Origin of the sequence: Bradyrhizobium monzae (assembly GCF_021458635.1) — a bacterium.
Lineage (GTDB): Bacteria > Pseudomonadota > Alphaproteobacteria > Rhizobiales > Xanthobacteraceae > Bradyrhizobium.
Genome location: NZ_JAIRDQ010000011.1, coordinates 169567 through 224773, shown reverse-complemented (window position 1 = coordinate 224773; position 55207 = coordinate 169567). Strand labels below are relative to the sequence as shown.

At 63.7% G+C, this 55207-nt stretch carries 57 protein-coding genes and 1 tRNA gene (2 of these 58 running past the window's edge); 20 read left to right on the top strand and 38 right to left on the bottom strand.

All coding sequences use genetic code 11. From position 1 onward, the window contains the following. On the bottom strand, positions 1 to 100 hold the 5' portion of the coding sequence (locus K3F49_RS31855) for an ABC transporter ATP-binding protein (RefSeq protein ID WP_234684851.1). The gene continues 716 nt to the left of window position 1, outside the view; the window shows 100 of its 816 coding nt (coding positions 1–100); its start codon is at positions 98 to 100; its stop codon lies beyond the left edge, outside the window. Between the two features lie 11 nt (positions 101 to 111). Continuing rightward, positions 112 to 1134 carry an ABC transporter substrate-binding protein gene (locus tag K3F49_RS31850; RefSeq protein ID WP_234684850.1) on the bottom strand — a complete coding sequence of 341 codons (1023 nt, stop codon included), beginning with the start codon at positions 1132 to 1134 and terminating at the stop codon, positions 112 to 114. A 140-nt stretch (positions 1135 to 1274) separates the two neighbouring features. On the opposite strand from K3F49_RS31850, the gene K3F49_RS31845 reads away from it, so the two are divergent. From K3F49_RS31845 to K3F49_RS31830, 4 genes are all read left to right on the top strand, one after another. Continuing rightward, the gene (locus K3F49_RS31845; RefSeq protein WP_234684849.1) at positions 1275 to 2081 is read left to right on the top strand and encodes a creatininase family protein; all 807 of its coding nucleotides are present in this window, start codon (positions 1275 to 1277) and stop codon (positions 2079 to 2081) included. Between the two features lie 139 nt (positions 2082 to 2220). Continuing rightward, entirely contained in the window at positions 2221 to 2481 is a 261-nt protein-coding gene (locus K3F49_RS31840) for a hypothetical protein (protein ID WP_234684848.1), read from the top strand. Between the two features lie 336 nt (positions 2482 to 2817). Beyond that, positions 2818 to 4869 (top strand): carbohydrate porin, encoded by a 2052-nt coding sequence (locus K3F49_RS31835; RefSeq protein ID WP_234684847.1) that lies wholly within the window; start codon positions 2818 to 2820, stop codon positions 4867 to 4869. Between the two features lie 124 nt (positions 4870 to 4993). Further along, the gene (locus tag K3F49_RS31830; RefSeq protein ID WP_234684846.1) at positions 4994 to 6292 is read left to right on the top strand and encodes a hemolysin family protein; all 1299 of its coding nucleotides are present in this window, start codon (positions 4994 to 4996) and stop codon (positions 6290 to 6292) included. A 16-nt stretch (positions 6293 to 6308) separates the two neighbouring features. Here K3F49_RS31830 and K3F49_RS31825 read toward each other — a convergent pair whose 3' ends face one another. The 4 genes from K3F49_RS31825 to K3F49_RS31810 form a co-directional block, all read right to left on the bottom strand. Next, complete coding sequence (locus K3F49_RS31825; RefSeq protein ID WP_234684845.1) at positions 6309 to 6551, bottom strand: PilZ domain-containing protein; 243 nt, start codon at positions 6549 to 6551, stop codon at positions 6309 to 6311. 106 nt (positions 6552 to 6657) lie between these two features. After that, the gene (locus K3F49_RS31820) at positions 6658 to 8283 is read right to left on the bottom strand and encodes an FMN-binding glutamate synthase family protein (RefSeq protein WP_234684905.1); all 1626 of its coding nucleotides are present in this window, start codon (positions 8281 to 8283) and stop codon (positions 6658 to 6660) included. Between the two features lie 213 nt (positions 8284 to 8496). After that, on the bottom strand, positions 8497 to 9375 hold the full coding sequence (locus K3F49_RS31815; protein WP_234684844.1) for a patatin-like phospholipase family protein: 879 nt from the start codon (positions 9373 to 9375) through the stop codon (positions 8497 to 8499). A 218-nt stretch (positions 9376 to 9593) separates the two neighbouring features. Then, positions 9594 to 10367, bottom strand: a complete 774-nt coding sequence (locus K3F49_RS31810) for a ferredoxin--NADP reductase (RefSeq protein WP_234684843.1) — start codon at positions 10365 to 10367, stop codon at positions 9594 to 9596. 372 nt (positions 10368 to 10739) lie between these two features. On the opposite strand from K3F49_RS31810, the gene K3F49_RS31805 reads away from it, so the two are divergent. Then, positions 10740 to 11543 carry an ATP-grasp domain-containing protein gene (locus tag K3F49_RS31805; RefSeq protein ID WP_234684842.1) on the top strand — a complete coding sequence of 268 codons (804 nt, stop codon included), beginning with the start codon at positions 10740 to 10742 and terminating at the stop codon, positions 11541 to 11543. A gap of 180 nt (positions 11544 to 11723) precedes the next feature. Here K3F49_RS31805 and K3F49_RS31800 read toward each other — a convergent pair whose 3' ends face one another. Both K3F49_RS31800 and K3F49_RS31795 read right to left on the bottom strand, forming a co-directional pair. Next, the gene (locus tag K3F49_RS31800; RefSeq protein ID WP_234684841.1) at positions 11724 to 12644 is read right to left on the bottom strand and encodes an amino acid ABC transporter substrate-binding protein; all 921 of its coding nucleotides are present in this window, start codon (positions 12642 to 12644) and stop codon (positions 11724 to 11726) included. 12 nt (positions 12645 to 12656) lie between these two features. After that, positions 12657 to 13952: a dicarboxylate/amino acid:cation symporter gene (locus K3F49_RS31795; RefSeq protein ID WP_234684840.1), complete on the bottom strand. Its 1296-nt coding sequence runs from the start codon at positions 13950 to 13952 to the stop codon at positions 12657 to 12659. A 210-nt stretch (positions 13953 to 14162) separates the two neighbouring features. On the opposite strand from K3F49_RS31795, the gene K3F49_RS31790 reads away from it, so the two are divergent. From K3F49_RS31790 to K3F49_RS31770, 5 genes are all read left to right on the top strand, one after another. Beyond that, a complete protein-coding gene (locus tag K3F49_RS31790) occupies positions 14163 to 15164 on the top strand; it encodes an NADP-dependent oxidoreductase (protein ID WP_234684839.1) in 1002 nt (333 codons plus the stop codon). 238 nt (positions 15165 to 15402) lie between these two features. Further along, positions 15403 to 16245, top strand: a complete 843-nt coding sequence (locus K3F49_RS31785) for a cysteine rich repeat-containing protein (RefSeq protein WP_234684838.1) — start codon at positions 15403 to 15405, stop codon at positions 16243 to 16245. A 118-nt stretch (positions 16246 to 16363) separates the two neighbouring features. Beyond that, positions 16364 to 16579 (top strand): hypothetical protein, encoded by a 216-nt coding sequence (locus K3F49_RS31780; RefSeq protein ID WP_234684837.1) that lies wholly within the window; start codon positions 16364 to 16366, stop codon positions 16577 to 16579. A 189-nt stretch (positions 16580 to 16768) separates the two neighbouring features. Further along, positions 16769 to 17923 (top strand): FAD-dependent monooxygenase, encoded by a 1155-nt coding sequence (locus K3F49_RS31775; protein ID WP_234684836.1) that lies wholly within the window; start codon positions 16769 to 16771, stop codon positions 17921 to 17923. After that, positions 17920 to 19533, top strand: coding sequence for a benzoate-CoA ligase family protein (locus K3F49_RS31770; RefSeq protein WP_234684835.1), 1614 nt, complete (start codon positions 17920 to 17922; stop codon positions 19531 to 19533). Before K3F49_RS31775 ends, K3F49_RS31770 begins: the two co-directional genes overlap by 4 nt. A 171-nt stretch (positions 19534 to 19704) precedes the next feature. On the opposite strand, the gene K3F49_RS31765 is transcribed toward K3F49_RS31770, so the two are convergent. Continuing rightward, a complete protein-coding gene (locus K3F49_RS31765) occupies positions 19705 to 20217 on the bottom strand; it encodes a MarR family winged helix-turn-helix transcriptional regulator (protein WP_234684834.1) in 513 nt (170 codons plus the stop codon). After that, positions 20207 to 20839, bottom strand: a complete 633-nt coding sequence (gene maiA, locus K3F49_RS31760) for a maleylacetoacetate isomerase (protein ID WP_234684833.1) — start codon at positions 20837 to 20839, stop codon at positions 20207 to 20209. Before maiA ends, K3F49_RS31765 begins: the two co-directional genes overlap by 11 nt. Before the next feature lie 109 nt (positions 20840 to 20948). On the opposite strand from maiA, the gene gtdA reads away from it, so the two are divergent. After that, positions 20949 to 21989, top strand: coding sequence for a gentisate 1,2-dioxygenase (gtdA, locus tag K3F49_RS31755; RefSeq protein WP_234684832.1), 1041 nt, complete (start codon positions 20949 to 20951; stop codon positions 21987 to 21989). A gap of 118 nt (positions 21990 to 22107) precedes the next feature. Here the strand turns inward: gtdA and K3F49_RS31750 are convergent, their stop codons facing one another. The 4 genes from K3F49_RS31750 to K3F49_RS31735 form a co-directional block, all read right to left on the bottom strand. Next, positions 22108 to 22926 (bottom strand): ABC transporter permease, encoded by an 819-nt coding sequence (locus K3F49_RS31750; protein WP_234684831.1) that lies wholly within the window; start codon positions 22924 to 22926, stop codon positions 22108 to 22110. Then, positions 22919 to 23692: an ABC transporter ATP-binding protein gene (locus K3F49_RS31745; RefSeq protein ID WP_234684830.1), complete on the bottom strand. Its 774-nt coding sequence runs from the start codon at positions 23690 to 23692 to the stop codon at positions 22919 to 22921. Before K3F49_RS31745 ends, K3F49_RS31750 begins: the two co-directional genes overlap by 8 nt. A gap of 130 nt (positions 23693 to 23822) precedes the next feature. Next, on the bottom strand, positions 23823 to 24827 hold the full coding sequence (locus tag K3F49_RS31740) for an ABC transporter substrate-binding protein (RefSeq protein ID WP_234684829.1): 1005 nt from the start codon (positions 24825 to 24827) through the stop codon (positions 23823 to 23825). A gap of 33 nt (positions 24828 to 24860) precedes the next feature. Then, the gene (locus K3F49_RS31735; RefSeq protein ID WP_234684828.1) at positions 24861 to 26225 is read right to left on the bottom strand and encodes an FAD-dependent oxidoreductase; all 1365 of its coding nucleotides are present in this window, start codon (positions 26223 to 26225) and stop codon (positions 24861 to 24863) included. 115 nt (positions 26226 to 26340) lie between these two features. On the opposite strand from K3F49_RS31735, the gene K3F49_RS31730 reads away from it, so the two are divergent. Further along, complete coding sequence (locus K3F49_RS31730) at positions 26341 to 27225, top strand: LysR family transcriptional regulator (RefSeq protein ID WP_234684827.1); 885 nt, start codon at positions 26341 to 26343, stop codon at positions 27223 to 27225. 6 nt (positions 27226 to 27231) lie between these two features. Here the strand turns inward: K3F49_RS31730 and K3F49_RS31725 are convergent, their stop codons facing one another. Next, positions 27232 to 28035 carry an enoyl-CoA hydratase-related protein gene (locus tag K3F49_RS31725; protein WP_234684826.1) on the bottom strand — a complete coding sequence of 268 codons (804 nt, stop codon included), beginning with the start codon at positions 28033 to 28035 and terminating at the stop codon, positions 27232 to 27234. A 157-nt stretch (positions 28036 to 28192) separates the two neighbouring features. Between K3F49_RS31725 and K3F49_RS31720 the strand changes: the two genes are divergently transcribed. Then, entirely contained in the window at positions 28193 to 29167 is a 975-nt protein-coding gene (locus tag K3F49_RS31720) for a ketopantoate reductase family protein (RefSeq protein ID WP_234684825.1), read from the top strand. 3 nt (positions 29168 to 29170) lie between these two features. Here the strand turns inward: K3F49_RS31720 and K3F49_RS31715 are convergent, their stop codons facing one another. Next, positions 29171 to 29848: an alpha/beta hydrolase family protein gene (locus tag K3F49_RS31715; RefSeq protein WP_234684824.1), complete on the bottom strand. Its 678-nt coding sequence runs from the start codon at positions 29846 to 29848 to the stop codon at positions 29171 to 29173. A 126-nt stretch (positions 29849 to 29974) separates the two neighbouring features. Between K3F49_RS31715 and K3F49_RS31710 the strand changes: the two genes are divergently transcribed. Next, a complete protein-coding gene (locus K3F49_RS31710; protein WP_234684823.1) occupies positions 29975 to 31120 on the top strand; it encodes an acyl-CoA dehydrogenase family protein in 1146 nt (381 codons plus the stop codon). Positions 31121 to 31125: 5 nt separating this feature from the next. Here the strand turns inward: K3F49_RS31710 and K3F49_RS31705 are convergent, their stop codons facing one another. From K3F49_RS31705 to K3F49_RS31685, 5 genes are all read right to left on the bottom strand, one after another. Then, positions 31126 to 31782, bottom strand: a complete 657-nt coding sequence (locus K3F49_RS31705; RefSeq protein WP_234684822.1) for a pyridoxamine 5'-phosphate oxidase family protein — start codon at positions 31780 to 31782, stop codon at positions 31126 to 31128. Positions 31783 to 31792: 10 nt separating this feature from the next. After that, positions 31793 to 32893, bottom strand: a complete 1101-nt coding sequence (locus K3F49_RS31700) for an Ldh family oxidoreductase (protein ID WP_234684821.1) — start codon at positions 32891 to 32893, stop codon at positions 31793 to 31795. A gap of 123 nt (positions 32894 to 33016) precedes the next feature. Then, the gene (locus K3F49_RS31695) at positions 33017 to 33628 is read right to left on the bottom strand and encodes a helix-turn-helix domain-containing protein (RefSeq protein ID WP_234684820.1); all 612 of its coding nucleotides are present in this window, start codon (positions 33626 to 33628) and stop codon (positions 33017 to 33019) included. A gap of 113 nt (positions 33629 to 33741) precedes the next feature. Continuing rightward, on the bottom strand, positions 33742 to 34959 hold the full coding sequence (locus tag K3F49_RS31690) for an ABC transporter substrate-binding protein (RefSeq protein ID WP_234684819.1): 1218 nt from the start codon (positions 34957 to 34959) through the stop codon (positions 33742 to 33744). A 297-nt stretch (positions 34960 to 35256) separates the two neighbouring features. Then, positions 35257 to 36396 (bottom strand): amidohydrolase/deacetylase family metallohydrolase, encoded by a 1140-nt coding sequence (locus tag K3F49_RS31685; protein ID WP_234684818.1) that lies wholly within the window; start codon positions 36394 to 36396, stop codon positions 35257 to 35259. A gap of 178 nt (positions 36397 to 36574) precedes the next feature. Here K3F49_RS31685 and K3F49_RS31680 point away from each other — a divergent pair, with 178 nt between their 5' ends. Continuing rightward, positions 36575 to 37783, top strand: a complete 1209-nt coding sequence (locus K3F49_RS31680) for a caspase family protein (RefSeq protein WP_234684817.1) — start codon at positions 36575 to 36577, stop codon at positions 37781 to 37783. Between the two features lie 216 nt (positions 37784 to 37999). Here the strand turns inward: K3F49_RS31680 and K3F49_RS31675 are convergent, their stop codons facing one another. The 9 genes from K3F49_RS31675 to K3F49_RS31635 form a co-directional block, all read right to left on the bottom strand. Then, the gene (locus K3F49_RS31675) at positions 38000 to 38215 is read right to left on the bottom strand and encodes a hypothetical protein (RefSeq protein WP_234684816.1); all 216 of its coding nucleotides are present in this window, start codon (positions 38213 to 38215) and stop codon (positions 38000 to 38002) included. Further along, the gene (locus K3F49_RS31670) at positions 38188 to 38790 is read right to left on the bottom strand and encodes a VOC family protein (protein ID WP_234684815.1); all 603 of its coding nucleotides are present in this window, start codon (positions 38788 to 38790) and stop codon (positions 38188 to 38190) included. The genes K3F49_RS31675 and K3F49_RS31670 overlap by 28 nt, the downstream gene beginning before the upstream one ends. Positions 38791 to 38836: 46 nt before the next feature. Further along, on the bottom strand, positions 38837 to 39556 hold the full coding sequence (locus K3F49_RS31665) for an SDR family oxidoreductase (protein ID WP_234684814.1): 720 nt from the start codon (positions 39554 to 39556) through the stop codon (positions 38837 to 38839). Then, positions 39553 to 40407: an ATP-binding cassette domain-containing protein gene (locus K3F49_RS31660; RefSeq protein ID WP_234684813.1), complete on the bottom strand. Its 855-nt coding sequence runs from the start codon at positions 40405 to 40407 to the stop codon at positions 39553 to 39555. The genes K3F49_RS31665 and K3F49_RS31660 overlap by 4 nt, the downstream gene beginning before the upstream one ends. Next, positions 40404 to 41279, bottom strand: coding sequence for an ABC transporter ATP-binding protein (locus K3F49_RS31655; RefSeq protein WP_234684812.1), 876 nt, complete (start codon positions 41277 to 41279; stop codon positions 40404 to 40406). The genes K3F49_RS31660 and K3F49_RS31655 overlap by 4 nt, the downstream gene beginning before the upstream one ends. Next, positions 41276 to 42163 (bottom strand): ABC transporter permease, encoded by an 888-nt coding sequence (locus K3F49_RS31650; RefSeq protein WP_234684811.1) that lies wholly within the window; start codon positions 42161 to 42163, stop codon positions 41276 to 41278. The genes K3F49_RS31655 and K3F49_RS31650 overlap by 4 nt, the downstream gene beginning before the upstream one ends. Then, entirely contained in the window at positions 42156 to 43163 is a 1008-nt protein-coding gene (locus tag K3F49_RS31645) for an ABC transporter permease (protein WP_234684810.1), read from the bottom strand. Before K3F49_RS31645 ends, K3F49_RS31650 begins: the two co-directional genes overlap by 8 nt. A gap of 30 nt (positions 43164 to 43193) precedes the next feature. Continuing rightward, positions 43194 to 44732, bottom strand: coding sequence for an ABC transporter substrate-binding protein (locus tag K3F49_RS31640; RefSeq protein WP_234684809.1), 1539 nt, complete (start codon positions 44730 to 44732; stop codon positions 43194 to 43196). 84 nt (positions 44733 to 44816) lie between these two features. Beyond that, complete coding sequence (locus tag K3F49_RS31635) at positions 44817 to 46049, bottom strand: dienelactone hydrolase family protein (RefSeq protein WP_234684808.1); 1233 nt, start codon at positions 46047 to 46049, stop codon at positions 44817 to 44819. A 205-nt stretch (positions 46050 to 46254) separates the two neighbouring features. Between K3F49_RS31635 and K3F49_RS31630 the strand changes: the two genes are divergently transcribed. Next, on the top strand, positions 46255 to 46842 hold the full coding sequence (locus K3F49_RS31630; protein ID WP_452101132.1) for a helix-turn-helix domain-containing protein: 588 nt from the start codon (positions 46255 to 46257) through the stop codon (positions 46840 to 46842). 38 nt (positions 46843 to 46880) lie between these two features. Here K3F49_RS31630 and K3F49_RS31625 read toward each other — a convergent pair. From K3F49_RS31625 to K3F49_RS31605, 5 genes are all read right to left on the bottom strand, one after another. Further along, a tRNA-Arg gene (locus tag K3F49_RS31625) sits at positions 46881 to 46957 on the bottom strand. Positions 46958 to 47053: 96 nt separating this feature from the next. Beyond that, entirely contained in the window at positions 47054 to 47425 is a 372-nt protein-coding gene (locus tag K3F49_RS31620; RefSeq protein WP_234684806.1) for a dimethylsulfonioproprionate lyase family protein, read from the bottom strand. A 25-nt stretch (positions 47426 to 47450) separates the two neighbouring features. After that, the gene (locus K3F49_RS31615) at positions 47451 to 48089 is read right to left on the bottom strand and encodes an RraA family protein (RefSeq protein WP_234684805.1); all 639 of its coding nucleotides are present in this window, start codon (positions 48087 to 48089) and stop codon (positions 47451 to 47453) included. A gap of 4 nt (positions 48090 to 48093) precedes the next feature. Next, positions 48094 to 49626, bottom strand: a complete 1533-nt coding sequence (locus K3F49_RS31610) for an AMP-binding protein (RefSeq protein ID WP_234684804.1) — start codon at positions 49624 to 49626, stop codon at positions 48094 to 48096. A gap of 111 nt (positions 49627 to 49737) precedes the next feature. After that, entirely contained in the window at positions 49738 to 50757 is a 1020-nt protein-coding gene (locus K3F49_RS31605; protein WP_234684803.1) for an alpha/beta hydrolase, read from the bottom strand. A 209-nt stretch (positions 50758 to 50966) separates the two neighbouring features. Between K3F49_RS31605 and K3F49_RS31600 the strand changes: the two genes are divergently transcribed. After that, positions 50967 to 51575, top strand: coding sequence for a hypothetical protein (locus K3F49_RS31600; protein WP_234684802.1), 609 nt, complete (start codon positions 50967 to 50969; stop codon positions 51573 to 51575). A 74-nt stretch (positions 51576 to 51649) separates the two neighbouring features. Here K3F49_RS31600 and K3F49_RS31595 read toward each other — a convergent pair whose 3' ends face one another. Together K3F49_RS31595 and K3F49_RS31590 are read right to left on the bottom strand one after the other, a co-directional pair. Beyond that, positions 51650 to 51865 (bottom strand): hypothetical protein, encoded by a 216-nt coding sequence (locus K3F49_RS31595; protein WP_234684801.1) that lies wholly within the window; start codon positions 51863 to 51865, stop codon positions 51650 to 51652. Positions 51866 to 51882: 17 nt separating this feature from the next. Then, positions 51883 to 52890 (bottom strand): 2-dehydropantoate 2-reductase, encoded by a 1008-nt coding sequence (locus tag K3F49_RS31590; RefSeq protein WP_234684800.1) that lies wholly within the window; start codon positions 52888 to 52890, stop codon positions 51883 to 51885. 143 nt (positions 52891 to 53033) lie between these two features. On the opposite strand from K3F49_RS31590, the gene K3F49_RS31585 reads away from it, so the two are divergent. Both K3F49_RS31585 and K3F49_RS31580 read left to right on the top strand, forming a co-directional pair. Further along, positions 53034 to 53639, top strand: a complete 606-nt coding sequence (locus K3F49_RS31585) for a YidB family protein (RefSeq protein ID WP_234684799.1) — start codon at positions 53034 to 53036, stop codon at positions 53637 to 53639. A 40-nt stretch (positions 53640 to 53679) separates the two neighbouring features. Further along, the gene (locus tag K3F49_RS31580; RefSeq protein WP_234684798.1) at positions 53680 to 53952 is read left to right on the top strand and encodes a GlsB/YeaQ/YmgE family stress response membrane protein; all 273 of its coding nucleotides are present in this window, start codon (positions 53680 to 53682) and stop codon (positions 53950 to 53952) included. Positions 53953 to 54083: 131 nt separating this feature from the next. Here the strand turns inward: K3F49_RS31580 and K3F49_RS31575 are convergent, their stop codons facing one another. Then, a complete protein-coding gene (locus K3F49_RS31575; RefSeq protein WP_234684797.1) occupies positions 54084 to 54869 on the bottom strand; it encodes an SDR family NAD(P)-dependent oxidoreductase in 786 nt (261 codons plus the stop codon). A 234-nt stretch (positions 54870 to 55103) separates the two neighbouring features. On the opposite strand from K3F49_RS31575, the gene K3F49_RS31570 reads away from it, so the two are divergent. Next, positions 55104 to 55207, top strand: partial view of an acyl-CoA dehydrogenase family protein gene (locus K3F49_RS31570; protein ID WP_234684796.1) — the start only. It continues 961 nt past the right edge of the window; 104 of the gene's 1065 nt are visible here — the first part of the coding sequence; the start codon lies at positions 55104 to 55106; its stop codon lies beyond the right edge, outside the window.

The following is a 55207-nucleotide window of genomic DNA, read 5'->3' as shown; positions in this document are numbered from 1 at the left end:
CCATGACGCCGTTGTCATAGACCTTCGTCACGCCGCGCAGGCTGACGGCAAGCGCCGTCAGGCTGGCTTCGACCCCTGACAAAGGTTTGACGTCTGACATCAACGCTGACGTTACGGCTTGGCGGGGCGCAGCTCGACACCGACGCCCTTGTTGACGAAGCGCAGCGTGTAGGACTTGCGGAAATCGAGATCACCCTTCACGACGCCGGCCTTCACCATCTTGTTGAAGAAGGAGGTGTAGCGATCGTCACTCATCGCGCCGATGCCGTTCTTCAAGGAGTCGCCGGAATCGACGATGCCGTATTCTTTCATCTTGGCGACGGAATAGGCGAGCAGATCGTCGGTCATCTCCGGATTGAGCTTCTTGATCATCGCATTGCCGGCGGAATTGTCGCCGTAGATGTAATTGTACCAGCCGATCATGGAGGCATCGACGAAGCGCTGCACCAGGTCCGCCTTCTTCTCGACCAGGTCGCGACGGGTCTCGATCAGGGTCGAATAGGTGTTGAAGCCGGCATCGGCGAGCAGAATGACGTTGGGCCTGAAGCCGGCGGCTTTCTCGACTGCGAACGGCTCGGAGGTGACGTAGCCCTGCATCGCGCTCTTGGGGTTGGCTATGAAGGGCTGCGGATTGAAATTATAGGGCCGGACGTTCTTCTCGCTGAAGCCGTATTCGGATTTCAGCCACTGGAAGTAGCTGCCCATGCCTTCCTTGGAGACGAACAGCGTCAGCGGCTTGAGGTCCTCGATCTTGGTGACCTTCGCATCCGGCTGCGTCAGCATCACCTGCGGATCTTTCTGGAAGACCGCGGCAATCGTCACCACGGGGACGTTGTTGGCGACCGCGTCGAACGACATCAGCGTGTTCGCGGCCATGAAGAAATCGATCTTGCCGGCGATCAGCAACATCCGGTTGTTCTCGTTGGGCCCGCCCGGAACGATGCTGACGTCGAGCCCATATTTCTTGTAGGTGCCGTCGGCGACCGCCTGGAAGAAGCCGCCATGCTCGGCCTCGGCGACCCAATTGGTGCCGAAGGCGACCTTGTCCAGGGTTTCCGAACGCGCCGGCAGCATCGACACGAGAGTGGCCAGCAAGCCCGCCGTTAACGCTCGCCGCAGATGGGAAGGGCTCATGAATGCGCTCCGTCGATCAAGTCTGGCCGATGTGAAGACAACGCGATAAAACCGCAAGACAATCGGGGACGCGAACCGGCCAGGCCCGCGTCCCCTCCATAACACCAAACTACGTGACAAATTCGGGCAAAGAAACCTTGATGACGCCTCCGCGCGACTGGACCAAGATCCGCTGGGCCGATGCGAACGCTGCGGACGTATCGCGCTGGATCGCGGTGCTGCCGCTGGCGGCGACCGAGCAGCACGGCCCGCATCTGCCGCTCGAGACCGACGTGCTGATCGCAGACGCCTATCTCGCGCGCGTGCGCGAGCTTTTGCCCGCGACCATGCCGGCGACGTTCCTGCCCGTTGAGCCCATCGGCATTTCCACCGAGCATATCGATTATCCGGGCACGCAGACGCTGCCGACCGAGGCGGCGCTGAAGCGCTGGACCGCAATCGGCGAGGACATCGCGCGACGCGGCATGAAAAAGCTCGTCATCATCACTAGCCATGGCGGCAACAGCGCGGCGATGATGCTGGTGGCGCAGGATCTTCGCGCATATCAAAAACTGTTCGCGGTGACGACATCGTGGTCGCGCCTGTCGGGCGCTGAAAAACTGTTCCCCGCCGATGAAGTGCGTCACGGCATCCATGGCGGCGCGGTCGAGACCTCGATCATGCTGGCGCGCTATCCCGATCAGGTGCGCGCCAATGCGATTGCGGATTTTCCCGCGAGCAGCATCGCGATGGAGAAACAATATCGCTGGCTCTCGACGCAGCGGCCCGCGCCCTTTGCCTGGCAGGCGCAGGATCTCAACGCCAGCGGAGCCGTCGGCAACGCGACACTGGCCGAGATCGGGAAGGGCGAGCAGCTCCTCGACCAGGGCGCGCGGGCCTTCTGCGAGCTGCTGACCGAGGTCGATAACTTCGACGTGAACAGGCTCGCCAAGGGCCCTCTCGGCTAGCACGTAGCCATTTGAAATTATTCGGGAAAGAGCCGGGTTCTCAGGCCTCCCGAGGCGCTTTCGAACCGGTTTCGGCAAGCCTCCGTCCAATTGGGCACGCGGACCACAACGGACCGTCTCAACCCGGATGGAGTTTCACATGTCGATCAAGACCAGGATTGCCGCACTCGCTCTCGCTGCCCTCACCGTCACCGCAGGCGTCGCATCTACCACGTCGACGGCCCAGGCCAAGCCGCTCGGCTGGGGCGTCGGTGTCGGCCTGGGCATCGCGACCGCCGCCGTCGTCGGCACCGCGATCGCCGCCAGCAATGACCCCTATTACGGCTATCACCGCTGCGGCTGGTCCCCCCGCTACAACGCCTTCGGCCAGTACGTCGGCAGCGTTCGCACTTGCTACTGATTTGAGGTCCTGAGGCCGATCTTACGTGGATCCTGCGTCCGACACGGGCGCCTCATCCACCCCGTGTCGTGCCCCCGACCCCGCCCGGCTGTCCCCCCGGGCGGGGTCATCCGTTTTTGGAGACCGGAAATTGTTGCAGTCCCGTCACATAACGGTGCGAACCATCGCCTGCGACATTCTGCACTAGTTGCTATTGCGAATTATTAGCAATAAGGTTCGCAACAAGCGCAGGGACTTGGCAAGACCTTGGGGTGAAACGCATCGCAACGAGCCCGTCTCGTCCGGTCGCGTGAACAGCCAAGACCCTGATGACAGGAGCACCGCGAATCGGCAGGGATGTCGGGCGCGGTTGGGGCACGGTCGCGTCTTGGGGGCGTAGTTTTGACGTTGAGAGGTCACCGACATCGCTATCTTCGGTCAGCCGCGGCGCTTGCCTCGGGCCTGCTCGTGCTGCCGGCGGCCGGCGTCGCCGCCGACCTGCCGCTGAAGGCGCGTGCTGCGAAGACCGTCTACGAGTGGACCGGCTTCTATGTCGGCGGTCACTTCGGCTACGGCGACGCGAGCTTCGGACCCGGCACCAATCCGTTGCCCGAGCAAGGCGTCGTGCTGCCCCACAGCGCAACCGGGCTCAGCGGCGGCTATCAGCTCGGCTACAACCGCCAGCTCGCCAACCGCGTCGTGCTCGGCATCGAGGCGGATTCGACGTTCACGAGTCCGACTGACGGTCCGGCACTCGGGCGTTCGCCGGTGCCCTTCAACACCACGATCGATTACATCGGCACGGTGCGCGGCCGCGTCGGTTATGCCTTCGACCGGTTCATGCCTTACGTCACCGGCGGCTTCGCCTGGGGACACACGCATATCAACGTCAATGATGCCGACGGTGTCACACCGCTCTTCCCGGTTGGCCACTACCAGGCCGGATGGACTGCGGGCCTCGGTCTCGAATACGCCGTCAGCGGCAATTGGACCGCGAAGGCCGAATACGAATATGTCGACCTCTCCCGCAAGACTTACGATCTCGGCGGCTTTGGACCCGGCAGCGTCAACGTCGATCCACGCATTCATCTGTTCAAGCTCGGCCTGAACTACCAGTTCGGCGACACGCCGTGGATGCCGGCGGTCGACGGCAAGACCAAGCTGCCTGAATCCAACGACTGGAACGTCCACGTCCAGACCACCGTGCTGCCGCAAGGCTATGGGCCGATCCATTCGCCCTATGCGAGCCCGCAGAGTCTTCCCGGTGGCGGCCAGTTCCAGGCGACGTGGACGACGACGGCGTTTATGGGCGCGCGACTTTGGGACGGCGGCGAATTCTATTTCAATCCCGAGCTCGCGCAGGGTTTTGGCCTCAACGGCACGCTCGGACTTGCCGGCTTCTCCAACGGCGAAGCGCAGAAGGCCGGCGCGCCATTCCCAAAAATCCGCGCGCAGCGCTATTACTTCAAGCAGACGTTCGGGCTCGGCGGCGAGCAGGAAGCGGTCGATGACGCGCCGAACCAGCTCGTGGGCAAGCGCGATGTCGACCGCGTCACGCTGATCGTCGGCCGCTTCGCCGTCGGCGATTTCTTCGACGGCAACTCCTATGCAAAAGACCCGCGCGCCGATTTCATGAATTGGGCGATGTGGTCGTCGGCCGCCTACGACTTCCCGGCCGACCTGCCCGGCTATACTCGCGGCGCCGTGGTCGAGCTCAACCGCAAGGACTGGGCAATCCGCGCCGGCCTGTTCCAGGTGCCGGCCGCGCCAAACAGCGACGTGCTGACCTTCAAGACCGGCGGCACCGTCGTCGAGTTCGAGGAGCGTCATTCGATCTTCGAGCAGCCCGGCAAGTTGCGCGTCGGCGTCTTCGCCAACAGCGGCAACACCGCGAACTACAATGACGTCGTTGCGCAGGCGGCCGCCAACCCCGCACTCGACATCAACGACATCGCGACCGCGAACCAGCGCACGCGCTCCAAATACGGCTTCTACGTCAATCTCGAGCAGCAGATCGTCAAGGACGTCGGCCTGTTCGCGCGCGCGAGCTGGAACGACGGCCAGAACCAGATTCTCTCCTTCACCGATATCGACCGCAGCATCTCAGGCGGCCTGTCGATCAAGGGCAGCTGCTGGGGACGTCCGGACGATACAATCGGCATCGGCGGCGCCATCAACGGCCTGTCGGATGCGCATCGCGCTTTCCTTGCCGCGGGCGGCATCGGCCTGCTGATCGGCGACGGCCAGCTCAACTATCGCACCGAACGTATTCTCGAAGCCTACTACGCCTATTCGGTGATCAAGGGCGTAACGATGACGGCGGACTATCAGCTCGTCGTCAATCCCGCCTACAACGCAGACCGCGGCCCGGTCTCGATCTTCTCGGGCCGCCTGCACGCCGAGTTCTGAGCCCGCAGACCCATTCAGCCCGGTGCGACAATTTGGTCGGAACCGGGCAAACCGCGCAGCGCCTTCATATATAAGGGGCTTGGTCCGGCGTCCGCCGGGCTGATTTTCCTTCCCCTTGCGCACAATGTTGTCTGTCGAACTCATCATCGTCGTCGTCCTGATCGTCATCAACGGCCTGCTGTCCATGTCGGAGCTCGCCGTGGTCTCATCGCGCCCGGCGCGGCTGTCGCTGCTGGCCGCCAAGGGCGTGCGCGGCGCCGAGCGCGCGCTGCGGCTTGCCGCCGATCCCGGAAAGTTTCTCTCGACGGTGCAGATCGGCATCACGCTGGTCGGCGTGCTCTCGGGCGCATTCTCCGGCGCGACGCTCGGGCAGCGGCTGACGCAATGGCTGGTCGAGCTTGGCGTATCGGCCGGCATTGCCGACATCCTCGGCGTCGGCATCGTCGTCACCATCATCACCTATGCGACCCTGATCGTCGGCGAGCTCGTGCCGAAGCAGGTGGCGCTGCGCGACCCCGAAAGCATCGCGGTGAAGGTCGCACCCGCGATGCATGTGCTGGCACGCGTCTCGCTGCCGCTCGTGTTTCTGCTCGACCTCTCCGGCAAGCTGATCCTCACGCTGCTCGGCCGCGGCGGCAAGGCCGAGGAGAAGGTGTCGGAGGACGAGATCCACCACCTCGTCAACGAGGCCGAGAACGCGGGCGTGCTCGAGCCCGGCGAGAAGGAGATGATCGCCGGCGTGATGCGGCTCGGCGACCGCCCGGTCGGCGCGGTCATGACGCCGCGCACGGAGGTCGACGAGATCGACCTGAATGATGCTCCGGAAGCAATTCAGGCGATCATCGCAAAGAGCCCGCATTCGCGCTTTCCCGTTTCTGACGGTGATCGCGACGCGCCCATCGGCGTGCTTCAGGCGAAGGACCTGCTGGTCGCGTACATGAACGAACGCACGCCGAATCTGCGGACGCTCGTCCGGGAAGCGCCAAGCATTCCCGCGTCGGCCGATGCCCGCGATGTGCTGGCAATTCTGAGGGCTGCGCCGGTTCATGTCGGTTTCGTCTACGACGAATACGGCGCCTTCGAAGGCGTGGTCACGGCCGCCGATATCCTGGAATCGATCGTCGGCGCCTTCCATTCCGAGGAAGGACCGCCGGAGCCGGCTTACGTCAGGCGCGCGGACTCGTCGCTGCTCGTCTCAGGCTGGATGCCGGTCGACGAGTTCGGCGAACTCCTCGGCATCGAGCTGCCGCCGCATCATCGCTACAACACGGTGGCCGGCCTCGTCCTGCAGCAATTCAACGTGCTGCCCAATGTCGGCGACGCGTTTGACCTTAGCGGCTGGCATATCGAGGTGGTCGATCTTGACGGCAGGAGGATCGACAAGATTCTGGCGAGCAGGCTCGGTGAAGTCGAGACGGGGTGAGCCTCGCGCCACGCCCTCACCCGAACCGCACCCCGATCCGCTTTTCCTTGCGCCACACCACCGTGCAGGCGAGATGCGCGCCGTCCGCCTTGATGGACAGGGTAAAGTGCTCGGGAATGCCGACCGGACTGGTGACGTCGAGGGCCGCACCGGTGTCGGAGAAATTGCGGACGGTGCAGTCGATCGCACCGCCGCCGAACTCGATGGTTCCGGCTTTCAATACGCGATGCCTGGCCTTGTTGCGTCGTTCGTCGTCCATCGGGCCAATTTACACCCGAAGCTGACAGAGAGGTTAAGATACAACCGCTCGCGGCGAATTTGGGCCGTGTCGGAGCGCGGCGGTATCATGCGGTGGATCGCCCGCTCTAAAGAGCCGGCTGAAACGAATCCGTCCGCGCCATCCGCCAGGCGTCGCGGAACCGTGGATCTTCCGTGCCTTCGAGCAACTCGCCCGGGCGCAGCGCCGGATAAAGCTGCGCGAAGGACTGCACGTTGGTCGTCGAGGTCCGCTGGCTGAAATGGACCGGGCGCAGCTGCTGCGGATGGGTCAGGCCGGCCGCGGCGATGAGCTCGGTCAGCGAGTGCAGCGTGGCGTGGTGATAATTGTGCACGCGGTCGATCTTGAGTGGCACGTAGAGTGCACGCGCCCGTGTCGGATCCTGCGTCGCAACGCCGGTCGGGCAGCGATCGGTGTGGCAGCTCAGCGACTGAATGCAGCCGAGCGAGAACATGAAGCCGCGCGCCGAATTGCACCAGTCGGCGCCGATCGCCATCGCGCGCGCCATGTCGAAGGCGGTGGCGATCTTGCCCGACGCGCCGATCTTGATGCGGTCGCGGGCATTGATGCCGAGCAGCGCGTTGTGGACGAAATTGACGCCCTCGCGCATCGGCATGCCCAGATGGTCCATGAACTCCAGCGGGGCGGCACCGGTGCCGCCCTCGTTGCCATCGACGACGATGAAGTCGGGATAGATGCCGGTCTCCAGCATCGCCTTGCAGATCGCCAGAAACTCCCAGGGGTGGCCGATGCAGAGCTTGAAGCCGGCCGGCTTGCCGCCGGAGAGTCTTCGCATCTCGGCGATGAATTGCATCATGCCAACAGGCGTCGAGAAGGCGCGGTGCGAGGCCGGCGAGATGCAGTCCTCGCCCATCGAGACGCCGCGGATTTTCGAGATCTCTTCCGAGACCTTCGCCGCCGGCAGCACGCCGCCATGGCCGGGCTTGGCGCCCTGGCTGATCTTGAGCTCGACCATCTTGATCTGGTCCTGGCTCGCGACGCGCGCAAACGCTTCGGGATCGAAGCTGCCGTCGAGATGACGGCAGCCGAAATAGCCCGAGCCGATTTCCCAGATGATGTCGCCGCCCATCTCGGCGTGATAGGGGCTGAAGCCGCCCTCGCCGGTGTCATGGGCGAAGCCGCCCTTCTTCGCGCCGGCATTGAGCGCGCGCACCGCGTTCGGGCTGAGCGCGCCAAAACTCATCGCCGAGATGTTGAACACCGAGGCCGAATAGGGCTTTGCGCAATCCGGCCCGCCGATGGTGACGCGAAACTTCTCCTCGGCATGCGCCTGCGGCGACACCGAGTGATGCATCCACTCATACCCGCCGCGATAGACGTCTTCCTGGGTGCCGAACGGACGCTTGTCGAGCTGCATCTTGGCGCGCTGATAAACCACCGCGCGGATGTCGCGCGAGAACGGCATGCCGTCCTTCTCGCTCTCGAAGAAATACTGCCGCATCTCCGGCCTGATCTCTTCGAGCAGGAAGCGGATATGCGCCGAGATCGGGTAGTTGCGCAGAACCGCATGGCCCTTCTGCATGAGATCGCGGACGCCGAGCAGTGTCAGGGCGCCGAAGATGCAGATCGGGATCAGCAGGATGTCGAATATCTTGCGGTCGGCGATGCCGATGCCGATCAACAGCGCGGTGACGACCGCGCAGATCGTCAGGATGATGAAACGCGGCGAGAATGGAAGCAGCAGGGTTTCCATCAGGCCTTCGGGCGAAGCTTGCGTCTTGTTCTCGTTGGCCACGACCACGTCCCTCTCGTCAGCATGACGGGGTATCATACGCCCGCGCCGCGTCTATGGATATGACGCGGACCTGTCTTGAGGCTACCGAATCCGCACGCTTCAGATCAATCCGTCCCGGTGCGGGCTTTTGCACTGCAATAGATTCAATGACATGACAAATCGGTGACCAACTCAATGGCCATGCAGCTGCGCCTCGTGCGGAATCACGCCGTGCCGCTCGAGGCCGCCCTGGGCCAGCCATTCGGCAGTGCTCTCGATCGCACGATCGATGTGTTCGCCGGTGCGCGAGAAATCGTAAGGTGACCCGACCATCGGGCAGAGCGGCGGCACCACGACATATTCGATATCGGGGGCGAGCGCTTCGAGCTCGGCCACCAATTGCCGCGCGGTCAGCAGCGTCAAGGCGTGCAGGGCGTTGGCGACCGCGCCGACCGGCGGGCTTGCGACCGCGCAGGCGTGCCCTGCCGGCAGCACAATCAACCGCTTTGCGCCCTTCTTCACCGCGATCCGGACCGGCGTGTTGGAGGAGATCGCCCCGTCGGCGAGAAAAAGATTTCGGTAGTGGATCGGCGTGAAGGCGCCGGGAATCGCAGTGGACGCCAGGACCGCCTCGACCACCGGGCCATCAGACAGCACCACGCTCTCGCCGGACACGAAATCGGTGGTAACGATGTGCACCGGGAGCCGGGCCTGCTCCAGGTTGAGATACGGCAGATGATCCTCGATCAATCTGCGGATGCCGTCATGGGGAATCAGAAAGTCGCGCCGCCACATGAAGCCGAGCAGGGTGCGCCATGTGACCGGAAAGACATCCTGACGTTTCAGGCTGCGCCAGATCGCTTCGAGCCCGAGCACGCCCTTGAGCGAGGGATCACCGGCATAATAGGCGCCGTTGATCGCGCCGACGCTGGAGCCGACCACGAGATCGGCGACGACCCCGTGCTTGGCCAGCGCATGCATCATGCCGACCTGGATCGCCCCGAAACTGCCGCCGCCCGCCAGCACATAGGCGGTCGGTCTCGGCGGACCACCATGGTCGATCCCGGACAAGGCGTGCGCAGCTCCCCCACTTCTCGCATCGCAACATCGCTGCGAGATTTCAGCGCGAGCTTATAACAAGGCGCGCGCGGGCGACGCCAATAACAAAGTCGGGGGAGGATGGTGAGGGACGATGTGGGTGTGGGGCAAGATGCCAGGCACACATTCAGCTGTCGCCCCGGCGAACGCCGGGACCCATAAATCCCAGGGAGGGGTTCGGCGAGCTGCGCTTACCGCTCGACGAACGCCTTCTCGATCACGAAATGGCCGGGCTTGTTGCCGGAGCCTTCGATGAAGTCGCGGCCTTCGAACATCACCTTGAGCTCTTCGAGCATCGCGGGGCTGCCGCACATCATGATGCGGTCGGTTGCGATGTCGAGGGGCGACTGCCCGATATCGTTGAAGATCTGCTCGGAGCTGATGAGATCGGTGATGCGGCCGCGATTGCGGAACGGCTCGCGGGTCACGGTCGGATAGTAGATCAGCTTGTCCGCGAGCATTTCGCCGAACAGCTCGTCCTCACGCAAATTCGCGACCAGCTTCTCGCCATAGGCGAGCTCGGAGACCTGACGGCAGCCGTGGACCAGCACGATGCTCTCGAACTGGTCATAGACCTCGGGGTCCTTGATCAGGCTGGCGAACGGCGCGAGGCCGGTGCCGGTCGAGAGCAGCATCAGCCGCTTGCCGGGGATGAGGTTGTCGGTGATCAGCGTTCCGGTCGCCTTGCGGCCGACCAGAATGGTGTCGCCTTCCTTGATCTTCTGGAGGCGCGAGGTCAGCGGACCGTCCTGCACCTTGATCGAGAAGAACTCGAGCTCTTCCTCGTGATTGGCGCTGGCCATGCTGTAGGCGCGCAGCAGCGGGCGGCCCTCGATCTCGAGGCCGATCATCGCGAACTGGCCGTTCTGGAAGCGGAAGCCGCTATCGCGCGTGGCGCGGAAGCTGAACAACGTGTCGGTCCAGTGCTGGACGGAAAGAACCTTCTCTCGGTAAAACGCGCTCATGATTTCGATATTCCGAATAATTGCGGTTCTAGGGCAAAAGCGTTGCCCGGCCCTGAAAACGGGGCGGACACCATTGCCATGGCAGAGGATTTCGCGTGTGTGATCTACGCCATTGAGACCAATAATCAACCTCGTTCCGGATGCAATTGATGCCGGTCAAAGCGGCATTCGCGGCGGAAATGGTCGCATCATTAACGGATCTGCTGTCCAGGGCGCGCAGACGGCAATTTCTTTTCCCTTTCAGGCTCGAAAGCAGCACTTAATTTCCATCGCGCTCGCGATAATTTCATTAAGAATAGTTCTGATTTTCAGCCCTGCTTGGCGCGATTTCCCGCATTTTGCGGCTTTTGGCGACTGGAATGATCGAGGCACATGGCAAGCAGTGAACGAATATTCGTCCAAGCCATCAGCCGCTATGGCGCGCGCCGTGGCATCGACGTCGATGTCCGCGCCGATGGATGGCTGATCGCGATGCGCCGTGGCGAGATGCGCCGCTTCGCCTTCGGCTACGACATCGGCCTCAACAGCGCGATTGCGCATCGCCTCGCCAACGACAAATCCGCGACCGCCGAAGTGCTGGCGCTTCAGCGCGTGCCCTGCATCCCGCATCACCTCTTCCTCAACCCGAAGCTGGGCAGCAATGTTGTTGATGCCACCTGGCGAGAGGCCATGCTTGGATTGCTTCACGACAATCCGCAGGGCGTGGTGGTGAAGCCCAACGAGGGAACGTCGGGGCGATCGGTCTTCAGGGTGACGACGGAGACGGAGCTCGACCACGCGGCCGGCGAAGTCTTCTCGATGAGCACAGGGCTCGTGGTCTCGCCTTACGTCGAAATCGAGGACGAGGTCCGTGTGATCCTGCTCGATGATGAGCCCCGCATCGTCTACAGCAAACAGCGTGGCTCGGATTGGCGGCACAATCTCGACGCCGGCGCAAAGCCTGTGCTGCTGGAGGATGGCGAGGTCCGCGCGGCCTGCGTCAAGCTCGCGATCGATGCGGCAGACGCAATCGGCATCGCCTTCGCGTCCATTGATGTGGTCCGTGTCGATGGCGAGTGGCGCGTGCTCGAGATCAATTCCGGCGTGATGATGGAAGCGCTGGGGAAGCTGCATCCGGAGCTGGTGCAGGCGACGTATGACGCCGCGCTGGATCGGGTATTTGGGGAAGAACACTGAGCGTCGCGCGCTGCCAACCCTTCTCCCCTTGCGGGAGAAGGTGGCGCGAAGCGCCGGATGAGCGGTTCTCTCCATTCACAAGACTGCTCGTGAGGATAGAGACCCCTCACCCGGCTTCGCTGCGCGAAGCCACCCTCCCTCACAGGGGGAGAGGGTGCAGCGGCGCTCGTCGCACATGCGCTAATTATTCGCGCTTGCGGAATCGTCCATCGCTTTAAACGCTTCTTCCAGCTGCAGCGAGATCGGCACGTTCATCCGCTCACCGGTCGGCATCCGCGCGGTGAACCATTTGTTGTACAGCGGCACGAGGTCGTGGTTGGAGCCGAGCTTGCGGAAGGTACGATCGACCACGGCTGACAATTGCGGCTCGCCCTTGCGGAACATGATGCCGTAGGGATCGTAGGACAGATAGTCGCCGGTGACGCGGAACTTGTCCTGCGACTTGTGGCGGACGATCAGGCCCGAGAGCAGAATATCGTCGGTCGCGAAGGCGTCTGCCTTGCCGTCGACCAGCATCTGGTACGACTGCTCGTGGTCGGCGCCGACGGCGATGTTCAGCCCCAGCGACAACTTCTTGTCGGCCGCCTGGATTGCCTGCTCGTTGGTGGTGCCCTTCGTCACCACGATGGTCTTGCCCTTCAGATCGGTCAGCGACTGGACGCTGGACGCCTTCGGCACCATCAGCTTGGTGCCTGCGACGAACATCAGCGGCGAGAAGGCGACGCGCTTGCCACGCTCGGAATTGGCCGTGGTCGAGCCGCATTCCAGGTCGATCTTGTTCTGGAGCACGGCGTCGATGCGATCGTCCGAGGTGACCTTGACGTAGTCGATCTTCAGATTGGGATCATCGACCTCGACGCCGATCTCCTCGACGATCGCCTCGCAGAGTTCGAGGCTGTAGCCGATCGGACGATTGGCCTGGTCGAGGAAGGAGAACGGCGGCGAGCTTTCGCGATAGCCGAGCCGCACGGTATGGGCGTTCTTGATGGCGAGCAGCGTTGGGCTAAGCCCTTCGCTGCCGCCGGTCTGGGCGGAGGCGCCCGTTGCCAGCAGACATGCTGCCAGAAACAGGCCGCCCGAAATCGCCGTCAAAGGGCGCATGCCGCACTCCCGTCAGTGGCCGGCCATCGCGGGCACTTCGCCCGGCACCATGTCGCCCGGCACGGCATCGCCCGGTCCCATCGCGTGCTCGGGCCCGAGCTCGCCTTCCCACTTCGCCACGACCGAGGTCGCCAGCGTGTTGCCGATCACGTTGGTGGCGCTGCGGCCCATGTCGAGGAAGGTGTCGATGCCCATGATCATCAGCAGGCCCGCTTCGGGGATGTTGAACTGCGACAGCGTCGAGGCGATCACGACGAGGGAGGCGCGCGGCACGCCGGCGACGCCCTTCGAGGTGATCATCAGCGTCGCCAGCATCGCGAGCTGCGTGCCGAGCGGCATGTCGATGTGATAGCTCTGCGCGATGAAGATGCTCGCGAAGGTGCAGTACATCATCGTGCCGTCGAGATTGAAGGAATAGCCGAGCGGCAGCACGAAGCTCGAGATCCGCGACGAGGCACCGAACTTGTTCAGCCCTTCCAGCGTCTTCGGATAGGCCGCTTCCGAGCTCGCGGTGGAGAACGCGATCATCAGCGGCTCGCGGATCAGCCTGAGCAGATGGCTGTAGCGCGGCCCGATCACGATGAAGCCGACGGCCACCAGGATGCCCCAGAGGATGAAGAGCGAAAGATAGAAGCCGCCCATGAACACGATGAGCTTCCAGAGCACCAGCAGGCCGTTCTTGGCGACCGTCGCAGTGATGGCGGCCCAGACCGCGAACGGCGCGAACAGCATCACATAGCTCGTCACCTTGAGCATGATGTGTCCGAGGTCGTCGATCAGCGACAGAATCTGCTTGGAGCGCTCCGGCAGCGCACCCATGGCCACCGAGAAGAACACCGCGAAGATCACGATCTGGAGGATCTCGTTCTGCGCCATCGCGTCCGCGATCGAGGTCGGGATCAGATGGGTCAGGAATTTCTCGATCGAGAAGGCGGAGACCGGCAGGCCGGTCGACTGCGCCTTGTCAGGCAGCGTGCCGGGGAAGTTCGCGCCGGGCTGGAGCAGGTTGACCATGACGAGGCCGAGCATCAGCGACACGAAGGAGGCGCTGACGAACCAGCCCATGGTCTTGGCGAAGATGCGGCCGAGCTTGGAGCCCGAACCCATATGGGCGATGCCGCCGACCAGGGTCGCAAACACCAGCGGCGCGATGATCATCTTGATCAGGCGCAGGAAGATCACGGCGATCAGGTTGATGGACGAGGCCCAGTCGCCCCGCGTATCGGGCAGGAAATTGTAGATCGCCGAGCCCATGATGATGCCCAGCACCATCGCGCCTAAAATGTATTGCGTGAACCTGTTCGACATCAATGACCCCCACGACACCGGCCGCTTCATGATGTCGCAGATATGACAGCGACGCAACACGCATTGCGTGCGGTCGCGCGAGCCGGATGTTCCCGTTGCGAAACGGAATGCAGCGATCTAGCCTTCATGCAGCGCACAACGAATGCGGCTTGCTCGTTTTCTTGGCTGCAGCTGCATCAATAACCGTCAAGCAATCAGAGAGGGAACGCCATGACCGGAAGCGTCAATCGTCAAATTCTTCTGGTGGAAAAGCCGAGCGGCAAGCTCGGTCCTGAGCATTTCAAGATGGTCGATGCTGGGATGCCAGAGCCAAAAGCTGGCGAAGCCTTGCTGCGCGTGCGTTACATCTCGCTCGACGCCGCCAACCGCGCCTGGATGCACGGCGCGACCTATCGTTCAGCCGTGGAGGCAAACAGCGTGATGGCCGGCGGCGCCATTGCCGAGGTCATCAGCTCGAAAGCGCCGGAGCTTGCGCCGGGCGACATCGTGTTCGGCGACACCGGTTGGCAGGAGTTCGCCGCTGTGCCGGCAAAGCATTTGACGAAAATGCCGAAGCTCGATCCGATGACGCACCTGCTCAGCGTGTTCGGCATCGCTGGCCTCACCGCCTATTTCGGCCTGCTCGAGGTCGGCAAGCCCAGGGAAGGCGAGACCGTCGTGGTCTCGGCCGCAGCAGGTTCGGTCGGCTCGATCGTCGGCCAGATCGCCAAGATCAAGGGATGCCGCGTCATCGGCATCGCCGGCGGTGCCGACAAATGCCACTGGCTGACCTCCGAGCTCGGCTTCGATGCCGCGGTCGACTACAAGGATGGCGCGGTGTTCAAGGCGCTGCGCGCGGCCGCACCAAAGGGCATCGACGTCTACTTTGACAATGTCGGCGGCGACATCCTCGAAGCCTGCATCCCGCAGATGAACAATTACGGCCGCATCGCCTGTTGCGGTGCGATCTCGCAATATGACGGCGCGCCGTCGGCGCACGGCCCGCGCGGCGTGCCCGGCCTGATCGTGGTGAAGCGGCTCGTCATGCAGGGCTTCATCGTGATGGACTACATGAAGGAGAGCCAGCGCGCGCTCGCCGAGCTCCAGGCCTGGGTCAAGGCCGGCAAGCTGAAGGTGCAGGAGGACATCATCGACGGATTGCAGAACACGCCGAAGGCGCTGATCGGACTGCTCGCCGGCGAGAACCGCGGCAAGCGCATGGTCAAGCTGTAACGACGCATAGTTTGAGCATGATCTCCGCGCGAACGCGTTCCACGTTTGTCGCGAGGAAAAGCCGCTGCACCCTTTTCCGGATCATGCTCTAAGTTACGTCGCAATTCCGAACGTAATATCTACTTGCGGTAGAGCTCGCGGCGGCGAATGATGCTGCACGCGGCATCACCCGCGACGATTGCCAGCATCACTTTTGATTAAATCATCGGCTTTGCCGACAGGGCAGGAATTCACCCAGATGTTCAACACGTCGAAACATGCATCAACGCGTCACGCGTTGCTCGCCGCAGCACTGTTCGCAACTGCAACAAGCGCATTCGCGCAAGCGCCGACCGAGGCACAGAAGAGCGCAATCCGCTCCGCATGCCGCTCGGATTTCATGGCGCACTGTTCGAGCGTGACGCCAGGCGGAGTGGAGGCGTATCAATGTCTGCAGAGCCACATGTCGAGCTTGTCGGCGGGATGCCAGAGCGCGGTTCGAGCAGTCGAGCCGGCTGCGGCACCCAAGACCGAGGCGGCTCCGGCCAAATCTGAACCTGCCAAATCTGAACCTGCCAAATCCGAACCCGCAAAGACCGAGGCGGCACCCGCAGCCGAGCCGGCGGCGAAGCCTGCCGCAGAGGCCGCTCCGAAAGCGGCAGCGGCCAGGAAGCCGGGCAGCGCGCAGATTGCTGCGGTCAAGAGCGCATGCCGCGCCGATTATCCCAAGGTCTGCGCCAGCGTGCCACCTGGCGGCGCACCTGCGCTCGAATGCCTGGAGAAGAACAAGGCCAAGGTTTCGCCGGCTTGCGAGAAGGCCATAACCGCTGCGGCTGGCGGCGGCGCGACCGCAGCGCCTGCGGCTGGCGCAGCACCGGCTGCCGGAGCAGCACCGGCGGCCGCGCCCGCCGTGATCGTCCTGCGCCCGCTGCGGCCGCGTGAAGAGCTGTTCATCGTTCGCTCTGCCTGCAGCGCCGACATCCGCACGCTCTGCGCCGGCGTCCAACCCGGTGGCGGCCGTATCGTGCAATGCATCGCCAGCAACGCGGCATCGCTCTCGCCCGGCTGCAAGGAGGTGCTCGCGCCGTTCACCGCGCGATAAGCCACGCGCAGCTCACGCTGCCATCGATGGTGGGCGGCGCCCGTGAATTGTCGCGCGCCTCTTCCGCTAATCCTTTGCCGACATCCGATTTCAATCACGACAAGACCGGGAGAAAGACATGCGTGCATTCCTGCTTATCGCTTCCGCGCTGCTCGCCTTCGCGGCGACCATGACCTTCGAGTCGTCTGATGCCAATGCTGTGGTATGCGCCCGCGGCGTCTATCGCGCCGGCTGCGCTGGACCGAACGGGGCCGTGGTCGTCCGCAAGCCGGTTCCCGTGGTCCGCTGTACCAGGGTGCTGGTGAACGGGGTCTACGTGAAGCGCTGCGTCTGACGTCCGGGTGGCTAATCCGGCGCGCTTTGGCTAAGATTCGCAGCTGATGGTTTCGGGCACACGCAATGCGGGTGCCCGCGGCCGAGCTGCGGCGCATCACGCATGCCGATAATTCCGCTGGCGTGGGCGGTCGGAGCCCATTAGTCTACCCTGAGATAGTAAGTATACTGTCAATTAGGGAGGCCGAATTTGCGGATCGCCGTGATTGGCGGGGGGCCCGGTGGGCTCTACTTCGCCTATCTCTGGAAGAAACGTCACCCCGAGGATCAAGTCGACCTGTTCGAACAGAACCCGGCCGACGCGACCTGGGGCTTTGGCGTCGTGTTCTCCGACCAGGCTCTGGAGTTCCTGCGCGCCGACGACCCCGAGACGGTCGATGCGATCGCGCCGCATATGGAGAGCTGGGAGAACATCACGCTGAACCATGGCGGCGACAGCGTCGCCATCGATGGCGTCGGCTTCTCTTCGATCGGCCGGCTCGAGCTCCTGCAGTTCCTGCAGCAGCGCGCGCTCGATGCCGGCGTCACGGCGCGCTTCGACACCCAGATCCAAACGATCGACCAGCTCAACGGCCACGATCTGATCGTCGCCTCCGATGGCTTGAATTCGCTGGTGCGCCGCGCCTACGAGGGCGATTTCGGCACCTCGCTATCCTACTCTTCCAACAAATTCGTCTGGTACGGCACCTCAAAGCGCTTCGACACGCTGTCGCAGACGTTCGTGAAGACCGACCGCGGCGCCTTCAACGCGCACCACTACCGCTACTCGCCGAACATGAGCACCTTCCTGGTCGAGTGCGATCATGCGACCTGGCAGGCCTATGGCTTCGCCTACAAGGACGTCGAGCAGTCCAAGGGCGTCTGTGAGGAGGTTTTTGCCGATACGCTCGGCGGCCACTGCCTGGTCTCCAACAAATCGGTCTGGCGCAATTTTCCCTGGGTCTGGAACGAGCACTGGTCGTTCAAGAACATGGTGCTGATCGGCGATGCGCTGCACTCGGCACATTTCTCGATCGGCTCAGGCACGCGGCTCGCGATCGAGGATGCGATCGCGCTGATCAAGGCGCTGGAATCGGATGCGCATCTGACGACCGCACTGCATCGCTACCAGGCGGCGCGCAAGCCGGTGGTGCAGAAGCTCGTCAACGCCGCGCGCACGAGCGCCTTCTGGTACGAGCACTTTGCCCAGCACATGCAGCTCGGCCTGATGGATTTCGCCTATAGCTACATCACCCGCTCCGGCCGCATCGACGATGCACGTCTGCGCCACATGTCGCCAACCTTCATGGCGCAATACGAGGCCGCGAAGAACGGCGGAGACGCGGACGGCGAGGCTACGGCATGAGCGACGAGATACGCGACCAGGTACCCGCGGACAGCGCGGGCGCTCGCGAGATCGGCTTTGCCGTTCCGGAAACCTACAACGCCAGCCGCGTGCTGTTCGACAATCTCGCCAATGGCCGCAGCGACAGGCTCGCGCTGGTTGGCCCGGCGGGCACGCGGACCTATGCCGAGCTCTGCACTGATGCTTGCCGCTGGGGCAACGGCTTTGCGTCGCTCGGCCTGAAGCGCGGCGACCGCGTGCTGCTGTTCCTCGACGACACGCCGGCCTACCCCGCCGCCTTCTTCGGTGCGGTGCGCGCCGGCTTCGTCCCGCTGCTGATCAACACGCTGACACCGCCGGACCTGCTGCAATTCTATCTCGCCGATTCCGGCGCCGCCGTTGCGGTGGCGGATGCCGAATTCTGCGCGCGTTTCAATGCTGAGGCCTGCAAGGACACGGCGCTGCGCACGCTGATCGTCGTCAATGGCGATGTCGGCGATCACGCGGTGCCGAAGGCGATGACTGCCGCGGACTGGCTCTCGCAATTCGCTGCCGAGCTGGCCGAAGCGCCGACGCATCGCAACGAGATGGCGTTCTGGATGTACTCCTCCGGCTCGACCGGGCGGCCCAAGGGCATCGTGCATCTCCAGCACGACATGGCCTATAGCGAGGTCGCTTTTGCACAAAACGTCCTGAAGCTGGCACCGAGCGACATCTGCTTCTCCGTGCCGAAGATCTTTTTCGCGTACGGCTTTGGCAATTCCGTCACCTTCCCGTTCTCGGCGGGCGCGGCAACTTTGCTGCTGCCGGGACAGCCGAAGCCGGCATCGATCTTTGCCGCGATCGAGCAGTACAAGCCGACGGTCTTCTTCGGTCTGCCGACGCTTTACACCTCGTTGACCAAGGCCGAGGGCGCGGACAGGACGAACTTTTCGTCGCTGCGCATGGCGCTCTCGGCGGCCGAAGTGCTCTCGGCCGACGTCTTCAACGGCTGGAAAACGCTCACGGGCCTCGAGATCGTCGAAGGCCTCGGCTCGACCGAGGTGCTGCACATCTACCTCTCCAACCGCCCCGAGCAGAAGAAGCTCGGCGCGGCGGGCTTGCGCGTTCCCGGCTACGAGGTCGCGCTGCGCGACAAAGACGGCCGCGACGTCGGCGACAACGAGGAAGGCATTTTGTGGGTGCGCGGCGATTCCAACACGCCGCTATACTGGAACCGGCCGGACAAATCCGCAGAGACCATCCGCGAGGGCGGCTGGATCTACACCGGCGACCGTTTTGTTCGTGACAGCGACGGTTTTCACTTCTTCCGCGGCCGCGCCGACGATCTCATCAAGATCTCGGGCCAGTGGGTCTACCCGCTCGAGGTCGAGCTGTGCCTCGCCGACCATCCCGAGATTCGCGAATGCGCAGTGTTCGCTGCGGAGCTGCCGGACCGGCGCATGACGCTGAAGGCGGTCGTGGTGATGAACAACCGCGCAAGCGACCAGAGCGAGGCGGCGCGGCGACTGCAGGATTACGTCAAAAGCAGGCTGCTGCCGTACAAATATCCGCGCGAGGTGATCTTCATCGACGAGTTGCCGAAGACCGGCACGGGGAAGATCGATCGGCAGGCGTTGTTAAGGATGTAGCCTCCGCTGTCGTCGCCCGGCGAAGGCCGGGACCCATACGCCGCAGCAGTGGTGTGACGCGAGATGGTCATTGCCTGTCTTCGCCAAACTATTGCTGCGGCGTATGGGTCCCGGATCTGCGCTTCGCTTGTCCGGGACGACGGCGGAGTATGAGGTGAAAACTTTGCGACCTCACCCCGCCTTCCCCAGATGCTCCAGCGCATCCTCCGCCCGCAGCGGCACGCGCGAGGCCTCGTTGTTGAGGTCGACGAGCTGCGCCATCAGCCCCATCAGCGCCTTGCGCTCGCCGGGCTTGAGCGGCTCCAGCATGCGCGCCTGGGCGCGTTCGACGGCAGGGATGATCTCGCGCAGGATCGCGGCGCCTTGCTTGGTCAGATAGAGCAGCTTGATCCGCTTGTCCTCGGGTGCAGGCTTGCGCTCGACAAAATCCTTGGCCTGAAGCCGTTCGATCACGCTGCCGAGCGTGGAACGGTCGAAGGCGATCACCGCCGACAGCCGCGTCGCATCAATGCCGGGATGGGTGTGGATCGCGATCAGCGCCGCATATTGCACCGGGGTCAGATCGAATGCCTTGCACTCCTCCATAAAGATCGAGACCGCGATCTGCTGCATGCGCCGGAACAGATAGCCCGGCGCGGCATAGACCGCGTCTATCGTGATCGGAGCCGCAGGCTTACTCGGCATCGGGTTGCTTCTCCGGTGCGGCGTTGGCAAAGGCGGCCACCGCCTTGGCGGCGGCTTCGGCCTTGAGCAGGCGCGGATACGCCGCGACATCGACGCCGAAGCGGCGCGCATTGGCGAGTTGCGGCACCAGGCAGAGATCGGCGAGCGTCGGCGCATCGCCGAAGCAGAACGGGCCCGGCTCGTCCCTGATCAGGGTCTCGCAGGCCGACAACCCCTCGCGATTGACCCACGCCGCCCAGTCCTGAACTTTCTCGTCAGGTAGCCCAAGCTCGCGCAGCCGCGCCAGCACCTTCAAATTCTGCACCGGGTGGGTGTCGCAGGCGATCGCCAGCGCGAACGCGCGGACCTTGGCACGCTGCAGCGGATCCTTTGGCAGCAATGGCGGATTGGGGTGCGTTTCGTCGAGCCATTCGATGATCGCGACCGATTGGGTCAGCACCGCGCCGGAGTCGTTCTCCAGCGCCGGCACCAGGCCTTGCGGGTTGATGGCGAGATAGGCGGGCGCACATTGCTCGCCCTTGCGCAGATGATGCGGCAGGTGCTCGGCCCCGAGGCCCTTGAGATTCAGCGCGATCCGCACGCGGTAGGCCGCGCTGGAGCGAAAATAGCCGTGCAGCTTCATCGGAACCTCCCTCTGAATTTTCCCGTTTCTTAGCAAGAGTGGCCGCCATTGACGCTACAAAGATTGTCAGTATGCTGTCAATCTACAGAAAAACGACGGGAGCCGCGCCATGGAAGCCGTGACCAAGACGCCGGAACGCGAGGCGTTCTACAAGAAGATCGACGGCGAAAACCTCACCGCGCTGTGGACGGTGATGAGCGATTTGATCACACCGGAGCCGAAAAGCGCCTGCCGGCCGCATCTGTGGAAATTCGACATCATCCGCGATTACATGACCGAGGCCGGCAAGCTGATCACCGCCAAGGAAGCCGAACGGCGCGTGCTGGTGCTGGAGAACCCGGGCCTGCGCGGCCAGTCCAAGATCACAACGTCGCTTTATGCCGGCGTGCAGATGGTGGTGCCGGGCGACGTCGCGCCCGCGCACCGGCACAGCCAGTCGGCGCTGCGCTTCGTGCTTGAAGGCAAGGGCGCCCACACCGCTGTCGACGGCGAGCGCACGGCGATGGAGCCAGGCGATTTCATCATCACGCCGTCGATGACCTGGCACGACCATTCCAACGAAACCAGCGAGCCGATGTTCTGGCTCGACGGCCTCGACATTCCGCTGGTGCAGTTCCTCGATTGCTCTTTCGCGGAAGGCTCCAAGGAAGACCAGCAGAAGATCACCAAGCCTGCCGGCGACAGCTTTGCCCGCTACGGCCACAATCTGCTGCCGGTCGATGTGAAGCGGTCATCGAAGACCTCGCCGATCTTCAGCTATCCCTATGCCTACACCCGCGAGGCGCTGGAAAAGGCTCGCGCGAGCCAGGAGTGGGACGCATGCCACGGGCTGAAGCTGAAATTCAGCAACCCCGAGACCGGCGATTTCGCGATGCCGACCATCGGCACCTTCATTCAGTTGCTGCCCCGGGGGTTCAAGACCGCACGCTACCGCGCGACCGATGCGACCGTGTTCTGCCCGATCGAGGGCCGGGGCCGCAGCCGCATTGGCGACGCCGTTTTCGAATGGAGCCCGCGCGATCTGTTCGTGGTGCCAAGCTGGCAGTGGGTGACGCACGAGGCGGATGACGATGCCGTGCTGTTCAGCTTCTCGGATCGGCCGGTGCAGCAGAAGCTGGATTTGTTTCGCGAGGATCGCGGCAACGTGTAACGACGACCGGTGGCGTAGGGTGGGCAAAGGCGCAACGCGCCGTGCCCACCTCTTCGACTCATGAAGAAATGGTGGGCACGCTTACGAGTTGCCCACCCTACGGCCGCAGTGACTTTGGCTACCGCCAGTGCAGCAGCCTGATCTCGAGCAGATTAATCACCTTCCCGACCACAAGGCCGAACACCGACAGGATCACCACGCCTGCAAGCAGCTGATCGGTCTGCATCAGATTGCCGGCCTGGAGCACGAAGGCGCCGATGCCGTATTGCGCGCCGATCATCTCGGCACTGACGACGAGCAGCAGCGCGACTGACGCCGTGATGCGGAAGCCGGCGAGGATCGCGGGCAGCGCGCCCGGCCAGACCACCTTGCGCACGATGGTGGCGAAGGGAACATTGAAGCTTTGCGCCATGCGGATGAGGTTGCGCGGCACCGCATCGACGCCGCTATAGACCGAGATCGCGGTCGAGAAGAACACGCCGAGTGCAATGGTGGCGATCTTCGGCTCCTCGCCGATGCCGAGCCAGAGGATCAGGAGCGGCAGCAGCGCGATCTTCGGGATCGGGAACAACGCCGAGATGAAGGTGATGCCGACGCTGCGCGCCAGCCGCGACAGGCCGATGGCGAAGCCGACCACGACGCCGGCCGCGGTGCCCAGCAGCCAGCCGACGCCGATGCGCAGCAGCGAGGCCGAGAGATGCTGCCAGAGCGCGCCCGACAGCGCGAGCTCGTAGAGCGCCCGCACGATGGCCGAGGGCGCCGGCAGGAACAACGGATTGACGAGGCCGCTGCTGCCCGCCGCCTGCCAGATCGCAATGACCAGGGCGAGCGCGATCCAGCCGCCAAAGCGGCTCGAGGCCGGCACGAAGCCCGCGCCGCGAAAGCGGACGCGCCGCGTCGTTTCGTCCTTCGCAGGTGTGCCCGCGCGATCAAGCATGCTGCACCTCGCGCTCGGCATCGATCGCCTCGTTGCGGATCAGCGACCAGATCTGGTTCTGCAGCGCTAGCAGCTTTTCGCGCGCAGCGGTTTCACCGCGCTCAGTACGCGTCATCGGCACGGGAACGACCTCGCGGATGCGGCCCGGCCGCCGCGACAGCACCACGATGCGATCGGCAAGGCGTGCGGCCTCTTCGAGATTATGCGTGACATAGACCGCGCCCATGCCACCGTCGGCGAGCAGACGAACAAAGTCCTCCATCAGCAGCTCGCGCGTCTGCGAATCCAGCGCCGACAGCGGCTCATCCATCAGCAGGATGGCGGGCTTCACCGCGAGCGCGCGCGAAATGCCGACACGCTGGCGCATGCCGCCGGAGAGTTGCTTTGGATAGGTCTTGCGAAAATCGGTCAGTCCCGTGCGGCGCAGGGCATCCTCGACCAGCGCGCGCCGCTGCGCGGCCGACAGCTGGGTGTGCAGCAGCGGGAATTCGACGTTCTCTTCCACCGTGGCCCAGGGCAGCAATGCAAAATCCTGGAACACGAAAGTCAGCGGATTGAGACTGTCCGCCGGTGGCGCACCGCGCAGCTCGGGCGCGCCGGATGTCGGCTGCAGCAGTCCGCCAAGGATCGACAGCAGCGTGCTCTTGCCACAGCCGGAGGGACCGACGATCGCCACCACCTCGCCCGCGCCGACCGTGAAGGAGATGTCCTCAAGCACGGCGAGATCGCCGAAGCGGTGGGAGATGTGGTTGGCGATCAGGTCCATTGTGCCTTACTTGCTCCGAACCTTGTCTTGGCCGTCATGCCCGGGCTTGTCCCGGGCATCCACGTTCTTGCTCGATTGCGGTGAGGCGTGGATGGCCGGGACAAGCCCGGCCATGACGACAAACTCCACATCAATCCGCCTTCACATAGTCCTTGGCGATGATCGTATTGGCATCAAAGCCCTTGTCGGCAAAGCCCTGCTCCTGGAGCCATTTGATCTGGTTGTCGACATTCTTGACGTCGAGCTTGCCGTCCGGATCGATATAGGCGCAATTGCCCACCACCTGCTCGACCGGCAAATTGGTGTACTTCGCGATGATCTCCAGCAGCGGCTTTGTCTTGTCATTGATCGGCGCGACACCGTCCTTCATCGAAGCCAGGATCACGTCGTGATATTCGCGATCGGCCTTGGCCAGCGCGCCGAGCAGCTTGGTCACCAGCACCTTGTTGGTCAGCGTCTTCGGCGAGGCGAACACGGCGCCGAGCTGCCAGGGCGTCTCGTCGCCGACCCAGCCCAAAAACTTCGCGCCGCCCTCATCCATCAGCTTTCGCGCAGTCGAGATCGGCAGCAGCGCCGCATCCACGGTCTCGCCCTTCAGCGCGGCGGCCGCGTTCGACAATGACTGCAGCGGCACGATCTTCACCTCGGAGAGCTTGAAGCCGTATTTGTCGGCGAGCAGGCCGAGCGAATAGTGAAAGGATGATCCGACCTGGGTCATCGCGATGCGCTTGCCGGCGAGATCCTTCGGCGTCTTGAGGCCGGCAGCGTAGGCGTTGTTGCTGGCGAAATAGCCGATCAGGGGATAGCCGGCCTTCTCGCGGCTCATGCCGCCGATCACCTTCAGCACGCCCTTGCCGGCGAGATTGTAGAGGCCGGCGGTGAAGGCCGTGACGCCGAAATCGACATCGCCTGAGGTCGTGGCGACAGCGATCGGCTGGGCTGCGTCGAAGAATTTCAGCTCGACGTCGAGCCCGGCGTCGCGGAAATAGCCCTTGTCCTGCGCGATGAAGACCGGCGCGGAGGACGACAGGCGGAGCACGCCGATCTTGGCCTTCAGTGCGTCCTCGGCCCGGGCCGTGCCCAGCGCCATCATCGCCAAAAGGCCAGCTGCGGCGAGCCGCGCAATCCCGATCATCCCGTTTCCTCCAATGGTTCTTCTTGCAGTCCGTTACAGACCCTCGGGCACCGGCTGGTCCCGCCCGATGAAGGCACCCTGTTGTTTCAACGTTTCCTGCAATTTTTCAACCGGGATGTCACGCGGGATGTGATTGCCCGATAGCGCCAGCGCAGCAGCGGAACCGGCCGCCTCCCCCATCACGAAACAGGCCCCAGAAACCCGCGCCGCTGACTGGCCCTCATGGGTCATGGAGGCGCAGCGGCCGGCGACCAGCAGATTGTCTACGCCCTCCGGCACCAGCATGCGATACGGCAATTCGTTGTAGCCGCGCGATTCCGGGATCGGCGGGAAGGTGAAGACGACGTCGCCGGGAACATGGGCCTCGATCGGCCAGCCATTGACGCCGATGGAGTCCTCGAACGAGGCGCAGCCGAGGACGTCCTCGCCGCTGAGCTGGTAGGCGCCCTTGATGCGCCGGGTCTCGCGGATGCCGAGCTGCGGCGGCAGATCGACGATGTAGGATTTTTCGAACCCCGGCACGGTACGCAGGAATTCAAAGGCCGCAAGCGCCTGCTTGCGGCCCTCGATCTCGCCGCGGGTGAGATCGTCGGGCTCGACACCATTGATGGCGTGACCGTCCTCGCGCGCAATTTGGGTGAAATTCACCCGCCATTCGATGCCGGATTTTTGCGGCCGCACGATCGCGCTCTTGCGCGGGAATCTGTGCGTGCCGGCGGCGGTAGCCTGTTCCATCAATTGCGGGATGGTCCGCCAGGCGTCACCCGCCTTCGCGGGATCGATGCCGTTGAGGCGGAGCATCATCGACGGGTACATCGGATGACCATGCTCATCGCCAATGTCGAACGGCGCGCCGGCCCAGACGGCGAGATCGCCATCGCCGGAGCAATCGATGAAGATCTCTGAGCGTACCGCCTGCCGGCCCGCCTTGGTCTCGACCATCAGCGCGTCGATGCGGCGGTCAGCGCCCATCACGACGCCGGCACCGAGTGCATGGAAGAGGACGTGGACCTTGTGGCTCGCCAGCAGCTCGTCGGCTGCGATCTTGTAGGCCGCGGTGTCATAGGCCTGGGCAAAGACCTTGCCCAGGATCAGATGCGGCGCGTTGAGGCCGTTCAGATGGTCGATCCGCGCCAGCAGGTCGGACGCCATGCCCTGCACCAGCCGGACGGCCTCGCCGTAAACATTGCCATGCAGGCCGCAGAAATTGGTGACGCCTGCCGCGGTGCCCATGCCGCCGAGAAAGCCATAACGCTCGATCAGCAGCGTTTTGCGCCCGGCGCGCGCGGCCGACGCCGCCGCCACGATGCCGGCAGGGCCACCGCCGAGCACGACGACTTCATATTCGCCGTAGAGCGGCACCTGGCGCGCTGGTTCTTCGATCGTCGTGGTCCGCATGGCGCGTCCTGTCCCTGAAAAAATCCTTGCTTGGGCCGGACTATGAATTAACGCGAGACAGGCTACAATCCACCAATATACGCGATCAGCTTTCTCGAATCGAGAAAGGTCAAAAATGGACATTCTGGTAAACCTTCAGGCATTCCTCGCCACCGCGGATGCCGCCGGCTTCTCCGCCGCCGCCCGAAAACTCGGTGTCTCGACCTCCGTCGTGGCAAAACGCGTCACGCAGCTGGAAGCGCGCATCGGCACGCCGCTGTTTCACCGCTCCACCCGGCAATTGCGGCTGACCGACGCCGGCCAGCGCTATGTGCATCGCGCGCGCGGTGTTGTGACCGATGCCACCGATCTGCTCTCGCGGATGGGCGAGAAGGGCCACGATCTCGTCGACCATCTCCGCATCAAGGCGCCGACCTCGCTGACGGTGGCGCGGCTTGCGGACGCGTTCAGCGCTTTCCAGACGCAGAACCCGCGATTGAGACTCGAGATCGTGCTGATCGATCGTCCGGTCGATCCGGTGGCCGAAGGATTCGACATTGCCATCGGCGCGTTCCCGCATTCCTTCGGTGGCGTGGTCGACGAACCCCTGTGCGCGCTGAAGCGGCTGCTCTGCGCCTCACCGGCCTATTTGAAGAAGCACGGCGTGCCAAAGCATCCGCGCGACCTCGTCGAACATCGCTGCCTCAGTTTCCTGCCGACCGGCCCCGAATGGATCTTTGACGGACCGCGCGGCCGGATCAACATCCAGGTCAGCCCGCTGCTGTCGTCCAACGAGGGACACGTGCTGGTGCGGAGCGCAATTGCCGGCAACGGCATCACCCTGATGTCGCATTATCTCGTCGCGGATGCCCTGCGCGACGGCACGCTGAAGCCCGTGCTGCGCGACTTTCCAATTCCGGAGCTCTGGGTGAAAGCCGCGATCCCCGAGCGGCGGCGCAATGCGGCCGCAGTGCAAGCACTGCTGACCCTGCTGAAAACGTCGCTCGCGTCATCGCTGTGAATTGCGTCAACCCTTCCCGCCGCCCCAGTTCGCCGCCCGCTTCTCCGCGAACGACGCCAGCCCCTCCGCCGCCTCGGTGCTCTGGCGCTTGAGCGAGTGGAGCTGCACGAGCCGCGTGTAGGCCGCATCGTCCACGGCCATTCCGCCGAATGAGCTCTCCAGCGCCAACCGCTTGGTCTCGGCCATCGCCTCCGGCCCGTTGGCGAGCAGCTGTTCGACCACCTTTGCGCCGGCAGCCTCGAGATCGGCGAGCGGCACCACATCATGGACGAGACCGATGCGGCGGGCATCCTCGGCGCCAAAACGTTCGCCGGTGAGCGCGTAACGGCGGACTTGCCGTACACTAATGGCGTCACAGAGCTGGGGGATGATGATCGCGGCGGTCAGGCCCCAGCGCACCTCGGTAATCGAGAACAGGGCGTTGTCGGCGGCGATCACGACATCGCAGGCCGCGATCACGCCGGTGCCGCCACCAAAGCAGCCGCCTTGTACCAGCGCCACCGTCGGGATCGGCAGCGTGTTGAGCCGCTGCACGGCCTCGAACGTCGCCCGGGACGCCGCCTCGTTGGCCTCTTTCGACTGTGGCCGCACGCCGTTGATCCATTTGAGGTCGGCGCCGGCCTGAAAGTGCTTGCCGTTGCCCCTGAGCACGGCGACGCGCAGGTTGGGCTTCTTGCCGAGATCGTCCATGGCCGCGAGGACCCCGGCGATCAGGGCGCCGTCATAGGCATTGTTGACCTCCGGGCGGTTCAACGTGACGGTCGCAACCCCACGCTCGTCGAAGGTCCACAGGACGGGGCTGGCAGTCATCGGCGATCCTCCGGTCAGTTTGATTGCCGCGCACTATGGACGACGCCGTTCGCCCTGATCCATATCTTTCCGGCGTGGGGCGGTCGCGCCCATCGCATGGCGGCTTGTGTCATGCTGATATCGGGCGGCACCAAGGGATTGGGACGGGACATATCATATGCGCATCTGCATTTTCGGCTCGGGCGCCGTGGGAAGCCATCTCGCAGTCAGGCTCGCACGCGCCGGCCACGAAGTCTCATGCGTGATGCGCGGCGCGCATCTCGAGGCGGTGCGCGCCAACGGCCTGAAGCTGCGTGTCGGCGATTCCGAGGTCTCGGCCAAGGTGAACGCCTCCGGCGATCCGGCCCAGCTCGGCCCGCAGGATGTGGTGATCTCGACGCTGAAGGCCACGGCGCTGACCGGACTGGTCTCCAGCATCAAGCCGCTGCTCCAGGACGACACCGCGATCGTGTTCGCGCAGAATGGCATTCCCTGGTGGTACGGTATCGGCCTGCCGCCGCGGCATCCGACGCCGCCGGACATTTCCTTCCTCGATCCGGGCGGGCGCTTGCGTGCCTGCATCCCGAAGGAGCGGATCATCGGCGGCGTGATCTTCTCCTCCAACGAAGTGGCTGCGCCCGGCGTCGTGCAGAACCTGACACCAGACCGCAATCGCCTCCTGATCGGCGAATGCGACGACCGCAATTGCGAGCGCATCACCAAGCTTCGCGGCGTCCTCAACGACGCGCGGCTGGAATCGCCGCCGGTGGCAGAAATCCGCGAGGCGATCTGGTCAAAGCTGCTGACCAACATGTCGCTGTCGGTGCTGTGCCTGCTCACCGGCCAGACCGCGCGCGGCGTACGCGATGATCCCGCCTTTTCCGAACTGATCCCGCGCATGTTGAACGAGGCGAATGACATCGCCCAGCACTTCATTCCCGAGGTCAAGCGCGTGACGCGCAGCGGTCCCGCCCCCAACCACAAGCCGTCGCTGCTGCAGGATTACGAGCTCGGCCGCGCCATGGAGATCGACGTGCTGGTGAAGGCGCCCGCCGCCTTCGCGCGCACTGCTGGCCTGTCGACGCCGACGCTCGATCTCATCGCAGCGCTGGCGATCCAGAAGGCCCGGGACAAGGGACTCTATTCCGCCTGAACCTCAGGCGAGCTTGTCGATCCAGGCCGCGAGCGTGTCGAGCACCTCTGCGAGCGCCTCCTCGCTGGTGCGGCCGGACTTCTTCAACACCGCGAAGGAATGATCGCCGCCTTCGACCTCATGCAGCGTCGCCTTCGCTTCGAGCGCCGCGACGACGGGCCTGAGAAGGCCGAGATCGGCGAGCCCGTCGCGCGTGCCTTGCAGGAACAGCATGGGAATCTCGACATGGGCGAGATGCCCGGCACGCTCCGTCGACGGCTTCTTGTCGGCATGCAGGGGGAAGCCGAGGAAGGCGAGCCCCTTGACACCCGGCAACGGCGCCTTGGCCTGCGCCTGCGACGTCATGCGCCCGCCGAACGATTTTCCGCCGGCGACGAGCGTCACGCCGGGGCATAGCCGCGCCGCCACCTCGACTGCCGCGCGGATCGCGGCATGCGCGACGGCCGGCTGGTCGGGGCGCCCCTGCTTGTTTTCCATGTAGGGAAAATTGAAACGGAGCGCCGCGATGCCGCGCTCTGCGAGGCCCTCCGCGATCTTGTCCATGGACGCATGCCGCATCCCCGCGCCGGCGCCATGCGCCAGGACGTAGCAGGCGCGCGCATTGGCGGGCTCCATCAGGATCGCGGAGACTGTGCCGATGCGATCGATGTCGAGCTTGAGCTCTTTGGTTTTGACAGCCACAATCAACCATCCCAACAGAAGCGTTTCCGGCCGCCTTGGTAGCGTCACCGGCGCAGCCTGAAAACACAATAATTGCCGCGGTGGACTGGCCTACCAAGCCGGCAAGCCGCATCAACCGAGGTAATCATGTCCTACCGCTCCTCCTGGATGACCGAAGAGCTCGATGTCTTCCGCGACCAGTTCCGGAAATATCTCGCCAAGGACCTGGCGCCGCATGCCGAGAAATGGCGCGAGCAGAAGATGGTCGATCGCTTCGCCTGGCGCGGGCTCGGCGAGATGGGCGCGCTGCTGGCGAGCGTCCCGGAGGAATATGGCGGCCTGGGCGCGACCTTCGCCTATGACGCGGCGGTGCTGGACGACCTCGAAAGCACGGTGCCGGAACTGACGACCGGCGTCTCCGTGCACAGTGCCATCGTTGCGCACTACATCCTCAACTACGGCTCGGAGGAGCAGAAGAAGCGCTGGCTGCCGAAGATGGCTTCGGGGGAGATCATCGGCGCCATCGCCATGACCGAGCCCGGCACCGGCTCGGATTTGCAAGCCGTGAAGACCACGGCGAAGAAGCAGGGCAATTCCTACGTCATCAACGGCCAGAAGACGTTCATTACCAACGGCCAGGCCGCCGATCTCGTCGTCGTGGTCGCCCGCACCGGCGAGGCCGGCGCCAAGGGCATTTCGCTGATCGTGGTCGAGACCGCGGGCGCAGACGGTTACAAGCGGGGGCGCAACCTCGACAAGATCGGCCTGCACGCCTCCGACACGTCGGAACTGTTCTTCGACAATGTCACGGTCCCGCCGGAAAACCTGCTCGGCAAGGAGGAGGGACAGGGTTTTGTCCAGCTGATGCAACAATTGCCGCAGGAGCGCCTCGCGCTCGCGGTCGGCGCCGTCGCCGCGATGGAGCGCGCCGTCAAGCTCACCGTCGATTACACCAAGGAGCGAAAGGCGTTCGGCAAGCCGTTGATGGATTTCCAGAACACCGCCTTCACGCTCGCCGAGCGCAAGACGGAAGCGATGATCGCGCGCGTCTTCGTCGACTGGTGCATCGAGCGCCTGGTCGCCGGGGATCTCGACACCGTCACCGCGTCGATGGCGAAATACTGGTGCTCGGACAAGCAGGTCCAGACTGCCGACGAATGCCTCCAGCTGTTCGGCGGCTACGGCTACATGCAGGAATATCCGATCTCGCGCATCTTCATCGATTCCCGCATCCAGAAGATCTATGGCGGCACCAATGAGATCATGAAGCTTCTGATCGCGAGGTCGTTGTAGGCGAACTATTTCGCTGATGGCCTCTTGTAGCGCGCCGCATAGTCTGGCGTGGGGATGCCCGGCTTGAGATCCGGGCAATTGCGGGGCTCGCCCGCCACCAGCTTCAGCGGCACGACGCCGGCCCAGACGTCCAGTGCGTGGTCTTCCTTAGGATCGACCACGCCGTGATTTCGAATCTTCGCCGACGCCTCGGAAATGGGAAAGCGGAGGAAAATCGTTGCCGCCAGCTCCTTTTTCTTCGGCGGACGAACGATGTGGCCGGGCACGATGTCTTCCACGAAGGCCGCGACCAGCCGCTCCTTTTCACCGAGATCCTCGATCTTCTCAGCCGTTCCGAAGATCATCACGGAGCGATAGTCCATGCTCATCCCAAATCCGGATCGGCCAGCGACGACGGAATCGACCAGCGTGACGGTGATACAGGTCGGCGCTCCATCCGCCAGGGCCGTCAAAAGCTGATTATTCGGACTGCCGTGCACATAAACGTGCTCACCAACACGGATGATCGCCGTCGGGATGACGCGCGGCCCACTCTCAGTGGCGACCCCGATATGACACACGAGCGCCTCATCGAGGATGTCATGGATAATCTTCAGGTCATAAGCTGCGCGCTCGGGACGCCTGCGCACGCGGGTCTTTTCGGTAGGAACAATGGTCGTCACGACGGATCTCCTACGCAGGCTGATGCGACATCGGGGACTTACTGTGCGTGAGGTGGTCCCCCTCATAATCGTTCCGCCTGTCGACACGCGTTCCGGCGATATAGGCCTGAATTCGATCGTGGAGAGACGCGGGCACCTTGACGCCTTCTCTGGCGGTCCGTTCGCGTGCCTCGTAGCGACGATCGGAGGGAAGCCGGGCCCCGTCCTGCTCCAGCATCCGCGAGAAGAGCATTTCTGCGTGCTTCAGCTGCGCGATACGATCCCCATTTTCGACACATCGGACCGGGTCGATGGCAATGATCAACTCGCCACCGCAAGGAGCACCGGTATTCGCCTTGTCGTGTTCGCCGGCCTCGAAGCTGAGCGCGTCTCCGACCAGGGGACCAGCCAGCAACTCGACCATCATGGCGATATTCGAGCCCTTGAAGCCTCCAAAGGGTAATTGGGCTCCTGCAAGGGCCTGAGCGGGATCGGTCGTGGGCTTGCCGTCGGGACCAATGGCCCATCCATCGGGGAGGGTTTTGCCGTCGCGCAAGCGAAGCTGGATCTCGCCCCTTGCGGAGGCGCTCGACGCCTGATCGAAGACGACAGGCGGCTTGTCATGACGGGGCCAGGCGAATGCCATCGGATTGGTTCCGAAGAGCGGTTTCGTCCCGCCCGCGGGCGCCACATACGGACTGGCCGCAACGAATGCGAATCCAACCAGCCCACGCTCGGCGAGGCGTTCGACTTCCGGCCAGAGTGCAGCGACGTTGAGCGCGTTCGTGACCGCGAGCGCGGCTATACCGTACTTCTTCGCCCTGTCAGCCAGCGGCTGGTCGCCACGTTCGAGAGCGAGCGGAGAGAAGCCGTATTTTGCATCGACCTTGATCACGCTCGGCATCAGTTCGACGAGCGTAGGTTCTGCCTCTCCGGAAGCCTGCCCCGACAGCAGGCCATTCATGTAGAACGGCAACCTGAACAAGCCGTGGTGACGACACTCGTCCCGCTCCGCTGCGGTGACGGTGTTCGCGATCGCCTGGGCGTGGATTTCGTTGAAGCCCTGCGAAACCAGGGCCGCCTTGGCGGAGCCGTGGACGTCCTCCAGCGACATTTGAACGAAATCTTGCATGAAGCCTGCTCCTTGTCGCAGCCGGGAAAACTGCGCTTGCCGCAACAATGCAATATCCACAAATTTGCATAACATGCAAATTTATTCTCAAGGCAATTTGCGCCCCGGGAATGAGCAATCAATTTAGGAGGATTTGCCGGGGGTCATGTCGATGACGTCGGACGGCGTCACGACCATGAGCATCTTGGCCGGCTTCTTGCCGACATTCCGGCCCATGTGGGGCTTGTCGCCGAGCAGATGAACGCAATCGCCTGCGTCCAGCGTCAGCCGGTCGGATCCGATCTGGAATTCGATGCGGCCCTCGAGGATATAGAGGACCTCTTCGCCCTCGTGCGAGAGCAGCTTGACGTCGATCTCCGACGTGACGGGAAATTCAAGCAGGAAAGCATTGAGCTTGGGCTCGGTCAAATCGCCCGAGAGCCAGTGGTACTCGTAGCCGTTGGCCGACATCTGCTCGGAATCAGCGCGGTCCTTCTTCCTCGACACTGAGTAGTGCTTCGGAACATAGGCTTCGTTGGTATCCTCGAAGAGGTCCCGCAGAGGAATATTCAGGCGGGTGGCGATCGAGATGAGACTTGCGATGGACGTCGCAGTCTCTCCTCTTTCGATTCGGGAGAGATAGGCGGCCGACAGGTTGGTGTCGGCCCCCAATTGCTGCAATGTGAGTTTACGAAGTTGGCGCGCCGCCCGGATCCGAAGTCCGAGCTGACGCGCGACAAATCGCGCCTGGTCCAACACCCGCTCCCCGACCTTTGAAACGTTTCAAGTTGGCTCTAGAGGCAATTTGCCGGACATGCAAGATCGGAGAGGCGCTTACCGGGCTTCGGCCACAGCCAGTCGCGGCTCCCCTACTTTCGCACCAGCGGGCACTCGCTCTGCTCCAGACCTGGGAACGCCTGGTCCGCGGGGATTGTCGCCAGAATCTTGTAGTAGTCCCACGGCGCCTTGGATTCCGAGGGCTGCTTGACCTCGACGAGATACATGTCGTGAAGCATCAGCCCGTCTTCCCTGACTCTCCCGTTGCGCGAGAAGATGTCGTTGACGGGAAGCTCCTTCATCTTGCTCATCACGGCCTGCCCTTCGTCCGTCTGCGCGGCCTCCACGGCTCGCAGATAATGCCGCACGGCCGAATACACCCCGGCTTGTGTCATGGTCGGCATAGCATTCCGCTTGGCGAAGAACTTCCTGGACCACACTCGCGTCTCCTCGTCGCGGTCCCAGTAGAACGCTGTCACGAATTTCAGACCCTTGGCCGCCGCCAGGCCGAGCGAATGAACATCGGTGATGAAGACGATCGGCGCGACAAGCGACTGGTCGGTAATGCCGAACTCGGCAGCTTGCTTGATGCCGGTCGCCATATCCGCCCCGGCACTCGCCAACGCAATCACTTTTGCCTTCGATGATTGCGCCTGGAGCAGGTAGGAACTCATATCAGACGTGTTGAGCGGATGGCGGACTTCGCCCAGAACCTGGCCTCTGCCCTCAGCGACGGCCTTGCGGATATCCGCAGCGAAAGCCTGTCCGAAGGCATAGTCCACGGTCACCAGGAACCAGCTGCTGTAGCCCGATTTGACGAGCGCCTTCGCCAACCCGTACCCGTTCGAATAGCTGGTGTAGACCCATTGCGCGGAGGTCGCCGAGCAGACCTTGCCGGTGAAGTCCGAGGAGGCCGCTGCAATCAGGGTCACCTTGTTGCGCTCCTTGGCCAACGACTGAACCGCGAAGCCCACGGACGAATTGGAAAAATCGGCAACCACATCGACGCCGGCCCGATCGAACCACTCGCGTGCTTTTGTCAGCCCGATGTCCGCCTTGTTCTGGTGGTCGGCGGACAGCAACTCGATCTTCTTGCCCAGGACCGTTCCGCCGAACTCGTCGATCGCCATTTGTGCCGCCGCCACTGACCCCTGCCCGGAGAGATCGGCGTAAGGTCCCGATTGGTCGTTCAAAATGCCGATCTTGACGGCGTCGTCGGATATGTTTGTTCCGGCGAACGCCGAGAGGACCGACAGAACCAGCGACAGTCCTCCGAAGGCTCCGGCGAGAATGGCATTTGCTCCGAACATGGATTGGCCCCTTTCCTGAAACTATCTCGTTTTGACAAATTTGCATGATATGCATTATTGCACAAAGGATAATTTTTAGGCGAGCGTGTTCAAAGAATTGGCGCGACACATCTGACCGGCCGGCCGCGAGGCACACTCACGGCCACGCAAATCCGTCCGTAAGCGCCACCTATCGAGGGCGGTGACGCGATGCCGTGCCAGACTGGAATATTGATCGGATGTGGCTCGGCTCCGCTTCAGCGTTGCCCGGTCGAGCCTTCTAACGGCCGAATGATGAAGCCGGGGTGCGCGCCAAGATCAATTCGGGTGCCACCAGCGGCCGCCGATGACGACGCCTTCGGAGACGATCTTGCGATCGCCGATCAGGTGTTCGCCGACGACGTCCTCGTAGTCGAACTGGCCTTGTTTCACCGAGATCAGCGTGGCGTCACCGACGCTTCCGGGCTTGAGGCTGCCGAGCTCGGGTCGCCGCAGCGCCATTGCGGCGTTCTCCGTCGACGCCGCGATCACGTCCGACAGTGACATGCCCATGCAGAGAAATTTCGACATGGTCGTCACCTGGTCGAAGGCCGGGCCGTCGATGCACAGCATGTGGATGTCGGACGAAATGGTGTCCGGATAGAAGCCGTTGGCGAGCATCGCGCGGGCGGTCTTGAAGGCGAACGAGCCCTTGCCGTGCCCGATGTCGAACAGCACGCCGCGCTCGCGCGCGTCCAGCACCGCCTTCTTCACCGTGCCCTGCGCGGTCGCAGGCGTGTTCGGGAACGGCCGGAACGCGTGGGTCAGCACGTCGCCGGGGCGCAGGCGGGCGAGCACCTCTTCATAGGTCGGGGGCGGATGATCGATATGCGCCATCAGGGGCATGCCGACCTCGTCGGCGACCTGGAGCGCGATGTCGAGCGGCACGGTCCCCGAGGTGCCCGAGGAGTGCAGGCCCACGCGCACCTTGATGCCGACGATGAGGTCGCGGTTGGCATCCGCGACCTTGGTCGCGTCGATCGGATTCATCAGCCGCAATTCCTCGCTCTCGCCGACCATGATCCGGTGCGAGAAGCCGAAAATGCCGGCGTGGGAGACGTGGAGATAAGCGAGGATGCGGACCTGGCTCGGCTCGATCACATGCTTGCGAAAGCCCGCGAAATTGCCGGGGCCGGCGCTGCCGGTGTCGACCGAGGTGGTGACGCCGGAGGCGCGGCAGAATTCCTCGGCGTCGATGCCGAGCGAGGTGCCGCCCCAATAGACGTGGGTGTGGAGATCTATCAGGCCCGGCGTCACGATGAACTGCGAGACATCACGCACGTCTGTTCCTGGATCCGCCTTGAGCCCGCTGCCGACGGCGGCGACCTTGCCACCCGAAAATGCGACATCCGTCACGGCATCGAGCTTCTGCGAGGGGTCGACGACCCGTCCGCCCCGCAGGATCAAATCGAAAGGCATTATCGTCTCCGAAGGTCGGTCGGAATTTCGACCAAGCTATCAACTGTAGCAATTTTTGCGCCGCTCCAAAGACCCGCGTCGGTGAACGAGGCGATTTGTCCCCACCATCGCCCCTGTTTGCTAAGAAGGAACTCTAGTATAAGTTGCTGGATTGCCGTTGCAGCCCTTGAGAACGTTCATGCCCAATCGCATTGGTTTGGTCATTGGCAATTCGAAGTACGCTCAATCCACGCCGCTGCGGAATCCAGTAAACGACGCCCTGGCCATCGCAGCCGTTCTCCGAAAACTCGAATTTAACATACTGATCGGCCTGAATCTCGATCGAGACTCGATGGAGGACAAGCTTGGAGAATTTGAAGGTTCGGTCCAACCAGACGACACCGCATTGATTTACTACGCGGGGCATGGACTCCAGGTGAACGGTCACAACTATCTCATCCCGATCGACGCCGACATTCGGCTAGAAACCCACCTAAGGCGGCGGGCCTTTTCCCTGGATGAATTGCTCTCTGTTTCTTCAAATCGCGCAAGAACGAGTCTGATCTTTCTCGATGCTTGCCGAGACAATCCGTTTTCCCGGTCATTGCTTCAAGCAGGCACCTCCCGAAACCGAAGCGGTTTCGAAATTCGGGCAGGCTTGGCGGAAGTGAGGGTCAAGCGAGGCTCATTTATCGCGTTCGCGACCGCGCCGGACAACGTTGCGAGCGACGGCGAAGGGCATAACAGCCCCTTTACGACGGCTCTCGTTACCCATCTGGAATCGCCGAACGTCTCTGTTAGCGACATGATGATCAACGTCAGGAACGACGTTCTAAGGGCAACGAACTACAAGCAGGAACCATGGGATCAGTCATCGTTACAGGAACGGTTTTGCTTCTCGCCACTCCCGCAAGGACCATCGAAAGCGCCGCCGCGGCGTAAGGTAAATAAAGCCCCGCGACAATTGGCACGCCGCCGAACGGAGGAAGCCGAGGAACAGAAAATTTCTGTCACAGAATCGAACTTGCCGCCACCGGCCCAAATCTCCGAGCCAGAACCGATCTCTGAATCCGAGCCAACACCTGCCGCGGCCAACGTATCGAACGAGATTGCTCTCTCGAATCCCCCCTCTCCGGAGCAAGCAATGGCACCGCCAGCGACCAGGGCCGAATCGATCGAGCTAACCGGCGCATTCCTCGGCAGATTTCACCTGCGGAGACCAGGATTGGTCGGACTGAACCGACTCGCGCTATTCCTGAATGATCTCCAAGATCAAGCGCTCATCGGCAGCTGGCAAGTGAGCGGTTGGGAAGATTACGCAACGAAGATGGCCATGGACATTAAGTTCGGTAAACGCGCCGATGCCATTGTTGCTATTTCGAAGTACAATGAAGGTGGAAAAGCCTGAGGCGTCTACGCCACTTTTCATGGCGAACTGAATTGACCGACCGACATGCTCCAACCTGAAGACGGAGCATATCGAGGATCCCCGCCCCGCTCGGGATCAAATCGAAGGGCATCATTGGCTCCGGGTATCAGCACGCATGGAACGGGCTGGAAGGTATCTTCCAGCCCGTTCGCCTTTATTAGCAATTTTCAGGCTGTTCAAGCAAATCAGCAGCGCTCAATGCCCGTTCGGCCTGCGGTCCGCGCGCGGCGCCTCCTCTTTCAATCGCTCCAGCGCACCAGGCATCATGCGGCCGAACATCGAGCTCAGCATCGCGGTCGGGATCAGGCCCGCAATGTTGCTCTCCGGCCCATGCGCGCCGGACAGTTGAAAAACCCGCGCGGCGAATTCGCCGATGACAAGCTTTACTTCGCTGGCTCGGTCGTCGACCACAGCACGGTCTTGGCGCTCTTCTCATACGCCATGCCCTTGGGATAGCTGATCAGCTCCATCTGCATTCCCCACGGTGTCAGGAAATAAAGGATGGATTGACCGGCCGCCGGCCCTTCGTTCACCGGGATCGGGCCCTGCATGGTCTTGACGTTCTTCGACCGCAGATACTCGGCGGCCTTTGCGATGTCGTCGACATAGAGCGCGATGTGGTGGCCGCCGATGTCGCTGTTCTTCGGCAGCGTCTTGGTTTGGTCGGGCGACTGATACTGGAACAGCTCGATGTTGGAGCCATGGCCGCAGCGGACCATGCTGATCTCGTCAATGACGGCGCGCGGGTTCACATTGACGGCGTCCTGCATGAACGTGCCCTTGTCGTCCATGAAAGGCCCGAACGACATCGCATGCGAGCAGCCGAGCACGTCGGTGAAGAAGGCGGTCGCCGCCTTCACGTCCGGCACGGTGATGCCGGTGTGATCGTGGCCGCGCAGGCCGGGAATGGAATCCGCCGAAGCCGGCAGGATCGAGGCGCCGAGCGACAGCGCGGCGGAGGCAAGCAGTACTCTAAACGGGATCATGATCGCTTCCTTTTGGTTCGCAGCAACACAACACCTGACGTGGAACTCAGCCGGGCGACGCCAACTGGCGCTCGACACCCTTGGGATCGTGAGCGAGGCCTTGTGCAAGTCCGCGCGCCATCTCGCCCACATAGATTTCCTCCTCGCCGGCCTCGAAACCGTCGAGGATTTCCCTTGCTGCATCCGCGGTCGTCATCTTCGGGATGGTCAGCATCGCGGTCATGCGGGTATCGATCGCACCCGGAAGTGCAGCAGCAACACGCACGCCTTTCGGGCCGAGTTCGCCGCGCAGGCCCTGGGTCAGGCTGAGACCCGCCGCCTTGGAGGCGCAGTAGGATCCCATGAAAGGCAGGTTCACGCGCGCCAGGATGGTGAGGATGTTGAGCACCGCCCCCTTGTTCTTGATCAGCGCCGGCGCGAAGGCCTTCGTCACCCGCAGGGGCGCGAGATAATTGATCTCGATCTCCTCGCGCGCGATCACGAGATCAGGCGCGGCCATGAACCCGGTGTTGTGGTTGATTCCGGCATTGTTGATCAGCACCGCGACGTCGCCGAGAAGGCTTGCTGCCTTCGCGACATCGTCGTCGCTTGTGACATCCATCTTGACCGGCACGACGCCGTCGGAGGCGGAGAGAGCGGAAACATCGCGCGCCGCGGCGTAGATCTTCGCGGCCCCGCGCGCCTTGAGCTCGGCGATAAGTGCTTGCGCGATCGCACCGGCAGCACCGGTGACGAGGATGACGGAACCCTTGATTGTCTCGGTCATGCGGCTGATCCTTGCTGTTGCGGAGTAGCGACTGCGGACTCGTCGAGCCAGCCCGGCTCGACATCGGGCAACGGAATGGCGGAGAGCAATTGCTGCGTATAGACATGCTGCGGCGCGCCGAACACGCGCGCGACGGGGCCGAATTCAACCACCTCGCCATGATGCAGGATCGCGACGTCGTCACAGAGTACGCGCACCACCGAGAGGTCATGGCTTATGAAGACCATGGTGAGACCGAGGCGCGCGCGCAGCTCCTTCAGCAACAGCAGGATGTGCGCCTGGGTCGAGACGTCGAGACCCGACACGATCTCGTCGGCGACGATGAAATCGGGCTCGAGCGCAAGCGCCCGCGCAATGCCGGCGCGCTGGCGCTGGCCGCCGGACAATTCGTGCGGATAGCGGTCGGCGAATTCGGGCGGCAGGCCGACCAGATTGAGCAACGCCGCCGCGCGCTCGCGCTGGTCGCGTTTGCCCTTCAGCCGTCCATGCACGCCGAGCGGACGCGTCAGCGTCGTGCTGAGCCGCAGCCGCGGATTGAGCGACGATTGCGGATCCTGAAAAATCATCTGGATACGTGCCCTCAGGGGGCGCAGCGCAGCTTCGTCGAGCTGGCCGATCTCGACACCGTCGAACTGGATGCCGCCGGAAGTCGGCTTTAACAGCCGCACCAGCAGGCGGCCGAGCGTGGTCTTGCCAGAGCCGGATTCCCCGACGAGACCCAGCGCCGAGCCGCGCGGCACGGCGAGATCGACACCCCTGATCACCTCACGCAAGGTCGGCTTACCGAACAGGCCATGGCGCTGCGGGTAGCCGAAGCCGAGGCTGCCGGTGCGGAGCAGGATGTCGCTCATGCTGCGCCCACCACTGCAACGTCGTCGAGCCGGTACGCCTCCGACCACAATTGCTCGATCAAGGCTGGCGGCACCGGGCGTAGCGCTTCGGCCGGCCGGTCGGCGCGCGGCGTCGCGGCGAGCAGCGCGCGGGTATAGGCATGGCGCGGTCGCGTCAGCACGTTGGCGGTCTCGCCCTCCTCCAGCACGCGACCAGCATGCAGCACGGTCATGCTGCGGCAGATCTTTGCGACCACGCCGAGATCGTGGGTGACGAACAGCACGGCGCTGCCGTAGCGCAAGCGCAGCCGCTCGACAAGCTGCAGCACCTGGCGTTGTACGGTGACATCGAGGGCCGTGGTCGGCTCGTCGGCGATGACGAGCGCGGGATCGCACGCGAAGGCCATCGCAATCAGCACACGCTGGCGCATGCCGCCGGAGATTTCGTGCGGATAGAGCGCGAGCACACGTTCTGGCTCGCGGATCGCGACCTCGGTCAGAAGTTCGGCGGCGCGCGCCAGCGCCGCGCGCTTCGACAGGTCGAGATGATGCCGGAGCAAATTGCCGATCTGCGCTCCGATGCGCTTGACCGGATTGAGCGAGGTCATCGGGTCCTGCGGAATCAGCGCGATGCGGCGACCGAGCAAGCCGCGGCGCTCTGCTTCGGCCATGGCCAGGAGATCGCGGCCCTCGAAGGCGATGCGCCCCGAGGTGATGGTCGCGTTCGACGGCAACAGTCCGAGCACGGCGCGGCCGAGCATGGACTTGCCGGCGCCGGATTCACCGACCAGCCCGCGGACCTCGCCGGGCTGCACCTCGAGGCTGGCGCCGCGCAGCACGTTGGCGGCGCCGATCGCGACCTTCAACCCGTCCACTGTGAGTGTCGCCGTCATGAGCGTTGCACCGGATCGAGCGCGAGGCGCAGTCCGTCGCCGAACAGATTGAGGCCGATCACGCTGGTGATGATGCAGACGATCGGCAGCGCCATGATCCACGGCGCCTGATAGACGATCTGGCGACCCTCGGCGATCATGCTGCCCCAGGTCGGCGTATCGCCGGCCACCGAGATGCCGACGAAGGACAGGATGACCTCGACCAGGATCGCAATACCCATCTCGACGGCGAGGAGAGTCACCAGCAGCGGGACGAGGTTAGGCAATATCTCCAACCGCAGCAGTTCGGCCCGGCTCAAGCCGATCACCCGTGCGGCGGCGGCATAGTCGCGCGTGAGCTGCACCATGGTCTCGGCGCGGATGACGCGGGCAAAGCGCGTCCAGTCGACCACCACGATCGCCGCGATCACCGAGGTGAGGCCGGCGCCGATCACCGCGGCCAGCACGATCGACAGCAGCACCGGCGGAAATGCCATCCAGACGTCGATCAGCCGCGAGATGAACTGGTCGACCCAGCCGCCGAAACTCCCCGCAAACAAGCCGAGCGCGACGCCGATCGCCGCGGCGAGCGTTGCCGCGATGAGCGCGACCATCACCGCGGTGCGCGCCGAATAGATCAGGCGCGACAGCACGCAGCGACCCAGGCTGTCGGTGCCGAGGAGAAAAGCGGGCTCACCGCCGATCATCCAGGCGGGCGGCAATTGTGCCGACATCAGGTCCTGCTCGAGCGGATCGTGCGGCGCGAGCACGGGTGCCAGGATTGCAGCCAGCACCAGCAGGGCGACCAGTGCTGCGCCGAGCCAGAGACGCGGACCGCCCCGCTTCAGACCCGCAAGCAGGCGCGACGGCGGCGCGGCGATGGAGGTGACTGCGATGTCAGCCATGGCGCAGCCTCGGATCCAGCATGGTGACCACGAGATCGACGACGAGATTGAGCGCGATGAACAACACCGCAAAGGTCAGCACCAGGCCCTGGATCAGCGGAAAGTCGCGGTTGATCACCGCGTCGATCGCCATGTTGCCGATGCCTTCATAGGAGAAGATGCGCTCGACCAGCACGGTGCCGCCAAGCAGCAGCGTCACCTGGACGCCGCCGAGCGCCACCGTCGGGATCAGCGCGTTGGGAAACACTTCGTGCAGCAGGATGTCCGGGCGCGAATAGCCGCGGGCGCGCGCGATCTGCGCATAATCCTGGTCCTCCGCCTCCGCTAGCGACGCCTTCAGCAAGCGCGCCACCAGGGCCGCAAACGGCAGCGCCAGCGCCAGCGCCGGCAGGATCATGTGGTGCAGAAGCGCGAAGGCGATGTCGAAGCGACCGGTCAGAACACTCTCGATCAGATAGAAATTGCTTCGCAGGCTCAGGTCGATCTCCGGATCGATCCGGCCGGAGATCGGCAGCAGCGGGATCAGCACACCGAACAGCAGCAGCAGGATCAGCGCCCAGAGGAAATCCGGAATCGCGAGCAGCATGCCGATGCCGCCATCGACGATCCATTCCGCGCGCCGGCCGCGCAGCAGAATGCCGATGAGCGCGGCGAAAACCCCGAACAGGACGGCAATCATCGTTGCGAGCAGCGCAAGTTCGATCGTGGCCGGCAGCCGCGCCAGCAACAATTCCAGCACGTTCTGTCGCACGCTGATGGAGCGGCCGAAATCGCCGCTTGCGACCTGGCCGAGCCAGGTCGCAAATTGCTGGAGGATCGGCTGGTCGAGGCCGTAGAGCGCGCGCAACCGGCCGATGTCGGCCTCGGATGCGCCGGGTGGGATCATCATGGCGATGGGATCGCCGGGCACGACGCGCAGGAGCACGAAGACGATCACCGCTACACCGAACAGCGTGGGCGGGATGAGGACGAATCGCCTGATCAGCTCGCCCCATCGCATCCTGGTATCGCCCCTCTCTAAAACCGCGGCCTAAGTCGGCGTGACGAGCTGCGGAAGGATCATGCCGTTGGACTGCGACACGACCTTGAGGCCCTTCCTGTGGATGATCGGCTGCACATACTGGAACAGCGGGATCACCTCGCCTTCCTCCGCGATGTATTTGTCGACCGCCTTGTAGCCGGCGATGCGCTTGGCTTCGTCCTTCTCGCCCCACAGCGGCCCAATGCGCTCGACGAGGTCCTTGCCCTTCCAGGCGCAATGCGGCGAGGGCCCGAACATCGCAAAGCCGGTCGAGGTCGAGGGATCGCCGATCGCGTTGCCCCAATTGTAGAAGGCGGCCGGAGCCAGCGCGTGGCGCGCACGCAGCTCGAAATGCTTTGCGATCTCGTAGACCTCGATGTTGGCGTCGATACCGACCTTGCGCCACATGCCGACGATCGCCTGGATCATCTCATAGTCCTTCGGCTTGAAGCCGCGCGTGGTCTGGATCGTGAACTTGGCCGGCTTCTCGGGCGAGTAGCCGCTCTTGGCGAGCAGGCTCTTCGCAAGCTCCGGATCGTAGGCGACCTTGATCGAAGGATCGAAGGCCGCATAGCCCGGCGCCTCCAGCGTCGCGATCGGCACGCCGTAACCCTTGAGCAGCCGGTCGACAATCGCCTTCTTGTCGATGGCGTGATTGGCTGCGAGCCGTACATTGCGGTCGAGCATTGGATCGATGTCGGTGAGGAAGATCATCGCGATGTCGGAGACCGGCTTGGTCTGGCCGGCAAGGCCCGGTTTGGCCTTCAACCGGTCGAACTCCTCGTAGGGAATCTCGAAGGTGAGATCGGAGCCGCCGGATTCCATCTCCGCGACGCGGCTGGTGGGATCGGTAATGAACTTGAACACCACGGTCTCGAAGGCGGGCTTGGGGCCCCAATAGCCGGAATGCGCCTTCAGCCTGAGGAACGCGTTGCGCTCGAAGGCATCGACCTTGTAGGGACCCGATCCGATCGGCGCCTTCTCGAACCCTTCCGCGCCGACCTTCTCGTAATAGGCCTTGGGCAGGATATAGCCCGTCAGGAACGCCATCCATTTGAACAGCGTCGGCTCGAACTCCAGCACGTCACCGGTGATGGTGTTGCCGTCGATCTTGTAATTGCCGACCTTGGACCAGACGAACTGGATGGGATTGCCACCCTTCGGATCCGCGGCGCGGGTGAGCGACCAGACCACGTCCTCCGGCGTCACCGGCGAGCCGTCATGCCAGGTTGCGCCCTTGCGCACGTCCAGCGTGATCTTGCTGCGATCCTCGTTCCAACCCCATTTCGTCAGAATGCCCGGCTTGAACGACAGGTCGGGCGCCTGGCCAATAAAGGGATCGAACACCGCCTGGTAGATCGACTGGATCGTCGGATTGACCGCCGAAAGGCCGACGGTCGGATCGAACGACGGCAAATTGACATTGTAGGCGATGGTCAGCGTGCCTGGCGTGGCAGCGAGCGCGCCACCGGTGAGACCAGAGGTGAGCGGCAGCGCGGCAGCGCCGCCGGCGATCTGGAGAAGCGAGCGACGAGAGAGCGACGACATGTTCATGACCCCCAACACGATGAACGAGAGATTGTGAGCATTTGCGAAAACGGCGCCGCAAGCGGCGCCGTCGGTTAGGTTTGCTTATTTCCCGGCGCTCTCGGACCAGCGCGCCATCAGCGTGTTGGACGGCAGCGATTCATCGACCAGCTTCTTGGCGGTCTCGACGCCGGCGACGGGCAACTTCTTCGGATCCAGGAGTCCGATCTGCACCAGCACGGACGCCTGGTCCCAATAGATGTGCTCGTTGTAGAGCTTGTCGCCACGGAAGCGCACGATCGCCACCAGCGGGATTTCGACATATTTGCCGGTCGGCGGCACGCCGGGGAGCATCCAGTCGATCTCGATGTCGTGCGTGAAGCAGAACAGCATCTCGTCGACGATGCGGTCTGAACCGATGGTGCGCGAGATCGGCACCAGCCTGGTATCGTGCGGCGTTTTCGGAATGAAATGGTTCTTGTAGAAGCGCAGCAGGTCGCGATAGCCGACGCCGCCGGTCATGGTCGGAATGTGGTTGACGTAGGGCTCGGCGACCATGGTCGTCATGGTCTGCTCGGCCGAACGCGTCGCGAACTCGAGCTCGGTGTGCCTGTCCCACAGCGCCGAGAGATCATAGTGCGGGCCCAGCGCCTTTCGGAACGCCGCGATCGAGCGCGTATACGCCATCAGCGTCGCGGGCTTGTTGAAGCTGGTGCGTTCCGGCGCGGCGAAGGCGTGGTCGCAGCCGGGATAGAGATAGAATTCGATCTCGGGCCGGCCCTTGAACGCCGCCCCGATCTGCGTACGCGCCTCGGCCGTCGCAAAGCGGTCGAGTTCGGCGAAATGGAAGACCACAGGACAATTGACGTCACCGGCCTCGCCGAGATCGGCCTCGATGCCGACGCCATAATAGCTGACGGCGCAGTCGACGTCGGTGCGCGCGGCCACGAGATAAGCGAGCTTGCCGCCGAGACAGAAGCCGAGCGCGCCGACCTTGCCCTTGCATTCGGGGCGCGCGCGCAGCACCTTCAGCGCATCAGCGGCATCCTTGATCGACTGATTGGCATCGAAGCGCTGGTAATAGCCCATCGCCTTGCCGAAATCGGCCTCGGTGTAGCCGAGTTCGATGCCAGGCTCCATGCGCCAGAACAGGTCGGGCGCCAGAACCACATAGCCTTCCTCGGCATAGTGGTCGGCAACCTCACGCATCGATTTGTTGACGCCAAAAATCTCCTGCAACAGCAGGATGCCGGGACCGGAGCCCGAGGCGGGGACCGCGAGATACCCCTTGAACGTGCCGCCATCCTTGGCAGCGATGTCGATCCACTGTCCGGCCATCGTGATCGTCCCCTCTCGTCGTTGAGCCCTTGGAGCCCTCTCCCATTTCGGCGCGTCTGTTTGACGCGTCCGGCATGAGAAGGCGCCTGCCTTTTCATCATGCTTTCTTAATTGAATTTTTAATGTAAGAATCGAACTTGTAAATAGCATAGATTGAGCACAGCCTGCCCAGGCCGTGAGCGACGGTGGGAATCAGGAGACGATGTTGAGGAAGACGCAGAAGGCGGCCGCGCGACGAACAGGCACGGCCGCGAGAGACAAGCGGCCGGCCGCCGCCGAGCGGGCGGGCTCATGGCACCTGGCGCGCACCGAGACCGAGCGGCGCCTCTCCGAGTTCGAGTTCAGGCTGGAGCGACTGGCGCAAGCCTATTACCGCTGGAAGGCCGCCTGCCTTGCCGCCGTCTGCGATGTGCCGCTGACCGGCGACGACGTCGCCGTGCTCAACGTGGTGCGCATGGGCGACGAGCCGAAGCGGCTGTCGGAGATCGGCCAGTTGCTCAACCGCGTCGACGTCCCCAATCTGCAATACGCAACCCGCAAGCTGGTGAAGGCCGGCCTGATCGAGACCGAGGGCTCGTCGTCGCGCAAGGAAACGCGGTACCGCGCGACCGAGCGGGGCCACGATGTCACTGAAGCCTATGCAAGCCTGCGGGCGGCAACGCTCCCTCCAATGCTGGAAGCGCTGGACGGCTGGGCCGATAAGTCGGAGGCCGCGGGCTCCCATCTTGAGCTGGTATCGAGCCTCTATACGCAGGCCGCCCAGGTCGCGATCACGCGGCGGCATCAGCCCTGAGGCTTCGCCGCGTCGCCTGCGATTGCAAATGGAGATAATGGCGATCCCGGCATGACTCGAACATGCGACCTACGGTTTAGGAAACCGCCGCTCTATCCGGCTGAGCTACGGGACCGCGGAACCCGCCAAGGGGCAGGTTGCCTGGAGGTGTACATATCAAAGCGAGGCGCGCTTCGGAAGCCCTCCGCTTGATTGAATCCGAGAGCGCGCTTCAGGTCGCCCCGAACCCCGACCCTGCCTTTTTGTACTCGGGCCGTGGCGGGCTAAAAATGTCCAGCACGCGGGCGCCGGCGGGGCCGGCGCGCATGGTGTGCGGCACGTTGCCGGGCGTACGCCAGAAGTCGCCCTTCTTCACAGCAATCTCCTCGCCGCCCTGGACGCGGATTGCGGAGCCGTCGAGCAGCACGCCCCATTGCTCCTCGGGATGATGATGCAGCGTGCCTTGCGCGTGCGGCGCCAGCGTCACCACCGACAGCATGGCATGCTCGCCGGAAAAGATGCGCGTCGTCACTCCCGCCGCCAGCTTGCGAAATAGCCCGTCGGCGGCATTGTCGAGATTGTGGAATTCGTCCTTCTGGCCCACGCCGATCTCCCTGTCCTGCCGTGATTTACGACTTGCCATAAGAGCCCTGATAGCGGCCCTCGCGGATCGCCTTCAGAGTCTCGTCCTCACGCTTGATCTGGGCACGCACCGCCTCCAGCAACGCCGCCGCGCCAGCGGCAGGAAACGACACCACGCCATCCTCGTCGCCGACCACGATGTCGCCCGGCGAGATCACGCTGCCGCCGATCGTGACAGGCACGTTGATCTCACCGGGACCGTTCTTGTAGGGGCCGCGATGGATCACGGCGCGAGCAAAGCAGGGGAAGTCGTCGCCGGCGAAGGCCGCGACATCGCGGATCGCGCCGTCGATCACGTATCCTTCCGCCTTGCGCCATTGCGCGATGTTTTTCATGATCTCGCCGACCAGTGCCCGGGTCTCGTCGCCGCCGCCATCGACCACGATGACATCGCCGGGACCGACCAGCTCGAGCGCGCGATGGATGGCGAGATTGTCGCCGGGCCGGGTGCGCACCGTGAAGGCCGCACCGATCAGCCTGCCGCTGCGGTGATAGGGTTTGAGCCCGACCGCGCCCGGCAGCCGACCGAGGTTGTCTGATATGATCGAGGTCGGTGCATTCCGAAAGCCTTCGATGATATCGGCCGGCGGCTTCGGCACGCTGTTCGCCGCGATGGTGATCGTCATGAATTCAGTCCTTCTGCGATTTCTTACTCGGCGTGCGCGCCTTCGCCGGCATGATGCGGAAGGCACGGCCTTCCTTCATCCACGCGGCGCGCGCGTCGCGCAACAATGTGCGGCGAACCTTTCCGGAATCGTCGCGCGGCGGCGTGCTGACGATCTCGAAACTCTCGGGATGCTTGTAGCGGCTGAGCTTGTCTTTCAGGAAGTCGGCCATGCCGTCCGCAATCGCCTGACCGTCCGCGTTCGCCTCCGGCTCGATGATGGCGTGCACACGCTGGCCCAACTCCGGATCCGGCAGGCCCACCACCACGCAGGACCGCACGCCGGGACATTCGGAGACCGCAGCTTCGACCTCGGCCGGATAGATGTTGGCGCCGCCGCGCAGCACCATGTCGGCGAGGCGGTCGCCGAGATAGAGATAGCCTTCGGCGTCCAGCCGGCCGATATCGCCGAGCGATTCCCAGCCGTCGGCGCGACGCTTCGGCTCGGCGCCGAGATAGTGATAGGTGGCATCCTTGCCGTCATTGTTGAGGAAGTAGATCTCGCCGGTCTCCCCGGGCACGACGTCGTTGCCGTCCTCGCCGATGATGCGGAGCCTCGCCATCTCGCCGATCTTGCCGACCGAGCCCTTGTGCGCCAGCCACTCCGTCCCTGAGATGATGCAGGAGCCCTGCCGCTCGGTGCCGCCATAGAGCTCCCAGACCCGCTCCGGCCCGAGCCAGGCGATCCAGTTCTCCTTCAGCCAGGGCGGCATCGGAGCTGCCATGTGAAACACGGTCTGCAGGCTCGACACGTCGTAGGCGTTGCGGATGTTCTCCGGCAGCGCCCAGATCCGATGCATCATGGTCGGCACGAAATTGACCCATTGCACGTGCTCGCGCTCGATCTGCCGCAGCGTCTCCTCGGCGTCGAACTTGACGAGGCCGGTGAGCTTGCCGCCGTAGAACAGCGCATAATGCGACACGATGAACGGCGCATTGTGGTAGAGCGGGCCCGGATTCAGCAGCGAGGCGCCGAACGGCATGTTGAGCGGCGGCGGCGTGGCCGTGTCGACGACTGCGGGGTTGTGATCGAGGATCACCTTGGGACGGCCGGTCGAACCGCCGCTGGTCATGGCCTTCCAGTAGCGCGCCACCGGCGGATCGATTTGTTCGTCGGAAAAGCCTTCCGGCGCGAAATCCGCCGGCAGCCGGTTCGGCGCATTCCAGTCGGCCTCGCCGCCGACCACCAGCGCGGGCTTGAGAATCTCGAGCACGGCTGCGGCTTCGCCGCGTGGCAGCCGCCATGACAGCGAGGTCGGCGTCGCCCCGCATTTCCACACCGCAAACGTCGTCTCGAAGAACGCGTTGCCGTTCGGCAATCCGATCGCGACGAAATCGCCGGGCTTGACGCCCTTCGCCGCAAATGCCCGCGCGCGCCGGTTGGCGCCGCGCTCGAGCTGGTCCCAGGTCAGCCTATCCTGCCCATGCTGGACGGCGATGGTGCCTTCTGGTTTGCGTTGCGCGTACCAGCGCGGCACATCGGACAGGGGCAGCAGCATCAGGCGTTTCCACTTCGTCTTCTTGGCGTCGCCTCAGGGTGAAGCGCCCGCGGGACGAAGTGTAACAGCCGGAGCTGGACCTTCAAGGCGCAAGCCTTCAAGGCATCAGCTTCACCGCTCCGCGCCGCAGCCCGGACTATCGAACAGCGCCGCGAGGCCGCATTTCGAGGTCAGCATCTTGTCGCCGTCGTGGCCGACGCCGGCAACGTCCCACACCCGGTGATTGGGCGTGCCATGATTGCGCTTCGCCATCGCATCCGCATAGGCGTGGCCGCGGGCGTAGCGACTTGGGCCCTGCGCCTCGCCCATGCAGCTCTTGTCCGCCGCAGGCTTGGTGTCGAGCATGCCGAGCAGATAGATCACGTCACGCTCGACATAACGCTGCTCCAGCGCCACTGGCGTTACGTCCGCAAGATAAGGCGGCCGGCTGTCCATGCCGTATTTCCAATTGTCGTAGCCCGCGCAGGACGCGGCAATCGCCGGCACGGGCCGCTCTTTGCCGAAATAAGCATAAGACGACGGATTGGCGACGACGTAACGGATGTCGATGTGCTGGCGTGACAGTGCCGCCTCGCCCTTGCCGGCGATGGCGTAGCGCTGCGCGACCTGGCCGCCACCGGAATGGCCGGCGACCACAACCTGCTTCAGGTTCGGGAAGATGCGCCGGTCGGAGAGTTTTGCCAGGATCGCATCGAGCGCCTCGAAGGAGGAGACCGGGTTCGGCGCAAGCGCAGCATCGCCGCCCTCCCACCCCACCAGCGACCAGCGCAGCGTGTCGACGGGCAGCTTGTGCGCTTCGATATCGACCTCCGCCAGGAACTGCGGCACGATCATCAGCGCGCTCTTGCCATCGTCACCGGCTGCGACCTGCGCGGTGTGGGCCGAGATATAATATTCGTCGGCATTGCGCAGGCGTCCGTGCAGCACGATGATCGCGCGCGAGATCGTCGGCAGCGGCATCGACCAGTCGCTGGAGAGATAGAGCGGCAACGTGCCCTGGCCGCCGACCGACAGCCGCGCATCGGCCACGACCTTCACCGGCTTGTTGTTGGGGGCATCGTCCTCTGCGGCGAGTGCGCGGCCACAAACCAGCGCCAACGCGATTGCGGCGAGACAGCTCAGCGCTCTCATGACGAATATTTCCCCTCACATTCGAACCGATAAAACTCTAAACGCATCCTGTGCCGCGCGGCTGTGACTCCCGCGCCACGTCAAGCAAAAAATGTCAGCATCCCAGCCATGAAATTCCCGAGTTCCACGGGTGACAAGTTGGCCATAATGGAGCAAAAATCAGGCCCGACTCAGTTCGGGTTGAGTTTTGCAAGGAATGCTCTCGTAGAATGTCGGACGTAGTTGCATCGCGTCGTGCGGCGCCGCTTCTGATTGCCGCAGCAGGATTTTTTCTGCTGACGTGGTCGCATGCCCACGCGCAATGGTGGAAGCGCGCACCTGTCGACTTCGAGGAATGCGCAGACGCGGCCGAAAAATCCGCGACCAAAGCCGAAAAGACCGCGGCACTTGCCGATTGCAACGCAAAATTCGCCGGCCGGCGCAAGGCGGGCGGCGGCTACACCTATTACGACTTCCTCCAGGATCGCACCTTCGATATCGCCGGGCCGAACCCGACGCCGGACGAGCAGAAGAAGATCGACGAATCCTACACCGCCTATCTCGCCAATCAGCGCCGCAGCAATGAAGCGGCTCAGGCCACGGCACGGCAGCAGCGCGAGCAACAGGAACAGCAGGTGCAGCAGCTTCAGCGGGTCGCACTGCGAACCGAGGTCGAGCGGGTGCCCGTGCCCGTGGAACGGCCGAAGGTGTTGCGGCAGAAAGGCGCGCCCTGTACCAAGGGCTCGTTCTCCTGCGAATGGCCGCGGCTGTCGGAAGGCTTGAGCGAATTTAAGAAGCTGTTCAGCCCGACGCCGAGCAAGCCGGCGAAGAAGGGGTAAGTTGCGACTTCAACCTCCGCTCCCGTCCCGGACAAGCGGAGCGCCGATCCGGGACGACGGTGGAGTTTGTTGCCTCAGTTCGGCAGCTTCTTCTTGCTCCGCTTCGGAATGGTCACCGGCGGCGCAGCCGGTTCAGGCGCGGTCGTCGTGCCGCTCAACGCCTTGCGGCTCTCCTGCAAGCGCGCATCGTAGCCGGGAGAATTCATGACGGTCGGCGGCCGGGCGTCGGCCAGCGTCGACGCGCCGCAAAGCGCGGCCAGTGCCAGCCCGATCATCAAACAGCGTTCCATCCCGCTCCTCCTCGCGCTCAACCCACACCGCGGATCTGCTGCGGCGAAAGCCCCGGCGGGCCCTTACCGGCCGTCTCCGCCTGCTTGATCAGCGCAACAATGCGGCGCATCAGCGGCGCATCGACATTGTTCTGCTCGGCCAGCGCAATGACCGCGCCCTGGAGATAGTCGATCTCGGTCTTGCGGCCCTGCTTCAAATCCTGCCACATCGAGGAGCGCGCCTCGGGATCGATTTTCATCGTCCGTCCCAGGATCGCGTTGAAGATCATGTCAGGCAATCTCAGCAGGGTCGGCGTCCAGTTCGACGGGACTGGCGTGGCCGAGGCCGGCGTGATACCGGCGGCCTTGAGCGCGGCCAGACCTTCGGCCATCTGGTCGGCGAACAGTCTTCGCCAGTCGCGGTTCGCCAATTGCGCGGCGAGCGGCATGTCGGACAGTGCGCTCAGCGCGTTGTTCAGGTTGATGATCAGCTTGCCCCATTGCACGCCGGCGATGTCGCGGCTTGCGCGCAAATTGAGGCCCGGCACCGAGAGCGCCGCTGCCGTGTTGTCAGCATCTTCGCCGACAGTGATGTCGCCGGAGGTCGACCGGTGGAAACGCCCTTCACCCATTGCGACCACATTGAACGGCACCATGCCGGCGAGCACGCGCCGGCCGCCGAGCCGCTCTTGCAGCACGGCGACATTGCCGACACCGTTCTGCAACGATACGATGACGGCATCCCGAGGCGCGTGCTGCGCGATCTGGTCCGCGACGTCGGCCGTGTCGGCGCTCTTGACCGTGACCAGCACGATGCCCGCGCTGTGGAAGATTGCGGGATCTTCCGACAGCGCGAGCCGGCCCGCATCCAGCTTCTTCTCGGCGCCGTCGAAATCCGTCAGCCGCAGGCCGAACCGCTCGATCTCGGTCTTCACCCGCGGCCGCACCAGCAGTGCGACCCGACGGTCGGCAGCCGCCAGCTGGCCTCCGACAAAACAGCCGATGGCGCCGGCGCCGGCCACCACGATCGGTCGATCCGTATTCACGAGGCCTCGGTCCCAAAATGACCGCCCTCGATAGCAGAGAGGAAGCCGGCTGCCCATTGCCAGGTTGCGACGCAATCGCCTTGTAACCGTCATGAGAGCCTCATATGTTTTCGCAGGGGCTTTGTTACCGGCAGGAGAACGCCATGGGTCTACTAGACGTCCTCAACGGCATGCAGAATGGCCCGCGCGGCCCAAGCACCCCGAGTTCGCAGTCCTCATCAAGCAGCGGGATGTCGCCCATGACCATGGCGATCCTTGGCTTGCTCGCCTGGAAGACGTTCAAGCATTTGACGGCAGGCCAACCCGGGGCGACGCCGCAGCCGTCTCCGACGCCAACGCACCTTCCCCCGCCGGTGAATGCGGGTGCTGGCGGCGGTGTCGGGGGCGCGCTTGCCGGAGGCGGCGGCCTCGGCGATCTCCTCAAGGGCGGCCTCGGCGGCCTGCTCGCGGGCGGCGCGGCGGGCTCCGTGCTCAGCGGCGGTCTCGGCGATCTCCTCAACCAGCTCCAGCAGGGCGGTCACGGCGAGGCCGCGAACACCTGGGTCGGCAAGGGTGAGAACAAGGCCATAAGCCCTGGCGATCTGGCCAATGCGCTCGGCGCCGACCAGATCCAGAGCCTGTCGGCCCAAAGCGGCCTGTCGCGCGACGAACTGCTCTCGGGCCTCAGCCAGTACCTGCCGCAGGTGATTGATCATTTGACGCCGGACGGACGGCTACCGACCGAGAACGAGGTTTCGGGACGAATTTAGTCGAAATTGGATCTACGCATTCGGCAAGGGGAGCACTGACATGAGCATGGGCGGCCTGTTGTGGATCATCGTTGTCGGCTTCATCGCCGGCCTGATCGCGCGTTTCCTGGCACCAGGACCCAACAATCCGAGCGGATTCATCCTCACCACCATCCTTGGCATCGTCGGTGCGTTTCTCGCGACCTTCATCGGCCAGGCCATCGGCCATTACGGCCCGGATCAAGGCGCAGGATTCATCATGGCCACGATCGGCGCGGTGGTGGTGCTGTTCATCTGGCACCGCCTGGTCGCGAGCGGCGTGATCAAGGGGTAGCTCTCCCCTCGTCATTGCGAGAGCCCTTGCGACGAGGCAATCCAGACCGTCCCCGCGGACGCGTTCTGGATTGCTTCGCTTCCGCCGTCGCTCTTCGAGCTATGGCGGACAAGTCGCTCGCAATGACGAGTTCACGTAATCAAATGCATCCCCGCATCCATGCGCACGACTTCGCCGGTCATGTTGCTGGAGGCCGGCATTGCCAGGAAGCAGACGAGCTGCGCGATGTCCTCGGCGGATGAGGCGACCTTGAGCGGCACCTTCGCCACCACGCTGTCGCGCACCTGCTTGGCACCGGCCTCGCCGCGGCCCTTGGTGAACCAGGGCGTGTCGATATAGCCGGGGCACACCGTGTTGACGCGGATCAGCGGCGCCAGCGCGCGCGACAGCGACAGCGTCATGGTGTTGAGCGCGCCCTTGCTGGCGGCATAGGCGATCGACGAGCCGACGCCGCTGATACCGGCGACCGACGACACGTTGACCACGGCGGACGGCCGCCCCGATGCCTTCGACCCAGCCTCGAGCAGGCTGCGCGCCGCGCGCACCATCTGGAACGGGCCGATGGTGTTGACACCGTAGAGGCGCTGGAAGTCTTCGGCCGACAATCCGTCGAGATCGGCATGGGCGACGTGCTTGGTGGTGCCGGCATTGTTGACGAGGATATCGAGCCTGCCCCAGCCGCTCGCGGCCACAACGATCTTGCGGCAATCGTCATCCTTCGAGACGTCGCCCTGCGCGACCAGCACTTCTGCGGCGCCGGCCTTGCGGCAGAGCTCTGCCGTGGCCTCGGCTTCGGTCTTGCTCGACGAATAGTTGATGACGAGCCGCGCCCCGCTCCGCGCGAGAATTTCCGCGGTCGCAGCACCAAGTCCGGATGCGGACCCCGTCACGACTGCGCACAAACTGTCCTTGGCCATCCGGATTTCCTTCCCCGTGATTGAATGTGGCGCCCTGTTTAGCGAGTTTGCCGCGCCCTGCAAATCGAGCAAACTCCGCTAAGCGGAATTAGCTTGCCGCCCATGCCCGCGCCGCAGGTTGGCCTGCGATCAACGCTTGTCAGGGCCATGGCTTTTTCGGATCATCGGGCGCAAGAAGAGACGCGCGCCGCACCGTCGGGCGGACCGCGCCAATGGCAAAACACGGGGAACGCTGTGGCGGAGAGTGACAATATCGTCGTCGAGACCGCGGAGAAGATCTTCGCCGATCTCGCCGACCCGCAAACCATCAACAACGACAAGAAGGATTCGTGGCAGGC

What these genes read in the sequence shown, in the direction of transcription:
- K3F49_RS31725 (WP_234684826.1), bottom strand. Translation starts at nt 28,035, where the DNA reads ATGACTGCCAGCCCCGTCCTGTGGACCTTCGACGAGCGTGGGGTTGCG.
- K3F49_RS31710 (WP_234684823.1), top strand. Translation starts at nt 29,975, where the DNA reads ATGTCCTACCGCTCCTCCTGGATGACCGAAGAGCTCGATGTCTTCCGC.
- K3F49_RS31595 (WP_234684801.1), bottom strand. Translation starts at nt 51,865, where the DNA reads ATGGAACGCTGTTTGATGATCGGGCTGGCACTGGCCGCGCTTTGCGGC.
- K3F49_RS31835 (WP_234684847.1), top strand. Translation starts at nt 2,818, where the DNA reads ATGTCGGGCGCGGTTGGGGCACGGTCGCGTCTTGGGGGCGTAGTTTTG.
- K3F49_RS31635 (WP_234684808.1), bottom strand. Translation starts at nt 46,049, where the DNA reads ATGGCCGGACAGTGGATCGACATCGCTGCCAAGGATGGCGGCACGTTC.
- gtdA (WP_234684832.1), top strand. Translation starts at nt 20,949, where the DNA reads ATGGAAGCCGTGACCAAGACGCCGGAACGCGAGGCGTTCTACAAGAAG.
- K3F49_RS31780 (WP_234684837.1), top strand. Translation starts at nt 16,364, where the DNA reads ATGCGTGCATTCCTGCTTATCGCTTCCGCGCTGCTCGCCTTCGCGGCG.
- K3F49_RS31655 (WP_234684812.1), bottom strand. Translation starts at nt 41,279, where the DNA reads ATGACGGCGACACTCACAGTGGACGGGTTGAAGGTCGCGATCGGCGCC.
- K3F49_RS31730 (WP_234684827.1), top strand. Translation starts at nt 26,341, where the DNA reads ATGGACATTCTGGTAAACCTTCAGGCATTCCTCGCCACCGCGGATGCC.
- K3F49_RS31795 (WP_234684840.1), bottom strand. Translation starts at nt 13,952, where the DNA reads ATGTCGAACAGGTTCACGCAATACATTTTAGGCGCGATGGTGCTGGGC.
- K3F49_RS31770 (WP_234684835.1), top strand. Translation starts at nt 17,920, where the DNA reads ATGAGCGACGAGATACGCGACCAGGTACCCGCGGACAGCGCGGGCGCT.
- K3F49_RS31600 (WP_234684802.1), top strand. Translation starts at nt 50,967, where the DNA reads ATGTCGGACGTAGTTGCATCGCGTCGTGCGGCGCCGCTTCTGATTGCC.
- K3F49_RS31640 (WP_234684809.1), bottom strand. Translation starts at nt 44,732, where the DNA reads ATGTCGTCGCTCTCTCGTCGCTCGCTTCTCCAGATCGCCGGCGGCGCT.
- K3F49_RS31720 (WP_234684825.1), top strand. Translation starts at nt 28,193, where the DNA reads ATGCGCATCTGCATTTTCGGCTCGGGCGCCGTGGGAAGCCATCTCGCA.
- K3F49_RS31670 (WP_234684815.1), bottom strand. Translation starts at nt 38,790, where the DNA reads ATGATCCCGTTTAGAGTACTGCTTGCCTCCGCCGCGCTGTCGCTCGGC.
- K3F49_RS31805 (WP_234684842.1), top strand. Translation starts at nt 10,740, where the DNA reads ATGGCAAGCAGTGAACGAATATTCGTCCAAGCCATCAGCCGCTATGGC.
- K3F49_RS31690 (WP_234684819.1), bottom strand. Translation starts at nt 34,959, where the DNA reads ATGTTCGGAGCAAATGCCATTCTCGCCGGAGCCTTCGGAGGACTGTCG.
- K3F49_RS31740 (WP_234684829.1), bottom strand. Translation starts at nt 24,827, where the DNA reads ATGATCGGGATTGCGCGGCTCGCCGCAGCTGGCCTTTTGGCGATGATG.
- K3F49_RS31850 (WP_234684850.1), bottom strand. Translation starts at nt 1,134, where the DNA reads ATGAGCCCTTCCCATCTGCGGCGAGCGTTAACGGCGGGCTTGCTGGCC.
- K3F49_RS31790 (WP_234684839.1), top strand. Translation starts at nt 14,163, where the DNA reads ATGACCGGAAGCGTCAATCGTCAAATTCTTCTGGTGGAAAAGCCGAGC.
- K3F49_RS31700 (WP_234684821.1), bottom strand. Translation starts at nt 32,893, where the DNA reads ATGCAAGATTTCGTTCAAATGTCGCTGGAGGACGTCCACGGCTCCGCC.
- K3F49_RS31745 (WP_234684830.1), bottom strand. Translation starts at nt 23,692, where the DNA reads ATGGACCTGATCGCCAACCACATCTCCCACCGCTTCGGCGATCTCGCC.
- K3F49_RS31615 (WP_234684805.1), bottom strand. Translation starts at nt 48,089, where the DNA reads ATGACGATCACCATCGCGGCGAACAGCGTGCCGAAGCCGCCGGCCGAT.
- K3F49_RS31650 (WP_234684811.1), bottom strand. Translation starts at nt 42,163, where the DNA reads ATGGCTGACATCGCAGTCACCTCCATCGCCGCGCCGCCGTCGCGCCTG.
- K3F49_RS31680 (WP_234684817.1), top strand. Translation starts at nt 36,575, where the DNA reads ATGCCCAATCGCATTGGTTTGGTCATTGGCAATTCGAAGTACGCTCAA.
- K3F49_RS31605 (WP_234684803.1), bottom strand. Translation starts at nt 50,757, where the DNA reads ATGAGAGCGCTGAGCTGTCTCGCCGCAATCGCGTTGGCGCTGGTTTGT.
- K3F49_RS31825 (WP_234684845.1), bottom strand. Translation starts at nt 6,551, where the DNA reads ATGGACGACGAACGACGCAACAAGGCCAGGCATCGCGTATTGAAAGCC.
- K3F49_RS31840 (WP_234684848.1), top strand. Translation starts at nt 2,221, where the DNA reads ATGTCGATCAAGACCAGGATTGCCGCACTCGCTCTCGCTGCCCTCACC.
- K3F49_RS31735 (WP_234684828.1), bottom strand. Translation starts at nt 26,225, where the DNA reads ATGCGGACCACGACGATCGAAGAACCAGCGCGCCAGGTGCCGCTCTAC.
- K3F49_RS31610 (WP_234684804.1), bottom strand. Translation starts at nt 49,626, where the DNA reads ATGCTGCTGCCCCTGTCCGATGTGCCGCGCTGGTACGCGCAACGCAAA.
- maiA (WP_234684833.1), bottom strand. Translation starts at nt 20,839, where the DNA reads ATGAAGCTGCACGGCTATTTTCGCTCCAGCGCGGCCTACCGCGTGCGG.
- K3F49_RS31785 (WP_234684838.1), top strand. Translation starts at nt 15,403, where the DNA reads ATGTTCAACACGTCGAAACATGCATCAACGCGTCACGCGTTGCTCGCC.
- K3F49_RS31800 (WP_234684841.1), bottom strand. Translation starts at nt 12,644, where the DNA reads ATGCGCCCTTTGACGGCGATTTCGGGCGGCCTGTTTCTGGCAGCATGT.
- K3F49_RS31750 (WP_234684831.1), bottom strand. Translation starts at nt 22,926, where the DNA reads ATGCTTGATCGCGCGGGCACACCTGCGAAGGACGAAACGACGCGGCGC.
- K3F49_RS31845 (WP_234684849.1), top strand. Translation starts at nt 1,275, where the DNA reads ATGACGCCTCCGCGCGACTGGACCAAGATCCGCTGGGCCGATGCGAAC.
- K3F49_RS31580 (WP_234684798.1), top strand. Translation starts at nt 53,680, where the DNA reads ATGAGCATGGGCGGCCTGTTGTGGATCATCGTTGTCGGCTTCATCGCC.
- K3F49_RS31810 (WP_234684843.1), bottom strand. Translation starts at nt 10,367, where the DNA reads ATGAGCGCGTTTTACCGAGAGAAGGTTCTTTCCGTCCAGCACTGGACC.
- K3F49_RS31585 (WP_234684799.1), top strand. Translation starts at nt 53,034, where the DNA reads ATGGGTCTACTAGACGTCCTCAACGGCATGCAGAATGGCCCGCGCGGC.
- K3F49_RS31830 (WP_234684846.1), top strand. Translation starts at nt 4,994, where the DNA reads ATGTTGTCTGTCGAACTCATCATCGTCGTCGTCCTGATCGTCATCAAC.
- K3F49_RS31660 (WP_234684813.1), bottom strand. Translation starts at nt 40,407, where the DNA reads ATGAGCGACATCCTGCTCCGCACCGGCAGCCTCGGCTTCGGCTACCCG.
- K3F49_RS31765 (WP_234684834.1), bottom strand. Translation starts at nt 20,217, where the DNA reads ATGCCGAGTAAGCCTGCGGCTCCGATCACGATAGACGCGGTCTATGCC.
- K3F49_RS31820 (WP_234684905.1), bottom strand. Translation starts at nt 8,283, where the DNA reads ATGGAAACCCTGCTGCTTCCATTCTCGCCGCGTTTCATCATCCTGACG.
- K3F49_RS31645 (WP_234684810.1), bottom strand. Translation starts at nt 43,163, where the DNA reads ATGCGATGGGGCGAGCTGATCAGGCGATTCGTCCTCATCCCGCCCACG.
- K3F49_RS31685 (WP_234684818.1), bottom strand. Translation starts at nt 36,396, where the DNA reads ATGCCTTTCGATTTGATCCTGCGGGGCGGACGGGTCGTCGACCCCTCG.
- K3F49_RS31575 (WP_234684797.1), bottom strand. Translation starts at nt 54,869, where the DNA reads ATGGCCAAGGACAGTTTGTGCGCAGTCGTGACGGGGTCCGCATCCGGA.
- K3F49_RS31665 (WP_234684814.1), bottom strand. Translation starts at nt 39,556, where the DNA reads ATGACCGAGACAATCAAGGGTTCCGTCATCCTCGTCACCGGTGCTGCC.